The organism is Bacillus sp. RAR_M1_44 (assembly GCF_020165935.1).
GTDB lineage: Bacteria > Bacillota > Bacilli > Bacillales > Bacillaceae > Bacillus > Bacillus altitudinis.
Map to the genome: position 1 here is coordinate 399,090 of NZ_JAIUKX010000001.1, position 57,671 is coordinate 456,760.

At 41.3% G+C, this 57,671-nt stretch carries 61 protein-coding genes (2 of these 61 cut by a window edge); 10 read left to right on the forward strand and 51 right to left on the reverse strand.

Annotation, left to right across the window (positions count from 1 at the left end):
- Positions 1-259, reverse strand: partial view of a GNAT family N-acetyltransferase gene (locus tag LCD34_RS02155; RefSeq protein ID WP_148780040.1) — the 5' end (the start) only. Its footprint begins 287 nt before the window's first position; 259 of the gene's 546 nt are visible here — the first part of the coding sequence; it begins with the start codon at positions 257-259; its stop codon lies off the left edge, out of view.
- 183 nt (positions 260-442) lie between these two features.
- Here LCD34_RS02155 and LCD34_RS02160 point away from each other — a divergent pair, with 183 nt between their 5' ends.
- Positions 443-745, forward strand: coding sequence for a hypothetical protein (locus LCD34_RS02160; RefSeq protein ID WP_046343997.1), 303 nt, complete (start codon positions 443-445; stop codon positions 743-745).
- 106 nt (positions 746-851) lie between these two features.
- Entirely contained in the window at positions 852-1,967 is a 1,116-nt protein-coding gene (gene ispG / locus LCD34_RS02165; protein ID WP_008342357.1) for a flavodoxin-dependent (E)-4-hydroxy-3-methylbut-2-enyl-diphosphate synthase, read from the forward strand.
- A gap of 48 nt (positions 1,968-2,015) precedes the next feature.
- On the opposite strand, the gene LCD34_RS02170 is transcribed toward ispG, so the two are convergent.
- The gene (locus tag LCD34_RS02170; protein WP_008342359.1) at positions 2,016-2,378 is read right to left on the reverse strand and encodes a DUF308 domain-containing protein; all 363 of its coding nucleotides are present in this window, start codon (positions 2,376-2,378) and stop codon (positions 2,016-2,018) included.
- Positions 2,379-2,517: 139 nt separating this feature from the next.
- Here LCD34_RS02170 and LCD34_RS02175 point away from each other — a divergent pair, with 139 nt between their 5' ends.
- Positions 2,518-3,096: a 5' nucleotidase, NT5C type gene (locus LCD34_RS02175; RefSeq protein WP_224558454.1), complete on the forward strand. Its 579-nt coding sequence runs from the start codon at positions 2,518-2,520 to the stop codon at positions 3,094-3,096.
- A 228-nt stretch (positions 3,097-3,324) separates the two neighbouring features.
- Here LCD34_RS02175 and LCD34_RS02180 read toward each other — a convergent pair whose 3' ends face one another.
- From LCD34_RS02180 to LCD34_RS02200, 5 genes are all read right to left on the reverse strand, one after another.
- Positions 3,325-4,242: an ROK family protein gene (locus tag LCD34_RS02180; RefSeq protein ID WP_216894688.1), complete on the reverse strand. Its 918-nt coding sequence runs from the start codon at positions 4,240-4,242 to the stop codon at positions 3,325-3,327.
- Positions 4,243-4,382: 140 nt separating this feature from the next.
- A complete protein-coding gene (locus tag LCD34_RS02185; protein WP_003217433.1) occupies positions 4,383-4,811 on the reverse strand; it encodes a Fur family transcriptional regulator in 429 nt (142 codons plus the stop codon).
- A complete protein-coding gene (locus LCD34_RS02190; RefSeq protein WP_007501274.1) occupies positions 4,789-5,649 on the reverse strand; it encodes a metal ABC transporter permease in 861 nt (286 codons plus the stop codon). Before LCD34_RS02190 ends, LCD34_RS02185 begins: the two co-directional genes overlap by 23 nt.
- Positions 5,649-6,425: a metal ABC transporter ATP-binding protein gene (locus tag LCD34_RS02195; protein ID WP_224558455.1), complete on the reverse strand. Its 777-nt coding sequence runs from the start codon at positions 6,423-6,425 to the stop codon at positions 5,649-5,651. The genes LCD34_RS02190 and LCD34_RS02195 overlap by 1 nt, the downstream gene beginning before the upstream one ends.
- Positions 6,426-6,561: 136 nt before the next feature.
- Positions 6,562-7,443, reverse strand: a complete 882-nt coding sequence (locus LCD34_RS02200; RefSeq protein WP_017367617.1) for a YitT family protein — start codon at positions 7,441-7,443, stop codon at positions 6,562-6,564.
- Positions 7,444-7,583: 140 nt separating this feature from the next.
- Here LCD34_RS02200 and LCD34_RS02205 point away from each other — a divergent pair, with 140 nt between their 5' ends.
- Positions 7,584-7,838: a DUF2624 domain-containing protein gene (locus LCD34_RS02205; protein WP_008342377.1), complete on the forward strand. Its 255-nt coding sequence runs from the start codon at positions 7,584-7,586 to the stop codon at positions 7,836-7,838.
- A 49-nt stretch (positions 7,839-7,887) separates the two neighbouring features.
- Here the strand turns inward: LCD34_RS02205 and LCD34_RS02210 are convergent, their stop codons facing one another.
- On the reverse strand, positions 7,888-8,781 hold the full coding sequence (locus tag LCD34_RS02210; protein WP_017358005.1) for a deoxyribonuclease IV: 894 nt from the start codon (positions 8,779-8,781) through the stop codon (positions 7,888-7,890).
- 9 nt (positions 8,782-8,790) lie between these two features.
- Complete coding sequence (locus LCD34_RS02215) at positions 8,791-10,110, reverse strand: DEAD/DEAH box helicase (RefSeq protein ID WP_007501280.1); 1,320 nt, start codon at positions 10,108-10,110, stop codon at positions 8,791-8,793.
- Positions 10,111-10,265: 155 nt separating this feature from the next.
- Here LCD34_RS02215 and LCD34_RS02220 point away from each other — a divergent pair, with 155 nt between their 5' ends.
- Positions 10,266-10,979: a YqfQ family protein gene (locus LCD34_RS02220; RefSeq protein ID WP_224558456.1), complete on the forward strand. Its 714-nt coding sequence runs from the start codon at positions 10,266-10,268 to the stop codon at positions 10,977-10,979.
- 156 nt (positions 10,980-11,135) lie between these two features.
- On the forward strand, positions 11,136-12,080 hold the full coding sequence (locus tag LCD34_RS02225) for a 4-hydroxy-3-methylbut-2-enyl diphosphate reductase (RefSeq protein WP_007501283.1): 945 nt from the start codon (positions 11,136-11,138) through the stop codon (positions 12,078-12,080).
- A 36-nt stretch (positions 12,081-12,116) separates the two neighbouring features.
- Here LCD34_RS02225 and LCD34_RS02230 read toward each other — a convergent pair whose 3' ends face one another.
- The 25 genes from LCD34_RS02230 to rpsU form a co-directional block, all read right to left on the reverse strand.
- The gene (locus LCD34_RS02230; protein WP_224558457.1) at positions 12,117-13,238 is read right to left on the reverse strand and encodes a Nif3-like dinuclear metal center hexameric protein; all 1,122 of its coding nucleotides are present in this window, start codon (positions 13,236-13,238) and stop codon (positions 12,117-12,119) included.
- Positions 13,231-13,947, reverse strand: a complete 717-nt coding sequence (locus LCD34_RS02235; protein ID WP_224558458.1) for a tRNA (adenine(22)-N(1))-methyltransferase — start codon at positions 13,945-13,947, stop codon at positions 13,231-13,233. Before LCD34_RS02235 ends, LCD34_RS02230 begins: the two co-directional genes overlap by 8 nt.
- A 120-nt stretch (positions 13,948-14,067) precedes the next feature.
- Complete coding sequence (cccA, locus tag LCD34_RS02240) at positions 14,068-14,427, reverse strand: cytochrome c550 (protein ID WP_008342390.1); 360 nt, start codon at positions 14,425-14,427, stop codon at positions 14,068-14,070.
- A 301-nt stretch (positions 14,428-14,728) separates the two neighbouring features.
- Positions 14,729-15,850, reverse strand: coding sequence for an RNA polymerase sigma factor RpoD (gene rpoD / locus LCD34_RS02245; RefSeq protein ID WP_008342392.1), 1,122 nt, complete (start codon positions 15,848-15,850; stop codon positions 14,729-14,731).
- A gap of 203 nt (positions 15,851-16,053) precedes the next feature.
- A complete protein-coding gene (gene dnaG, locus LCD34_RS02250) occupies positions 16,054-17,883 on the reverse strand; it encodes a DNA primase (protein ID WP_008342393.1) in 1,830 nt (609 codons plus the stop codon).
- Positions 17,884-17,916: 33 nt separating this feature from the next.
- Positions 17,917-18,417: a YaiI/YqxD family protein gene (locus tag LCD34_RS02255; RefSeq protein ID WP_008342395.1), complete on the reverse strand. Its 501-nt coding sequence runs from the start codon at positions 18,415-18,417 to the stop codon at positions 17,917-17,919.
- 261 nt (positions 18,418-18,678) lie between these two features.
- Complete coding sequence (locus LCD34_RS02260) at positions 18,679-19,500, reverse strand: pyruvate, water dikinase regulatory protein (protein ID WP_008342399.1); 822 nt, start codon at positions 19,498-19,500, stop codon at positions 18,679-18,681.
- 25 nt (positions 19,501-19,525) lie between these two features.
- On the reverse strand, positions 19,526-20,164 hold the full coding sequence (locus LCD34_RS02265) for a helix-turn-helix transcriptional regulator (RefSeq protein ID WP_024423017.1): 639 nt from the start codon (positions 20,162-20,164) through the stop codon (positions 19,526-19,528).
- Between the two features lie 166 nt (positions 20,165-20,330).
- Positions 20,331-22,376 (reverse strand): glycine--tRNA ligase subunit beta, encoded by a 2,046-nt coding sequence (gene glyS, locus LCD34_RS02270; protein WP_224558459.1) that lies wholly within the window; start codon positions 22,374-22,376, stop codon positions 20,331-20,333.
- Positions 22,369-23,256: a glycine--tRNA ligase subunit alpha gene (glyQ, locus tag LCD34_RS02275; protein ID WP_003217487.1), complete on the reverse strand. Its 888-nt coding sequence runs from the start codon at positions 23,254-23,256 to the stop codon at positions 22,369-22,371. Before glyQ ends, glyS begins: the two co-directional genes overlap by 8 nt.
- Before the next feature lie 329 nt (positions 23,257-23,585).
- Positions 23,586-24,356 carry a DNA repair protein RecO gene (gene recO, locus LCD34_RS02280; protein WP_007501304.1) on the reverse strand — a complete coding sequence of 257 codons (771 nt, stop codon included), beginning with the start codon at positions 24,354-24,356 and terminating at the stop codon, positions 23,586-23,588.
- A 35-nt stretch (positions 24,357-24,391) separates the two neighbouring features.
- Positions 24,392-24,535: a YqzL family protein gene (locus tag LCD34_RS02285; protein ID WP_008342408.1), complete on the reverse strand. Its 144-nt coding sequence runs from the start codon at positions 24,533-24,535 to the stop codon at positions 24,392-24,394.
- Positions 24,536-24,682: 147 nt separating this feature from the next.
- The gene (gene era / locus LCD34_RS02290; RefSeq protein ID WP_007501305.1) at positions 24,683-25,588 is read right to left on the reverse strand and encodes a GTPase Era; all 906 of its coding nucleotides are present in this window, start codon (positions 25,586-25,588) and stop codon (positions 24,683-24,685) included.
- A complete protein-coding gene (locus LCD34_RS02295; protein WP_008342410.1) occupies positions 25,581-25,979 on the reverse strand; it encodes a cytidine deaminase in 399 nt (132 codons plus the stop codon). The genes era and LCD34_RS02295 overlap by 8 nt, the downstream gene beginning before the upstream one ends.
- A gap of 112 nt (positions 25,980-26,091) precedes the next feature.
- Positions 26,092-26,478 (reverse strand): diacylglycerol kinase family protein, encoded by a 387-nt coding sequence (locus LCD34_RS02300; protein WP_008342413.1) that lies wholly within the window; start codon positions 26,476-26,478, stop codon positions 26,092-26,094.
- Positions 26,456-26,935 carry an rRNA maturation RNase YbeY gene (gene ybeY, locus LCD34_RS02305; protein WP_007501310.1) on the reverse strand — a complete coding sequence of 160 codons (480 nt, stop codon included), beginning with the start codon at positions 26,933-26,935 and terminating at the stop codon, positions 26,456-26,458. Before ybeY ends, LCD34_RS02300 begins: the two co-directional genes overlap by 23 nt.
- Entirely contained in the window at positions 26,936-29,050 is a 2,115-nt protein-coding gene (locus LCD34_RS02310) for an HD family phosphohydrolase (RefSeq protein ID WP_370529233.1), read from the reverse strand.
- A 114-nt stretch (positions 29,051-29,164) separates the two neighbouring features.
- Positions 29,165-30,124 (reverse strand): PhoH family protein, encoded by a 960-nt coding sequence (locus tag LCD34_RS02315; RefSeq protein ID WP_008342419.1) that lies wholly within the window; start codon positions 30,122-30,124, stop codon positions 29,165-29,167.
- Positions 30,125-30,127: 3 nt separating this feature from the next.
- Positions 30,128-31,318, reverse strand: coding sequence for a sporulation protein YqfD (gene yqfD / locus LCD34_RS02320; RefSeq protein ID WP_041506935.1), 1,191 nt, complete (start codon positions 31,316-31,318; stop codon positions 30,128-30,130).
- An 18-nt stretch (positions 31,319-31,336) separates the two neighbouring features.
- Entirely contained in the window at positions 31,337-31,618 is a 282-nt protein-coding gene (gene yqfC, locus LCD34_RS02325; protein ID WP_012010618.1) for a sporulation protein YqfC, read from the reverse strand.
- Between the two features lie 206 nt (positions 31,619-31,824).
- The gene (locus LCD34_RS02330; protein WP_144610279.1) at positions 31,825-32,322 is read right to left on the reverse strand and encodes a hypothetical protein; all 498 of its coding nucleotides are present in this window, start codon (positions 32,320-32,322) and stop codon (positions 31,825-31,827) included.
- 31 nt (positions 32,323-32,353) lie between these two features.
- Complete coding sequence (floA, locus tag LCD34_RS02335; protein WP_007501317.1) at positions 32,354-33,346, reverse strand: flotillin-like protein FloA; 993 nt, start codon at positions 33,344-33,346, stop codon at positions 32,354-32,356.
- 27 nt (positions 33,347-33,373) lie between these two features.
- The gene (locus LCD34_RS02340) at positions 33,374-34,687 is read right to left on the reverse strand and encodes an NfeD family protein (protein WP_144610281.1); all 1,314 of its coding nucleotides are present in this window, start codon (positions 34,685-34,687) and stop codon (positions 33,374-33,376) included.
- Positions 34,688-34,828: 141 nt separating this feature from the next.
- The gene (locus LCD34_RS02345) at positions 34,829-35,278 is read right to left on the reverse strand and encodes a GatB/YqeY domain-containing protein (RefSeq protein ID WP_007501319.1); all 450 of its coding nucleotides are present in this window, start codon (positions 35,276-35,278) and stop codon (positions 34,829-34,831) included.
- Between the two features lie 14 nt (positions 35,279-35,292).
- Positions 35,293-35,466 carry a 30S ribosomal protein S21 gene (rpsU, locus tag LCD34_RS02350; protein WP_003152957.1) on the reverse strand — a complete coding sequence of 58 codons (174 nt, stop codon included), beginning with the start codon at positions 35,464-35,466 and terminating at the stop codon, positions 35,293-35,295.
- A 182-nt stretch (positions 35,467-35,648) separates the two neighbouring features.
- Here rpsU and LCD34_RS02355 point away from each other — a divergent pair, with 182 nt between their 5' ends.
- Positions 35,649-36,578 carry a Na/Pi symporter gene (locus tag LCD34_RS02355; RefSeq protein WP_060832438.1) on the forward strand — a complete coding sequence of 310 codons (930 nt, stop codon included), beginning with the start codon at positions 35,649-35,651 and terminating at the stop codon, positions 36,576-36,578.
- Positions 36,579-36,618: 40 nt separating this feature from the next.
- On the opposite strand, the gene mtaB is transcribed toward LCD34_RS02355, so the two are convergent.
- The 12 genes from mtaB to gpr all read right to left on the reverse strand — a co-directional run bounded on the left by mtaB (position 36,619) and on the right by gpr (position 50,619).
- Positions 36,619-37,977, reverse strand: a complete 1,359-nt coding sequence (mtaB, locus tag LCD34_RS02360; RefSeq protein ID WP_048001527.1) for a tRNA (N(6)-L-threonylcarbamoyladenosine(37)-C(2))-methylthiotransferase MtaB — start codon at positions 37,975-37,977, stop codon at positions 36,619-36,621.
- The gene (locus LCD34_RS02365; protein ID WP_046344016.1) at positions 37,977-38,747 is read right to left on the reverse strand and encodes a 16S rRNA (uracil(1498)-N(3))-methyltransferase; all 771 of its coding nucleotides are present in this window, start codon (positions 38,745-38,747) and stop codon (positions 37,977-37,979) included. The genes mtaB and LCD34_RS02365 overlap by 1 nt, the downstream gene beginning before the upstream one ends.
- 23 nt (positions 38,748-38,770) lie before the next feature.
- Positions 38,771-39,706, reverse strand: coding sequence for a 50S ribosomal protein L11 methyltransferase (prmA, locus tag LCD34_RS02370; protein ID WP_017358022.1), 936 nt, complete (start codon positions 39,704-39,706; stop codon positions 38,771-38,773).
- 22 nt (positions 39,707-39,728) lie between these two features.
- Positions 39,729-40,862 carry a molecular chaperone DnaJ gene (gene dnaJ, locus LCD34_RS02375; RefSeq protein WP_008342467.1) on the reverse strand — a complete coding sequence of 378 codons (1,134 nt, stop codon included), beginning with the start codon at positions 40,860-40,862 and terminating at the stop codon, positions 39,729-39,731.
- Between the two features lie 165 nt (positions 40,863-41,027).
- Positions 41,028-42,866, reverse strand: a complete 1,839-nt coding sequence (dnaK, locus tag LCD34_RS02380) for a molecular chaperone DnaK (RefSeq protein ID WP_008342469.1) — start codon at positions 42,864-42,866, stop codon at positions 41,028-41,030.
- Between the two features lie 24 nt (positions 42,867-42,890).
- Positions 42,891-43,448, reverse strand: a complete 558-nt coding sequence (gene grpE, locus LCD34_RS02385) for a nucleotide exchange factor GrpE (RefSeq protein WP_048003101.1) — start codon at positions 43,446-43,448, stop codon at positions 42,891-42,893.
- Between the two features lie 63 nt (positions 43,449-43,511).
- A complete protein-coding gene (gene hrcA, locus LCD34_RS02390; RefSeq protein ID WP_008342473.1) occupies positions 43,512-44,543 on the reverse strand; it encodes a heat-inducible transcriptional repressor HrcA in 1,032 nt (343 codons plus the stop codon).
- 81 nt (positions 44,544-44,624) lie between these two features.
- Positions 44,625-45,764, reverse strand: coding sequence for a radical SAM family heme chaperone HemW (gene hemW / locus LCD34_RS02395; protein ID WP_224558460.1), 1,140 nt, complete (start codon positions 45,762-45,764; stop codon positions 44,625-44,627).
- A gap of 114 nt (positions 45,765-45,878) precedes the next feature.
- Positions 45,879-47,717: a translation elongation factor 4 gene (gene lepA, locus LCD34_RS02400; RefSeq protein WP_008342476.1), complete on the reverse strand. Its 1,839-nt coding sequence runs from the start codon at positions 47,715-47,717 to the stop codon at positions 45,879-45,881.
- A 165-nt stretch (positions 47,718-47,882) separates the two neighbouring features.
- Positions 47,883-48,215 (reverse strand): YqxA family protein, encoded by a 333-nt coding sequence (locus LCD34_RS02405; RefSeq protein WP_017358024.1) that lies wholly within the window; start codon positions 48,213-48,215, stop codon positions 47,883-47,885.
- A gap of 13 nt (positions 48,216-48,228) precedes the next feature.
- Complete coding sequence (locus tag LCD34_RS02410; protein WP_007501337.1) at positions 48,229-49,437, reverse strand: stage II sporulation protein P; 1,209 nt, start codon at positions 49,435-49,437, stop codon at positions 48,229-48,231.
- A 66-nt stretch (positions 49,438-49,503) separates the two neighbouring features.
- Complete coding sequence (gene gpr, locus LCD34_RS02415; protein WP_008342483.1) at positions 49,504-50,619, reverse strand: GPR endopeptidase; 1,116 nt, start codon at positions 50,617-50,619, stop codon at positions 49,504-49,506.
- Between the two features lie 198 nt (positions 50,620-50,817).
- Here gpr and rpsT point away from each other — a divergent pair, with 198 nt between their 5' ends.
- Entirely contained in the window at positions 50,818-51,084 is a 267-nt protein-coding gene (gene rpsT / locus LCD34_RS02420; protein WP_008342485.1) for a 30S ribosomal protein S20, read from the forward strand.
- A gap of 134 nt (positions 51,085-51,218) precedes the next feature.
- Here the strand turns inward: rpsT and holA are convergent, their stop codons facing one another.
- Entirely contained in the window at positions 51,219-52,238 is a 1,020-nt protein-coding gene (gene holA / locus LCD34_RS02425; RefSeq protein WP_224558461.1) for a DNA polymerase III subunit delta, read from the reverse strand.
- A gap of 238 nt (positions 52,239-52,476) precedes the next feature.
- Between holA and LCD34_RS02430 the strand changes: the two genes are divergently transcribed.
- Complete coding sequence (locus LCD34_RS02430; protein ID WP_008342491.1) at positions 52,477-52,611, forward strand: YqzM family protein; 135 nt, start codon at positions 52,477-52,479, stop codon at positions 52,609-52,611.
- A gap of 39 nt (positions 52,612-52,650) precedes the next feature.
- Here LCD34_RS02430 and LCD34_RS02435 read toward each other — a convergent pair whose 3' ends face one another.
- From LCD34_RS02435 to LCD34_RS02445, 3 genes are all read right to left on the reverse strand, one after another.
- Positions 52,651-54,978 (reverse strand): DNA internalization-related competence protein ComEC/Rec2, encoded by a 2,328-nt coding sequence (locus tag LCD34_RS02435; RefSeq protein ID WP_318010725.1) that lies wholly within the window; start codon positions 54,976-54,978, stop codon positions 52,651-52,653.
- Entirely contained in the window at positions 54,971-55,540 is a 570-nt protein-coding gene (locus LCD34_RS02440; protein WP_008342495.1) for a ComE operon protein 2, read from the reverse strand. Before LCD34_RS02440 ends, LCD34_RS02435 begins: the two co-directional genes overlap by 8 nt.
- 65 nt (positions 55,541-55,605) lie before the next feature.
- On the reverse strand, positions 55,606-56,235 hold the full coding sequence (locus LCD34_RS02445) for a helix-hairpin-helix domain-containing protein (protein ID WP_224558463.1): 630 nt from the start codon (positions 56,233-56,235) through the stop codon (positions 55,606-55,608).
- Positions 56,236-56,325: 90 nt separating this feature from the next.
- Between LCD34_RS02445 and comER the strand changes: the two genes are divergently transcribed.
- On the forward strand, positions 56,326-57,174 hold the full coding sequence (comER, locus tag LCD34_RS02450) for a late competence protein ComER (protein WP_039964044.1): 849 nt from the start codon (positions 56,326-56,328) through the stop codon (positions 57,172-57,174).
- A 48-nt stretch (positions 57,175-57,222) separates the two neighbouring features.
- Here comER and LCD34_RS02455 read toward each other — a convergent pair whose 3' ends face one another.
- Positions 57,223-57,671: the 3' portion of a class I SAM-dependent DNA methyltransferase gene (locus LCD34_RS02455; RefSeq protein WP_224558464.1), read on the reverse strand. It continues 295 nt past the right edge of the window; the window shows 449 of its 744 coding nt (coding positions 296-744); its start codon lies off the right edge, out of view; it ends in the stop codon at positions 57,223-57,225.

Sequence of the window (57,671 nt, forward strand, 5' to 3'; positions counted from 1 at the left end):
CAGAATGGAGTGAGATCGTTCCAATTAATGCATCTGTTTCATTTAAGAAAATACCGTGCATATAGGCTTCATCTTTTGCACGCCTTTGCATACTGCGGTTAATCCGTTCCTTTTGACGAGGTACAGTAAAAAAATCATCCTGAACCAAAGGTGTAAATTGCTGAAAATAAGTGCGATTCTCTCGTTCAAGTGTTAATAGAGCTTCTGCATCACTTTCTGTTAGTGTTCTTACATATATATTCTGACTGATTTTCTTCATATACTCTCCCCCTTTTTTATTTTATCATAATAAAGAAAGGGCTTAGGCTTATCAAAGATTTTTCCGATTACAAGTCATAATAGAACTCACTAGAACCACCCTTCCTAGCTTTTTCACTCTTTTTGTTCTATCAACTCAGGGACAAACATACACTGAAGTAAACTCTTAAAAGCGGTGAGTAAAATGCGGCGAATGATTTTTTTACTAGTCAGTTTGTTTGTCCTCTTTATTATCTTTTTTGATTTGAAAAATGGAACGATCCCCGTTCAGGAAGGCCCTGCTGTTCCCGCCAGCGCCTTTCAAACAGCTGAAAAACAGGCATATAAAACTGTCACTGTTAAACAAGGACAAACCGTCGTCTCTATCGTACATACAAGTAAGCCATTAGATGAAGTGATCGAAGACTTTGAAGCACTGAATCAAGGCGTCAAAGCGAACGAAATTCGGGCAGGCAGCACATACAAGTTTCCGGTCTATAAGAGATAAAACGTTAATTCCTTGTCATTCATACGAAGAGACTGTTACAATATGAGATGTAAAACACGTCGTACACTGCAAACGAATTGCATGTACACTAAGGAGCGATTGACAAGTGAGTGAAGTCACACATCGTACAAAAACGCGTCCCGTCAAAGTGGGACCTTTAACTATAGGTGGAAACAATGAAGTCGTCATTCAAAGTATGGCGACAACCAAAACACATGATGTCGAAGCGACAGTAGCTGAAATTAAACGTTTAGAAGAAGCTGGCTGTCAAATCGTGCGTGTCGCATGCCCAGATGAGCGTGCAGCAAATGCGATTGCGGACATTAAAAAACAAATCAACATTCCCCTTGTTGTCGACATTCATTTTGACTACAAGCTTGCACTGAAAGCGATTGAAGCAGGTGCAGACAAAATTCGTATCAACCCAGGAAACATCGGAAGACGAGAAAAAGTCGAAGCTGTTGTGAAAGCGGCAAAAGAAAAAGGCATTCCAATTCGTATTGGGGTAAACGCCGGTTCACTCGAGAAAAAGATTCTTGATAAATACGGCTATCCAACAGCAGATGGTATGGTTGAAAGTGCACTGCATCACATTAAAATTTTAGAAGACTTAGATTTTCATGACATCATTGTCAGTATGAAAGCATCTGATGTAAACCTTGCGATCGAGGCATACGAAAAAGCAGCAAAAGCCTTTGATTACCCTCTTCATCTTGGGATTACAGAATCAGGTACGTTATTTGCAGGTACGGTCAAAAGTGCAGCTGGTCTTGGCGCAATCTTGAATATGGGGATTGGTAACACACTCCGTATTTCATTAAGTGCTGACCCGGTCGAAGAGGTCAAAGTGGCACGTGAATTATTAAAATCATTTGGCCTTGCATCAAATGCAGCAACACTCATCTCTTGTCCAACTTGTGGACGAATTGAAATTGACCTCATTAGCATTGCAAATGAAGTCGAAGAATATATTTCTAAAATTAAAGCACCAATTAAAGTAGCTGTTCTCGGATGTGCTGTAAACGGTCCGGGTGAAGCGCGTGAAGCTGATATCGGCATCGCTGGCGCTAGAGGTGAAGGCCTTTTATTCCGCAAAGGTGAAATCGTTCGGAAAGTGCCAGAAGAAACAATGGTCGAAGAACTGAAAAAAGAAATCGATAAAATCGCTGAAGAACATTATGCAAAAATGGAAGCTGAAAAAGCAAAACAAGCGAACGCATAACAAAGAACGCCTGACATCACTGTCAGGCGTTTTTCTGTTCCTGTCCTGTTAAAAGAACGGGGTGATAAAGATGCCAAGGATGACGGAAACGATTCCGATCCCGATTGACCACGCGCCAAGCGCATGTGCTCCTTTTCTTCTTGCAATATAACCAACGACGATTGCCGCTACCCCTAATAGCACCGGCAAGACAAATAATGAGATAATCGCAATCGCGAGTGCTGTATAGCCTATCCCCTTACTGCCTGAATCGTCACCTACATGGTCACGTTCTCTTCTGTCTTCACGATCTCTTGATGCTTGATATGGCTCTGCTATTTCAGCAGCTGTTTCCTCTAAATAGCCATCATCATTACTAAAGTGTGTGTCGATTTCACGATCATTTCTTCTGAAATCTTCGTCTCTTTCCATGATCAATTCCCCCTTTTGGTTAATAGAAAGGAGCTTTTTTAGTATGAGCAAAAATGTCTGTTTCATGTTTGCTAAAACTTGCTGGAATTGTGAATTGATTATGTTACACTTTAAGAGGATAAATATGAGGAGTGTGGGCATGTTACGTTTAGGAATTGATATCGATGGCACAGTCACGGCGCAGGACACCTTTGTCCCCTACTTAAATGAGTCGTTTCAATGTGACATCACACTAGATGATATGACGGAATATGATTTGACGAAGCTTTTAAAGATTTCAAATGAAGAATTTTGGGGCTGGATGAATGAGTATGAGCCTCTTATTTATAAACAGGCAAAGCCTGCCGAGGGTGCAAAAGAAATCCTCAATCAAATGAAACATCATCATCAATTGATTTATATCACAGCCAGAAGGCAGCATCACTCAGACATCACCTACAAATGGTTTGAGGAGAATCATGTCCATTATGACGATATCGAGCTTGTTGGCGGACATCATAAGGTGGCAGCTGTTCAAAAACATAAGATCGATGTGTTTTTTGAAGATCACCATGGCAATGCCACAATGATTGCAAAAGAAGCTGACATTCCAGTGATTCTGTTTAACTCACCGTATAATCAAATGCCAATTGATGAACGGATCATTCGCGTGAATAACTGGCAAGAAGCATCCCAATGGATCAAACAGTATGAAAAGCGTCTGCAAATTGTTTACTAAAACAGATCAAAAGCCGATACGTTTTTAATGTATTGGCTTCAGATTGTTGACAAAGGGCTAAAATGAAATTTATTTTAGCCCTTTGTCTTCCTTTTCAGCGTGATAGAAAACCTTTGCAGCCCTAGGAAGGACGAGTACTGGCGCGGAGCGAATGTAACATTCGTGAGCACCAGCACGCAGGACTGACAAAGAATGCGAGGGTTTGTCTGCGCGCTGAAGCCGTTCCGTTTAATGTATCGGCTTTTTGGTTGTACGATGATGTCCTTCTTTTATTAAAAAATGATAAAGTGCACCCATCATACCTGCCTGATTGAAATAATAGCACGTTTCCAGTGTCACCTGTATGTTTTTCCATGCATGCAAAGTATGTAAATGTTTCTCAATGTTTGGAATCAAATCGGGCCTTGCACTCACGCCCCCGCCAATGAGGATTTTCTCTGGATTGAGAACTGTTGCCACATTGTAAATACCAATTGCGATTCGTTTGTACCACTGATCGATCATCTTCTCAATGGCCGGATCATGCTTGGCTTTTTCAAAGATTTCTTGACCGTCGATTTGCTGACTTTGTGGAATGCCCTGCTGCTCTTTGTAGCTTCGGATCAATCCAGCTGTCGAAGCACTGCTGTTAAGTGTCGTAAACTGACCGTTTTCTGTTTCTGTCAGCATCATGCCAAATTCACCGCCGCGAAAAGAGGCACCGCGAACAAGCTCGCCACCAGCAAAAATACCACCGCCGACACCAGTCCCAAGCGTCATACATATAAAGCTGTCACACTCTTTCGCATGACCACTAAATTTTTCAGCCAGAGCTGCACAGTTCGCATCATTTTCTACTTCTACACGAAGTGATGTTTTTTCTTCCAAAAGCGTTTTGACATTTTGGCCATTTAAAGCAATAATCGCTCCTGCAAATTCCGTATAACCCGTTTGACTGTCAACAAAACCCGGAAGACTCATCGCAATCCCTTTGATATCCCAAGTCCTTTGATACTCTTTCACCACGTTCTCCATGTCCTCTAAAAACGGCTCAAGCTGCCTGCAGTTTGTTTCGTAGTCGCCGCTCGTGATCAGCTCACCATTTCGATCCATGACCCCATGCTTTGTTTTTGTTCCGCCTACATCGAAAACAACATAATATGCCACCTTTGACCACTCCCCTATTTCAAAAGACTCAATGATGTTTCAATAGATGATCTATTGTTCTCATTTTAATGAAACAGCTATCCTTTGTAAAACGTTTTCAAGATCACAAAACAAAAAGCCAGCCCATCGGCTGGCTTCTTTCATGAATGAACTTCTTTCGGTTCGCAAGAAGGACACGTTCCGTAAATTTCAAATTTATGTCCGCTAATGTGATAATCCTCTAGATCAGCATCAAGCTTGTCCATAGGGCAAGCGTCAATTTCCTTTGTTTTACCACACGTCAAACAAATAAAGTGATGATGATGATGGGAAAACGAACATTTAAAACGGAACAGTTTCTCCCCTGATAATTCCGTTGTCTCTAATATCCCAAGATCTTCATATAAAGACAGGTTTCGATAAATCGTATCAAAACTAAGCCCTGGGTAATCTTCACTTAAAGCTGTTAATACATTTTTAGCGGTCAAGTATTTATCAGAATCAGAAAACAATTGAAGCATATCTTCACGTTTGCTTGTATATTTATAGCCTTTTTCCTTTAATAAATCAAGCGCTTCTTGTACGTTCATGATGATTCCCCCTTCTGAATTTCCCAATACTAATACACCCGATTAAAATCAAAATAGACAGCATCACAATGGTTCCACCCGGCGCTAAATCAAGATAATAACTTAAAATCAAGCCGACCATAACAGACAATTCCCCAAATAAGATGGAAAGGAAAATCGCCTGTTTAAACCCTTTTGCAATCCGAATACTTGCCGCAACTGGCAGTGTCATGAGTGCGGACACTAGGAGTGTACCGACAATACGCATCGATGCTGCGATGACAAGTGCAACGACTAAAATAAAAATAAAATGAATCCACTTCGCTGAAATACCAGAAGCCTTCGCATGTTCTTCATCAAAAGAAAGCAAAAACAATTCTTTATACAAGAGCACAACCACTAATACAACAACAAGTGAGATCCCAACAATAATCCAAAGATCGAGCCTTGAAACCGCACTGACACTTCCGAACAAATAACTGAACAAATCTGTATTAAAACCATTTGCAAGTGAAATGAAAATAACAGAGATCCCAATACCACCCGATAAAATAATGGGGATCGCCAGCTCCTGATAATGTTTATACACAGAGCGCAGACGTTCAATAAACAATGAGCCAGCCACAGAAAAAGCCATTCCTAAGTAAAGCGGGCTAACCCCTGTCAAAAGTCCAAACTTTTTATCAAGGAATAAACTTGCCGCTATCCCAGCAAGTGATACGTGACTAAGCGCATCTGCGATGAGAGAGAGCCTTCTCACGACAATAAATACACCAAGTAAGGGCGCAATAAAGCCGATCAGCATACCTGCGATAAACGCATTTTGTAAAAATTCATAATGAAAAAATGGAAATAGCATTATTCATGTCCCCCATGATGGTGATGATCGTGATGAATCACTTGAATGTCATGCCCGTAAAACTGAGAAAGCGCCTGATCATCTATCGAATCAAACGTTTCCGCATCTCCATGAAAATGAAGTGTCTGATTTAAACAAGCCACATGCGTGACTTTGTCAGAAACGGTTCCTACATCATGTGTAACGAGAATTAAAGACATCCCTTTTTCTTTGTTCAATGTTTCTAACAGCTGATAAAAGCCCTCTACTGTTCTTTGGTCTACACCCACAGTCGGCTCATCTAAAATAAGCAGCTTCGGCTGACTGACGAGTGCACGAGCAATAAATGTACGCTGCTGCTGACCGCCTGAAAGCTCACCAATGTTTTGGTGTTTTAAGTCTTGTATGCCAACTGAGCGTATGGCCTCATCTACTTGAAGCTTATCTTGCTTAGTCATGCGTTTGAATAAACCAATCTTCGCCGTTAAACCACTTGCCACGACCTCGTATACAGAAGCAGGAAACCCTGTATTAAAGCTATTCGCCTTTTGAGAAACAAATCCAATTTGATCCCAGTCTTTAAATTTTTGAGCAGGTGTGCCAAAGAGCTTCAATTCTCCCTGCTGGGGTTTAATCAAGCCAAGCAGGCATTTTAATAAGGTTGTTTTACCAGATCCATTCGGTCCAACAAGTGCTAGAAAGTTTCCTTCCTCTACCGTTAAATGAATGTGATCGATGACATTTCGCTGTCCATATGAATACGAAATGTCCTTCATTTCAATAATTGGCTTTGCCATAAATCTTTCCACCTTTAATCCAATATAAAAAGAATGATTACGATTTATATAACAAAAAGAAAATGGCAAAAGCCATTTTCTTTGTCCATACATACATTTCATTATATAAAAGAAAGATAAAAAAGTAAAATAAAAGCTAATGAATGGCTGTTTTGAATTTACCGCCTTTTGTTTCATGCGTATCCATAATCGTAATAAAGGCTTGACCATCAATTTCAAACACGATAGATTTCAGTTTCGTAATTTCAAGTCTTGTCACGACGGCGTAAATGACATCTTTTTCTTCATCAGTATAACCGCCTTTTCCTCTAAGCTTGGTCGTTCCCCTGCCGAGACGATGAAGAATCGCATCTGAAATTTCATCATAATAATCCGAAACGATAATGACAGCTTTTGTTTCATCTAGTCCTTGAATGACAGCATCAATTGTTTTCATTGCCAAATAATATGTCATGACAGAATACATAGCTTGCTCCGGTCCGAAGACAAAGCCCGCCCAAATAAAAATGAACACATTGACGATCATGACAAACTCACCGACGGAGAAAGGAATTTTTTTCGTCAGAAGAATTCCTAAGATTTCCGTTCCGTCCATTGAGCCTCCATTCCGTATCACAAGCCCAACGCCAAACCCGAGTAACAGCCCCCCAAATACAGTAGCTAAAATCGGCTGCGTCGTAAATGCCTCTACATGATGAAGTGAAGATTCAATCACGGCCAAGCTGACAATCCCAATCACAGTGGAAACCAAAAAGGTTTTCCCAATATGTTTGTATCCTGATATCATAAATGGAATATTTAAAATGACAACAATCGTCGCAAAATTAATGAATGGGTTATCCGTAAAAAGATAATCCAGAATAAGCGAAATACCGATGATGCCTCCATCAATAATATTGTTTGGCACTAAAAATAATTCAATGCTGACTGCCGCACATGCAGCTCCTACTAGAATCAGAAAAATTCTCAAAATAAAATGAGGCACTGATTCCTTTTTATGCTGTTTACTATTTGCCATACGTTCTCCCTTCTACACATGTTTAGTTTTCAATGAACATTTTATTCACTTTACTATTTTATCATTTCACAGAGTAAAATAAAATTTTTTGCACATTTTCCGTTTTCGCCCATACATTGATACAGAGGGGAGGAATGGAATTGATTTTAATTCAAAAAATTGTGTTACAGCGTCTGAATCAGATCACAGCAAATGACTTGTTAAGGTATGCGAAACAGTACGGGGTCAGCTTAACATCAAATCAGGCTGCTGAGGTCGCCAAACTCATGAATGGGAAAAACGTCAATATTTTTAATGATGCAGAGCGCAACCGGCTGCTTAAGCAAGTGGAAGCGATTACGTCTAAACAGACAGCACAGACCGTCAATGATCTGTTTAATCAATTCACAAATTAGGCAAAAAAGGGCCGCATTTAGCGGCACCTCATCACATTGCATGCACTTTTTATTGACCCGTAATCTTATCTAGTAAACCTTCATCAAATTGCTTTTCTTTCAGCATCGCAATTTCGAATTTGTAAGGTGGTTTCTTGTTCTTTTTATCTTCACCTACATAAGGCGTTTCTAGAATCTTAGGCACATCTTGAAGCTGTGGATGATGAACGATATAGCTCAGGGCATCAAAACCAATTTCTCCAAAACCGATATTTTCATGTCGGTCTTTTCTTGCGCCTTGTACATTTTTACTATCATTAATATGAAGAACTTTGATTCGGTCGATCCCGACAATTCGATCAAATTCTTCTAATACTCCATCAAAATCACTCACAATGGGATAACCTGCATCGTGCGTGTGACACGTATCAAAGCAAACAGAAAGTGCTTCGTTATGTGTCACACCGTCAATAATTTGGGCAAGCTCTTCAAAGCTTCTTCCGCACTCTGATCCTTTTCCCGCCATTGTTTCCAGCGCAATTTGAACCTCCTGCCCCTTCACAATGACTTCATTGAGACCTTCAATGATTTTTTGAATTCCAGCATCTGCACCTGCTCCGACATGCGCACCTGGATGAAGAACAATTTGTCTTGCACCTAGCGCTTCTGTACGCTCTATCTCAGAGCGAAGGAAGTCCACTCCAAGCTCAAATGTCGCTGGATTCACTGTGTTCCCAATATTGATAATATACGGTGCATGAACGACGATATCTGTCATACCATGCTCTTTCATATGCGCTTGTCCAGCTTCAATATTGAGATCTTCAATTTTTTTACGGCGCGTATTTTGCGGTGCACCTGTATAAATCATAAAAGTATTTGAACCATAAGAGGCAGCTTCCTCACTCGCTGCAAGAAGCATATGTTTTCCGCTCATGGATACATGTGATCCAATCTTCAACAATGTGTCCCCCTACTTTCCGTTACGCTTTGACTTTCTACGTTCTTGTCTTTTGATCTTATCCATCTCACGTGTCATTTTCTTTTTATATCCAGGTTTGACGGCTTTCGGTTTTCTGACAAGGCGTTTTGCTTTTTCTTCAATTTCATTTGGTGCTTTTTTACGTCTTTGACGCTTCAAACGATCATCTGCATCTCGCCATTCGCCATGAACAATCGTTTTGTTTTCAAACACAACACCCATTTTTTCAATTTGAACGAGTGCATCCTCATCAGCGAGATCATAAATGGTCATTGCAATGCCAGATGAACCAGCGCGAGCCGTTCTTCCCACACGGTGAACATAAAAATCAAGATCGGATGGGAGCTCATAGTTAATCACGTGGCTGACGCCCTTAATATCAATCCCGCGGGCAGCAAGATCAGATGCCACAATATATGTGAACTCCAAATCTTCAATTTGTTTCATCACTTTTTTACGTTCACGAGGCGTTAAACCACCATGAAGTACCCCAATTTTCATTCCTTTTTCTTGTAGGAATGAGGCAATTTCATCAACAGTTGATTTCGTATTGGCAAAGATGATCCCTAAATAAGGCTGTACATTCGTCACCATTTCATGAAGTAATTTTAATTTATCACGCTGTTTAGATGGAACTAAAATATGCTGAATGTTTTCAGCCGTAATTCGTTTCGGTTCAACATGTGCATATTTCGGATTATCCATATATTTTTTGAGGAAAGGTTTTAATTTTTCTGGAATAGTTGCTGAGAACACGAGCATTTGCAGCTGTTCTGGCATTTGTGAACCAATACGATCCACATCTTCTAAAAAGCCCATATCTAGCATAAGGTCTGCTTCATCAATGACAAGAGATGTTGCTTTGTACACATTCAGCGCTTGCTCATGAATAAGATCAGCAATACGTCCAGGAGTGCCGACCACTAAGTGCGGCTGATTCTTTAGCTTTTGAATGGATTTCTGCTTGTCCGTTCCGCCAATGTAAAGCTTTGCCTTGATTTCTTCTTCTGGAGTCGTATTTTTTAAGATCGTTTGTGCTTCTTTAAAAATTTGATTCGCTAATTCTCGTGTTGGTGCAGTAATGACCACTTGTACTTGCTCTTTGCTTGGATCAATTGAATGAATAAGCGGCAATAAATACGCATGGGTTTTCCCTGTCCCTGTTTGAGACTGTCCAATCACGCTTTCACCTTTTAAAACAGCAGGGATGATTCTTTTTTGAATATCAGTCGGCTCATAAAAGCCCAGTTCATGAATAGCATCTATAATAAAAGACTTTAATTCATATGTCGTAAATTTCGTTTCTTTCATGTTTTCACTCCTTAAGGCAATGCCTTTTTGCTCATCTCCTCATTATAGCTGATTTTCAGCAAAAAAACCATGTCCGCTTTTCTCACAGGAAACCAAATGATACTTCCTTGCATAACCTATGAAGAGAAAGAGAATGCAGTAAGGGAGGTACAAGTATGTTAGGGCAAAGGCCTATGGGCGATTTTCAGCCGCATCGCCCCTCACGCCGGCACCTTGGAAATGGCGGACAGCCCGGGATTTTTCAACGGAGACAGCAGGCTCCGATCGAACAGCCTTTTCAAGGGCAAGGCAACCAATTTCAACAAATGATGCCTCGCTCTCCGTCTGTACAAGGCGGCGGTCTACGCGGGATGGGTGGCATTCCTGGAGGCGAAAGCCGTGCACTAGGCGGCGGAGCCGGAATTAAGGGCATGCTGGCAAAATTTCTTCCTGGAGCTGGAGGAGCAGGGATCTCTGGAGCTGGAGGTGGTGCGGGATTACAAGGAATCCAGAGCTTCGCAAACCCTGCGAACCTTTCAAGCATGTTAGGAAATGTTCAAAAAGTACTCGGAATGGCGCAGCAATTCACGCCTATGATTCAGCAATACGGTCCTTTAGTCAGAAATTTGCCTGCCATGATTAAACTCTATAGCCAGCTTGGCAGTGCGGATGATGATGAAACAAATACGAATGATGCAGACGAAGAACCAAAAGAAATCACTGCAGAAACAGACGGTCCGCACGAACCAGTTGATGATGAAATAGAAGAAGGAAAAGAAGAAGAACCAGAGGACATCCTTGTCAAAAAAGGGACTGTACACACATCAGCTGCTCCTGAAGCAAAACCGAAAAAAAGATCGGGCAGTTCCATTCCTAAACTATATGTCTAGTGACCTTTTAAAGGCGAAGTGTTTCCCATGTATAACAATCTTTGATATATGCGCTTACTTTGGCTATAATGAAGGAAGAGAATGATCAAAAGCCGTTTTTCACGGCTTTTTATATTGTTCTTCTCTAGCAGCACTTCCCTACAGGAGGACGAATAAATGAATGTAATTAAAATTTCGCCGCGTGGCTATTGCTATGGCGTTGTAGATGCAATGGTCATTGCTAAAAATGCCGCACTTGATAAAAACTTGCCACGCCCAATTTATATATTAGGTATGATTGTGCACAACAAACATGTCACAGACGCCTTCGAAGAAGATGGAATTTACACACTGGACGGACCAAACCGTCTGGATATTTTAAAGCAGGTTGAAAGTGGCACAGTCATTTTCACTGCTCACGGCGTATCTCCTGAAGTCCGTCAAATTGCAGAAGAAAAAGGCCTTGTCGCCATTGATGCGACCTGTCCAGATGTCACGAAAACACATGAACTCATTTCAGAAAAAACAGCTGATGGATATGACATTATTTATATCGGGAAAAAGGGTCACCCTGAGCCAGAAGGAGCCGTCGGTGTTGCACCTGACAAAGTCCACCTTGTCGAAACAGAAGCTGATATTAAAGCGCTCGATTTAACGTCAGATAAACTACTCATCACCAATCAGACGACAATGTCTCAGTGGGATGTTCATGATCTGATGGAGCTCATTAAAGAAAAATATCCTCACGTCGAGTACCATCAAGAAATCTGCCTTGCGACACAGGTACGTCAGGAAGCTGTGTCACAGCAAGCAGGCCAAGCCGATCTGACCATTGTGGTCGGCGATCCAAAAAGTAACAACTCAAATCGTCTGGCGCAAGTGTCAATGGAGATTGCAGGAACGCAGGCTTACCGAATTGGTGATCTCAGTGAGTTAAAGCTTGAATGGCTCCAAGGGGTAAAAACAGTTGCCGTTACTGCAGGTGCTTCCACACCAACACCTATTACAAAAGAAGTCATTCGTTTCTTAGAAAACTACGAACCTGATGATGAATCAACATGGAAAATTGAACGGACGGTTCCTCTTTCTAAGATATTACCTCGCGTGAAAACAAAGAAATAAAAAAACGTCAGAGCTGCTATGCTCTGACGTTTTTGCTTACACAAATTGAAACGGGTTTGTGTTTGATTCTGATACAAAGAATTGCACATCATATTTTTTATCTGTACATAGCGATTCTAGCTTTGTCTTCACGCCCTCTTTCATGATCTTTTCTGCGTAATGACCTGGGTCCACTACATTCAGTCCGAGCATCATGGCATCGTGAGCGACATGGAAATAAAGGTCGCCAGTCACGTACACATCTGCACCCATTCTTTTCGCTTGATGGATATATTTATTTCCGTCTCCTCCAAGCACAGCTACTTTTTTCACGATCGCTTCCTGATTTCCTACAAAACGCGCTCCATTCACATCTAACTTCGTTTTCACAAATTGAGTGAAGTCTTTAAGTGTCATAGGTTCTTTTAATTCTCCAATACGGCCAAGGCCTTTTTGAATAGGAGGAAGATCTGTCGTGTGTACACTGTAAGCCACTTCTTCATAAGGGTGTGCTTTGATCATTTCACGAATCACTTGTTTTTCAATACTTGCTGGGAAAATGGTTTCGATTCGTACTTCTTTCACAAATTCCAATTTACCCGTCTCACCAATAAATGGCACAGCTTCTTCTGATGGCAAAAAACTGCCTGTCCCTTCATTTGAAAAAGCGCAATGACTGTAGTTGCCAATATGGCCAGCTCCCGCATTTCCTAAAGCCGTCCTGATGGCCTCTTCAAATTCCACTGGAACATACAAGGCTAGCTGCTTAATTGGATCTTCGTATGTTGGAACTAGCACTTTTGTTTCCCCGAGCTCTAAAGCCTCTGCAAGCAAGTCATTGACTCCTCCATCAGCCACATCCAGGTTTGTATGTGCTACATACACCGCAATATCATGTTTGATGCATTTCTCAATGATCCGTCCTGCCGGCTGATCTGTCGCCACATGTTTTAATGGACGGAAAATTGGCGGATGGTGGGCAATAATGAGATCCACCTTCCGCTCAATTGCCTCATCTACCACATTTTCTAATACATCTAAGGTGATCATGACATTGTTCACTTTTTTATTCAGCGTTCCAATCTGGAGCCCGATTTTATCACCTTCCACCGCATATGCCTTTGGTGAAAATTGCTCAAATAATTGGATGATTTCATGCCCGTTCACTGTTTTAGCCAACAGTCAAAACCTCCTTTAGAATTTTTATTTTCGCATTCAGCTCTTTCAGACGTTCTTTGTTCTCTTCCGTCGGCGCTGTTTTTTGAATCTGGCCTTCTATATGCTCCATGTGCTGGAGCTCATTCATCCATTTGCGCCGGAAGACATCATTTTGCTCTTTGGCAAGAAACGGACCAACGAGCATGCCTGTTTCAATCGACATGCCTTCATAAGCTTTATCTTTGTCGCCAGTTTCGGCAATGATGATTTCGTATATCTTGCCATCCTCTTCTAAAATCACTTCATCCATCAGTTCATACCCCTCTTGATAGAGCCATAAACGAATATGGTGAGCATGAATATTAGGCTGAAGAATAAGCCGCTCCTGCCCTGTGAGCTTGTGTTTACCTTCATTTAGAATGCTTGCAATGAGTGCTCCGCCCATTCCTGCAATCGTGACAGCATTCACCTCGCCTTTTTCAATCACTTCAAGGCCATTTCCTTTTCTGACTGAAATCTGCTCATCTAATTCAAGCCTATGTACTTGCTGCTTCGCAGATTGAAGCGGTCCATCAGTAATTTCACCAGCAATGGCTTTCAATGCTTTATGATGTAATATCGCATAACATGGCAAATAGGCATGATCTGAGCCAATATCAGCAAAGACCGCCTCTTTTGGTAAAAAGTCTGCGACTCTTTTTAATCGTTTTGACAAATTCATTTCATTCATCCATATCACTACTTTTCTTTAATGTTCATACTTGTCTATCTTATATAAATTATGGACTTTTTAAAAGTCGTTTTCAAATGAAAAAAGCTCTTCTGATGAAAAAGAGCTTTTTGCGCTTTATTATTTAATTTTGGATACCCATTCTGACATTTCATCGAGCTTTTCATTCGGAATTAGCCCGCCCGGCATCCCATTTCCGCCTTCTTGAATTTTTTTCTTGATGTCTGCTACTTCAAGCTTGTCGCCAACACCTTTTAATGCAGGACCAGCGCCACCTTCGTAGTTTTCCCCATGACAGCTAATACAGTTCTGCTTATACAATTCTTCCGGCGTCGCATTTGCGGTCTCTTCTTGCTTTTGCTCTTTGCCCCCAGAGGCAATTTTGTCTTCATCTTTCAGCCCCTTCATTGATAAGAAAAAAGTGAGTCCAATACCTAAAATGGCAATCAATAAGAATGGTATAAGTGGATTCCGTTTCATTTCTTTCATCCTCCCCTTTGTGAAAAACCCCTTTGAGACTATGCAAACAATTCTAATTCTACTTTAATTTTACAAAAAGTAAACGAATTATGATACAAAACTTTGGTCAAGTTCACAGATTAGACAAAAATGATTCAAAATGAGAAATGAAGCCTTCAGCACATTTAGATGTATTTTTTATACATCTTTTCTCTAAGAACGTTGCAAATTCATTTGTTATTCAGTAAAATATAATCAGGTCAAAAAAGCGTTTTCATTTTGATGAAGAAAGAACGGATCTCTCTCAAGATCCGTCCGGTTTCTATTCTAAGAAGTCTTTTAATCGTTTACTTCTGCTTGGGTGTCTTAATTTACGAAGAGCTTTCGCTTCAATTTGGCGAATACGCTCTCTTGTTACGCCAAACACCTTTCCTACCTCTTCTAATGTGCGTGTTCTTCCGTCATCTAGTCCGAAACGCAGTCTCAGCACATTTTCTTCACGGTCCGTTAGCGTATCTAATACATCTTCAAGCTGCTCTTTTAAGAGCTCATAGGCAGCATGGTCTGATGGAGAAGTCGCCTCTTGGTCTTCGATAAAATCACCAAGATGCGAGTCATCTTCCTCACCAATAGGTGTTTCTAAAGATACTGGCTCTTGCGCAATTTTAAGAATTTCTCTTACTTTCTCTGGTGTTAAATCCATGTCTTCCGCAATTTCTTCTGGCGTTGGTTCTCTACCTAGATCTTGTAGAAGCTGTCTCTGAACACGGATTAATTTATTAATGGTTTCCACCATATGAACCGGGATCCGGATTGTTCTCGCCTGATCGGCAATCGCACGTGTGATCGCCTGTCTAATCCACCATGTCGCATATGTTGAGAATTTGTATCCTTTGCGGTAATCAAACTTCTCAACCGCCTTCATGAGCCCCATGTTTCCTTCTTGAATCAAGTCAAGGAACAGCATACCACGACCAACATAACGTTTCGCAATGCTGACAACAAGACGAAGGTTCGCTTCCGCTAATCTTCTTTTTGATTCCTCATCGCCTTCTTCAATCTTTTGAGCATACGTAATCTCTTCTTTAGCAGATAGCAAATTGACGCGCCCGATCTCTTTTAAGTACATACGAACAGGATCATTAATTTTGACACCTGGTGGTACGCTTAAATCATTCAGGTCAAATTCCTCTTCTGCCTTAGCCAGCTGCTGAACATTTGGGTCTTCAGTCTCTTCATTTTCACTGATGAGTTCTACACCCTGTTCGCCTAAGTATTCATAGTATTCATCCATCTGGTCTGATTCAATTTCAAAGCTAGACATACGCTCTGCAATTTCTTCGTATGTTAAAACGCCCCGTTTTTTACCCGTTTCAGTGAGCTTATCTCTCACCTGTTCAAAGGTTAATTCAGTTTCAGTTTCGTGGGCTTGTTTATCAGCCATTATGGATCCCTCCTTCCAAAGCTTGCAACGAATTCTAAAGTAACTTGCGATTTGCTTCTGCTCTGCCTTTCTCTCTCTATCAAACAGAATGAGCAAATAGGAATAAAATAAATAATGATGAAGGCAAGATGCTTGCGGTCTTATGCTCCTCCCATTAAAGGATTCATTGCCAGCCGTAAGTCTTGTCATAAATAGTAGACGTATTACTTCAGCGAACGGTTCAACTGAATAATTTCTTTTGCAAGTGTTGCCGCTTTGAAGAAATCTTTTTGCCTCTCCGCCTCTGCACGTTCTAGTTCTTTTTCCTTTATCATTGACAAATTCCGATGATTCAACACTTTTTTTACATAATCACTTAATTCAGCTTCACTTAGTTCGTCTCCAACTTGAATCATGAATATATCCGTCAGGAGCTGATTAATCACATCATCTTCTATACGGTTCATCAGATGCTGCGGGGTCGGCTCCTTGCCTTCTTCATACAATGCATAAATGTATGTTGCCAGCGCTCTGTGCGAATCTATATTAAATTCAAACCCTATCCTATCAAGCACTTTTCGGATCACGTCATCATTTTTCAACATATGTGCAAGGAGCATTCGCTCTGCGTTTTCATATGCCGGCCTTAGACGTTTTCGTCTTACCTGTGTTGACAGATGTGCACGCCGCTTTTCAAGCCCATTTTCTTCTTGCGAGCTCTTGGCCTCTTGGCGCTGCTGCTTTTCAAAAAGCTCCAATTGCTCCTTTAATGAGTCAAGTGAAATGGAGAACTCCCCGGCCAGCTGCTTCATGTAAATCTCTTGTTCCAAGGAACCGTTTAATCGGCTAATTTCTCGGAGAACCTGCTTCATGTAAGTCAGGCGGTCTCCTTCGTCAGACAAATTCTTTCCTCTTCGGAAAAAATTCATCTTAAATGTCATTAATGTCACACTTGCATCTATGATGTCATTCCTAAATTTCTCGCCGCCATATTTACGAATGTAATCATCTGGATCAAGTCCATCTGGTATCATGGCAACGCGAACTTTACATCCTCTTTTTCCAAGCAAATCTGATGCTTTCATGGTCGCTTCATACCCGGCCGTGTCAGAGTCATAACATAAAATGATCTCTTCAACGTTCCGCCTAAGAAGCTTTACGTGCTCTTCTGTTAAAGACGTACCCATTGTTGCAACACTTTCGCCAACACCACTTGTGACAGCCGAGATGACGTCAGCAAATCCTTCGAAAAGGACTGCACGTTCGCGTTTTCTAATATGCATACGCGCGTCATGAAAGTGATAAAGCAGCTTACTTTTATGAAAAAGTGGCGTTTCAGGACTATTCATATACTTTGGCTGCTGATCACCAAGTGATCTTCCAGAAAAAGCGACGACCGTCCCATGATGATCATGAATCGGAAACATGACACGATCTCTAAAGCGGTCAAAAAAACCTGTGCCGTTTTCTCGTTGAATCAAAAGACCAGCCTTCTCCATCATCGCAGGATCAAACCCTCGTTTTTCTAAAAACTTGGTCACGAAATCCCACGAGTCGAGAGCATACCCGATCTCAAACTTGGCAATTGTTTCATCCGTAAAGCCCCTGGACCTTAAATAATCGAGTGCGTTTTGACCTTCCTTTGTATTTACCAGCAAATGGTGGTAAAATTTCTTAAGAAGCTCATGCGCCTCAATCATTTTATGATCTGCTGTATCCTCTTGCTGTGAGGAACTGATCTGCGCATTCGCTACATGATCCGGCAAATCAATATGGTACTTATCAGCAACATGTGAAACGGCTTCAATAAATGAGTAGCCTTCCATTTGTCTGAGGAACGAAAATACATTGCCTCCTGCACCACAGCCAAAACAATGGAAGATTTGCTTATCTGCTGAAACAGAGAATGAAGGAGTATTTTCACCATGGAATGGACAAAGACCGAAGTAATTCCGACCTTGTTTTCTAAGCTGTACGTATTCTCCAATCACTTCGACAATGTCTGCGTTTTTTTGGATTTGCTCCAAAAGTTCATCTGGTATACGTTTGCTCATCCTAATAACACTCCGTCGTACATTATTCGCCTTTTAATTCAAAAATCCTTCATGATTCGACAGGATTTTTTGTAGTTGGGCAATAAATCGCTTTTTATCCTCTTCTAAAAGCTTTTTGGGACCTTTTCCGTATACACCTTTTCTTCGCTGTTTACTGGAAACATGCCTGCGTTCCAAATCAAAATCAATTGTTTCGTTTGTGTACATTCGTCCTCTTTCAGACAGAACAATGACTTGTCTTGGAAGCAGTAAGGAGGCCAGACCAATATCCTGGGTGACAACAATATCGTGCTTGACAGCTAAGTTCGCAATGACTAAATCTGCTGCTTCCTTATGTGTATCAACAAACCGCCAATCTTCAAGTGGTGATCGTTTGGTTTGAAAATGCTCATATGAAGCAATGAAAGTCACAGGTACTTGAAATTGAGATGCGACAGAAAGGATTTCGTCTTTTACAGGACAAGCATCTGCATCGACATAAATCGTCCTCTCTTTTTTACGTTCATTCAGGTGACTAATTCTCCATCCCTCCACCTTATTCCTGCTTTAGAGAAGCAAAAAGACCATACTTTTCCCCCATAAAGCAATCAACAGTAAAACTCATTTTGTCGAAAAGTTATGTTCAGAATCACTTGACTTCTGCCAATATTAGTTTATTCGTTCTTGACTTAACTTAAACCTAAAATCAATCATTTTATCACAATTTTTTATTATAATACAAATGCAGCAAATATGCTATTGTTTTTGTTTACCCGTTTCCCACCATAGGAAAAACCCAGGAGGAGCATCCTGAGTTTATTCGGAACCTCTTTTGGTCAGCATTTGATGAATGACATTTGCTGTCTCCTCAACTGCTTTATTCGATACATCAACAACTTGACAGTTAATGCGGTCAACCACTTTTTCAAAATATTCTAGTTCCTCTTTAATCCGCTCGATATTCGCATAAATGGCACGGTCATTTAAACCGAGTGATTTTAAACGTTCTTTACGGATATGATTCAGTTTGTCTGGACTAATTTTCAGGCCGATGCATTTTTTTGGATCAACTGAGAATAACTCCTCTGGCGGATCAACTTCAGGAACAATCGGAACGTTTGCTACCTTCAAGCGTTTATGTGCTAAGTATTGAGAAAGTGGTGTCTTAGACGTACGCGATACACCAATCAGCACAATATCAGCCTTTAGAATACCTCTTGGGTCCCGGCCATCATCATATTTCACAGCGAACTCAATGGCTTCTACCTTTTTAAAATAGTCCTCATCTAATTGACGTACACGACCTGGCTCATGTTTCGCTTCATTTCCATATGCCGTCTCCATTTTATCAATAAGTGGACCGATAATGTCATAGTACACGACGCCATTTGCTTCTGCTTCTTCTATTAAGAATTGGCGCATTTCTGGCACAACAAGAGTAAAGCAGACGATCCCATTATCTGCTTTCGCCAGTGAAATGACTTCTTTAATCGTACCGACATCCTCTACATATGGGATTCTTCTAATATTCGAGTGGTCGGATGAGCCGCCATCAAATTGGCTAAGTGCCGCTTTGACCACGAGCTCTGCCGTTTCTCCTACTGAATCTGATACAACAAAAATTACGCGATTACTCATAACATCCCCTCGCAGTCTTCTGTAATTAGATAATTTCGTTCTCTGATAAGCTAACAAGTATTTTCGTCATGTTTGTTTTCGTAATTCTGCCGACCACTTCAAAGCCTTTATCCGTATCTTTTATAACAGGAAGTGCATCTATTTGCTTTTCAATCAAGTGCTTGGCCACATCCATAATAAAATCTTCTTTGCGGCAAACGGTAATGTTCGGCATTCTTGTCATAATAATATGGACAGGTATAGATGGAAGCTCTTGTTTCCCAATACTTGCTCGAAGGAGGTCTTTTCTTGATAACACGCCTGTTAAAATAGAGTGATCGTCCACAACGAATAATGTGCCCACATCCTCTAAAAACATCGTACAAATCGCATCATAAACCGAAACATTCTCGTGTATCACGACCGGAATGGACTGAAAATCTTTCACTTGAAGTTTTTTCAGCTTATCTGCCAGAAGCTGCGTGCCTGTTTTGCCTGTAAAAAAGTAGCCGACCCTTGGTCTTGCTTCTAAAAAGCCAGACATCGTTAATATGGCTAAATCCGGTCTGAGGGTAGCCCTTGTTAAGTTCAGCCGATCGGCGATATGCTCTCCAGTGATCGGACCATTCTCTTTGACAATCTGTAAAATCTGCTCTTGCCGTTTATTTAACTCGATTGTACTCACCACCTTTAAATAGAGAGAGCGAATCCTTACTTTATGTATATCAATTTCATAACTCATCATATTATAGCGCATCTTCGTCCGAATGAAACAAAAATCCACTCAAAAACCGTGAATTAAATGAGTAAAAAACGATTGCCCTTCGAAAAAGGCAACCGTTCTTAGGTATTTATTTTACAATTAAATTGTTCATATTCGCAAATGATTGAATGACTTTTGCAAGTTTGACCATTTGTGCCAAACGATTTTGTTTCAGTTTTTCATCATCGGCATGAACCATGGTATGGTCGAAATAATGAACAATTGGTGCCTTTAACGTATCTAACGCTTCAAGTGCTGAATGGTACTGTCCACTTGCCATATGCTCGTTGACGGCTTTTTCCGCTTGCTGATACGCTTCAAATAGCTTTTGTTCGTGTTCATTTTCAAACAGTTCAGGCTGAATCTGTGCGTCTTCCCCTTTTTTACTGATTGAAATGACGCGGCCTAGTGCCTCAGCCGTTTCTTTGAAACTCTCCTGTTTCACGCTCTCTTCAAGAACAGCCGCTTTTTTCACAACCGCATATGGTTCAATATTTTCAACATCAAGGACTGCTTCCACCACGTCATGACGGATATGTTCTGCTTGGAGAACATATTTCAAACGGTGTGTTAAAAATTCAATGAGAGCAGCTTCATGTTTTGCATCTACTTGAGCTAGTGCTAAAAGCTCTTTAAATGAAAGATTCCATTGGCGGTCGAGCAGGATTTGAACGATACCGCTCGCTTGTCTTCTTAATCCATAAGGATCTTGAGAGCCCGTTGGAATGACATCAATTGAGAAGAATGAACAAATAGAATCTAGCTTATCCGCCACTGCAACAATCGCCCCAATAAGTGTTGACGGCGCATCGTCACCGGCAAAGCGCGGCATATAGTGCTCGTTGATACTCTTTGCCACTTCTTCATGCTCACCAAGTGCTCTAGCATATTTTTCACCCATGATTCCTTGCAGCTCTGGGAATTCATAGACCATCTGAGTCACAAGGTCAAATTTAGAAATACTGGCTGCTCTTGCAGCGCGTTTAGACGTTTCTTCATCTGCACCCACATGACTAGCAAGGCGGACGGCAATGTCTGTTACTCTTTTCAGCTTGTCGCCAATCGTGCCAAGTTTCTCATGGAATACGACTTTATCAAGCTTTTGAATGTTGTCTTCAATGACGAGTTTTTCGTCTTCTTTATAGAAAAATGCCGCATCTGATAAACGTGCACGAAGGACCTTTTCGTTCCCTCTTGCCACATTTTCAAGTGCCTCACTGTTTCCGTTTCTGACCGTAATAAAGTGCGGCAGTAATTCCCCTTGTTCATTTTTCACTGGGAAATAACGCTGATGCTCTTTCATTGTCGTGACAAGCACTTCTTCCGGCAGCGCAAGAAATTCTTCTTCAAAAGAACCAAATAGAACGGTTGGATATTCAACGAGATCGTTCACTTCTTCTAGAAGCTCAGGATCAACTGGAATGACCCAGCCTTTTTCGGAAGAAAGCGCATGTAATTGCTCAGTAATTAATTGTTTTCTTTTATCGGAATCTACAATGACAAATTGATCTCTTAATGTTTGCTCATAAGAAGCTGGTGTGTCAATGCTGGCTGTCGTCCCTAGGAAACGATGTCCTCTAGTCTCCCGTCCGCTTTTCACTCCTGCAATTTCGACAGGAATGATCTCTTGACCAAATAAACAAACAATCCATTTAATTGGACGGATATAGCGTAAATCTTCGCTTCCCCATCTCATGTTCTTTGGAAAACTCAATGAAGCGGCAATGTCCCCCAATGCTGGAAGAAGGTCTTTGACTTGTTTTCCTTCTTGAAACTTTTGGACATGGACATAATCCACACCTTTGATGTCTTTGAAATACAGATCATCAGTTGAAGCGCCTTGTCCGCGGGCAAAACCTTCGGCAGCTTTTGTCCAATTGCCTTCAGCATCTTGAGCAATCTTTTTAGCCGGTCCTTTTGCTTCTTCTTTGATGTCCTCTTGTTTTTCTGCAACACCTTTAACGAGTGCAGCTAGACGTCTTGGTGAATTAAATAAAGCAACGTCTTCGAATGAAATATTTTGCGCTACGAACCAAGCTTTTACTTTGTCACCTAGCTGCTTTGTGCTTTCTGGCATGAAACGAGCCGGCATCTCTTCTAAGCCGATTTCAAGTAATACATCTTGTTTATTCATGAGAAGCCGCCTCCTCTTTTAGCATAGGGAATCCTAGTTTTTCTCGTTCTTCGTAATATGTTTTAGCTACTTTTCTCGCTAACTGACGTACTCTTCCGATATAGCCTGTTCGCTCAGTCACAGAAATCGCGCCTTTGGCATCAAGCAGGTTAAATGTGTGAGAACATTTGAGTACATAATCATATGCCGGGTGAACAAGCCCTTTGTCCATTTGGCTATGTGCTTCTTTTTCATATGTTGTAAATAAATCGAACAGCATATCCGTATTAGATGTTTCAAACGTATACACAGAATGCTCGTATTCAGCCATTAAGAATAAATCTCTTACAGTAAAGCCATCTGTCCATTCAAGGTCAAATACATTTTCTTTGTCCTGGATGTAAGAAGCAAGACGCTCAATTCCGTATGTGATTTCAACAGAAACTGGCTTACATTCTAAACCGCCGACTTGCTGGAAATACGTAAATTGCGTAATTTCCATTCCATCAAGCCAAACTTCCCAGCCAAGTCCTGCGCAGCCAAGAGATGGGTTTTCCCAGTTGTCTTCAACAAAACGAATATCATGTTTCAGCGGGTCAATGCCAAGCGCCTTCAATGATTCTAGATACAGTTCTTGAATATTGTCAGGTGATGGCTTAATGATCACTTGAAATTGATGATGTTGATACAATCTGTTTGGGTTTTCTCCATATCTGCCGTCAGCCGGGCGTCTTGACGGTTCTACATAGGCTACCTTCCATGGCTCTGGTCCAATGCTTCTGAGGAACGTGTATGGACTCATCGTTCCAGCACCTTTTTCTGTGTCATATGCCTGCATTAATACGCAGCCTTCATTTGACCAATGCTTTTGCAGTGTCAAAATCATGTCTTGAATATTCAATGATCGCACCTCCATCTTTTTTACACCATCCGCTATGTATGGCGGTGGGGCCTAGAACCTTTTTGCAAAACACAAAAACTCCCGTCTCTATGCTCACAAGGTTCCTTGCAAACATAGGGACGAGAGTTTTTCCCGCGGTTCCACCCTATTTGCTGGTGTCGTAGCACCCAGCCGCTTTGTTTTACGTTGCTCAAGAATGCCTTTCGTTACGTGTCCATCCTTAGCTCACACCGTCCTAAGGTCGCTTTTATGGCTGATACGTAAGTACTTCTTTCTGTCAATGCAACATATTTGATCTTAGATGATCTTACAAAAAGTCACGAGAGATGTCAACTTTTGTTTTCACCGTCCATTAGCTTTTTCATGGATTCCATTTGATTCATGAATTTTTTTGATTTTAAATAAAGACCTGAATACTCTTCATAATAATGATCGAGCACTTGACGAATTTCTTGTTTCGTTTGTGGTTTCACGTCAACCTGACCAAGCCTTGATAAATCAAAATAATGAAACAAACGGAGCAGTCTTGCTGCTGCTGGGGATAAGGGCAGTTTATATGGATCTTTAGAAAAGCATTGCCTACAGATGAATCCGTTATCTCTAATTGAGAAATGGAACTGCCCTTCTTTTTGACCGCAGTGTACACATTGGTCCAGTTCAGGCTTCAACCCCATCACTGACAGCATTTTGACCTCTACGATAAATAAAATAATATCAGCATCTGTGCCTTCATTGAGATGGCGTAAAGATTGAAGAAGAAGTTCAAACAAGTAAGGGTTTGGCTTCTTTTCTTCTGTTCCTTTATCAAGTAATTCTGTCATATATGCGGCATATGCGGTCAGAAATAAATCTTCCCGAATGGTTCGCATGCTTTCCATCATTTCACCTTGCTGGAGCGTTCCAAGTCCTGTTGATGATTGGATCAGGAAGGTTCCGTATAAAAACGGCTGGCTTATGGCTGACAGGCGGCTGTTCGATTTCTTAGCGCCTCTTGCCATCACACCAATTTTCCCATGTTCTCTAGTGAGCAGCGTGACAATTTTGTTTGTTTCGCCATAATCTGTTGTTCTAAGGACGATTCCTTCACTTTTAATGAGCATTTGTCTACACTCCGAGCATTGGAGGGGGTCAAGAATTATAAGATTGGAAAATCAAGTCGTGCTATTTCTTCTTCAAGTACATCGGGTCTTTCCAGGTTCTCCTTTTCTAACTCTTTGAAAAGCAGATACGTGTCAACGCTTCCTGTTTGTGAAAATACGTTCCATGTAAAATTCAACATAAAAACCCCACCTTTCTTTATTAGAAGCAGCAACGCTACATCCAACATATTAATTTTATCTTGACCAGGCTACCTCCATTTCATGATAAACAATTTTTACTAATCGAACCGCACCATTGTCAGATCTACTAACAACTGTATCGGTTTTTAATATTCGTCTTCTCTAAATCCGAAATCACGAAGATGTGTGGATTTATTACGCCAGTCCTTCTGCACTTTTACCCAAAGCTCTAAATACACCTTTGAGCCTAAAAGTGCTTCAATGTCTCTGCGCGCTTTTTGTCCCACTTCTTTTAATAAGCTGCCGCGCTTACCAATCACAATCCCTTTTTGTGAATCACGTTCTACGACGATGGTCGCTGCAACATGAATCTTGCCGTTTTCATCTGGCTTGATCGATTCAATTGCAACCGCAATACTGTGAGGGATCTCTTCTCTCGTTAAATGCAGCACTTTTTCACGAATTAATTCAGAAATAATAAATCGCTCTGGGTGATCTGTTACTTGATCTGCCGGATAAAATTGAGGGCCTTCTGGAAGATAACCTTCAATTTGCTGAAGAAGAGTATCAATGTTGTTGCCTTCAAGTGCTGAAATTGGCACAATTTCCTTAAATGGGTAACGTGTGCGGTATTCATCAATTAAAAGGAACAGTTCATCCGGATGAATTTGGTCAATTTTATTGACGACAAGGAACACCGGTGTCGATGTTTGCTTTAGTCGTTCAATGATGAATTCATCACCTTTTCCATAGCCTTCCTGTGCGTTGATCATAAACAAGATCAGGTCGACTTCCTTGAGTGTATTTTGAGCCACCCTCATCATAAAATCGCCAAGTTTGTGCTTCGGTTTATGAATTCCTGGTGTATCGATAAAAATCGTTTGTGACGTGTTCGTTGTCAGAACACCTTGCACTTTGTTTCGAGTCGTTTGGGGCTTATCACTCATAATCGCAATCTTTTGTCCAATTACACGATTAAGAAAGGTCGATTTACCTACATTTGGTCTTCCAATAATTGATACAAATCCTGATTTGAAGCTTTCGTTAGTCATTTAAATCCTCCGGTGAAAATGCGCCTGGCAATAGTTCGTTTACTGTCGTTTCGTATATATGACCTTTTAAGTTCGTTAGAATCACTGGCATATCAGGTGCACATAGCTCTGAAATGACCTGTCTGCATGCGCCGCATGGTGAAACAGGCCGATCTGTATCAGCCACTACTGCAAGCATTTGAAAAGATGTGATGCCCTCTGAGTACGCTTTAAAAAGTGCTGTTCTTTCCGCACAATTACACATACCATATGCTGCATTTTCAATATTGCAGCCGCCATACACTTTTCCGTCATGCGATAATAATGCTGCACCGACTTTGAATTTAGAATAGGGTACATATGCAAAATCTCTTGCTTTGACTGCTTCTGAAATCAACTCTTGTTTGTTCATTCTAGTTCCCACTTTCAGAAGAAATGGTACCACTGTCACATTTATATTTTACATAATTCACGTGACATTTTCACGCCCATTTCTAAAAATGTTAATAAATAGTAATATTGTTCTATTGCATGATCTTCGGTAAGAAGATGATCAACCCAATCATAACCGAAATGGCGGCGTAAACGCAAACAGCGCCTGCTGCGGCGTCCTTCGCTCTCTCAGCAAGAGGATGCTTCTCTTCTGTGAAAAGATCTACTGTATGTTCAATCGCTGTATTCACAAGTTCTAACGCAAACATCCCGCCGCATAAAAGCAGAATGATCATCCATTCAACCGGATGAATGTGAAACCAAAAGCCGCAAATCACCACGATGATGGCTGCGACTGTGTGAAACCGAAAATTCCGTTCATTCAAGAAAGTTCGCCATATTCCTCTAAATGCATAATAAAAACTCCGAAAAAAACGGACAAGCGGCGTTCGCTTCTTACGATGATCTCGAAAGGCCATAATCATCCAAGATTTTTGTCTGTTTGGCGAACATTTCTTTTTCATCTTCTTCTGTCATATGATCATAGCCAAGCAAATGAAGAAAACCATGAATCGTTAAAAATCCTAGCTCTCTCATGAAGGAATGTCCATATTCCTCTGCTTGCTCTTTCGTACGATCAACACTAATGATAATGTCACCAAGTACAGGCGGAATGTCATCAGCTCCAATGATTTCAATTTCCCCTTCGCCTTCTTCCTCAAGGGCAAATGAAATTACATCTGTTGGTGCATCTTTTCCTCGGTATTCTTTATTAATTTGATGAATTTCTTCATTTGAAACGATCGATACTGATACTTCCGCTTGATCTTTTACCTCAAGGGCATCCGCAGCAAATTGAAGAAGCTTTTCCACTTCTTCAAGCTGCTCTTTCGATACTTGTCCTGTTTCATCTATTAAATCGATTAACAATGTCATTTACTTCACCTTCTGCTTCGGGGCATCTGGATATTCAATCCGAGAATGGAAAATCCCCTTTAATGTTGTACAAATTGTTTGGCTAATAATATTTAATTCTTTAAATGTCAGATCACATTCACTAAATTGCCCATCCTGCATCTTATCTGAAATAATGCCTTTGACAAGCTTTTCAATCCGCTCAGGGTTTGGATTATGCATCGAACGAACCGCCGCTTCCACGCTGTCAGCCACAGAAATAATGGCCGCTTCTTTCGATTGCGGTTTTGGACCAGGATAACGAAATTCTTCTTCTGTCACCTGATCATCCCGTTCTTTTGCCTTATAGTAAAAGAACTTCAGCAGGGACTTTCCGTGATGCTGTTCTGCAATGTCCACAAGTTCCTCTGGAAACTTCTTTTCTCTCAGCATTTCAGCACCATCTGTCGTATGGGCAATAATAATATTCTTGCTCAGCTGAGGAGAAAGCTTGTCGTGCGGATTATCAATGTTCATTTGGTTTTCAATAAAGTATTGTGGTCTCTTCGTTTTTCCAATGTCATGATAATAAGCTCCAACCCTTGCTAACAATCCATTTGCACCGACTGCTTCACATGCAGCATCCGCTAAATTCGCCACCATGACACTATGATGATATGTACCTGGCGTCTCTGTTAAGATCTTTTTCAGCAGCGGATGATTCGGGTTCGATAATTCAATAAGCTTCATGGTCGAAAGAATACCAAACATGCTCTCAAAGACTGGCATTAACCCAATAACCAAAATAGCCGATGCAAACCCTGACACAATCGCCATGATGAGGTTCACACCTATTTCAAGCCCTGATGGAGAAGAATTTTGAATCAGCGTAATGGACAGCACAACAAGTACATTCACCAAAGCTACCCAAAGCCCCGCCTGCAAAATTTTTGATCTCGCATTATGTTTTCTCAAAAATAAAATCCCCGCCATCCCGCTTATTAGATAATAAGCACAGATGACATAGTTAAAGACGCCTGTTACTCCTTGATTAAACATCATACTGCCGCAAAGGGCAAATACAAGGCCGGAGAAGATCGCCAGCCGCTCATTGATCAGCAGCTTAATCAGCATAGTGCCAAGTGCCACAGGCACGACGTAGCCGATGGTTGTATATTTGGTTTCCTGGAAGAGACTGAATACTTCCATGATGATTAAAATAATGGTGAAAATAAGCGAGTACAGCAGTAACGATTTATTCTTATGGACGAGCGACTTTTTCCTCGATTCCAGTGAGTGGACAATCGCCGCTAAGAAAAGACCGATTAAGATGATAAGACCGCTTACAGGCTTAAACAAATTGGAGCTGTTTAAAAGACCGGTCAGTTCTAATTTACGATACACTTCACGGTCAATGAGCTCGCCTTCTTCCACTAAAATTTGCCCTTGCTTGATTTGAACCGGCTGGATATTATCAGCTGCTTCTTGTCTTTTCTTCTCTGTTGCCACCGGGTCAAATACATAGTTTGGAATAATCGCAAATTCACCAATTTCTTTCGCTGCATTTAAATATTTTGACGGAATCGAATTGTTTTCAAGCTCTGCTTTCACTTGTTTCTTTTCATCTTGCAGCTTAGAAGCTGTGATTTCTTTACCCATGAGCGAATTGACCACTGTGATGATGGAGTCCTTTGTAAAAGAAAGGTTTTCGTCACTTGCTTGGAGCAGTGCTTTAATCGATTGATCCGAAACAGCTTCCTGCATATCGGTTGTGAGTTTCTCTTTTACACGCTTCACCATCTCTTGATCTGTTGGCGGGTTCTCTTTGTCATCAGCTGCTGCTTTCTTCTCTTCTTTAATGGCTTCAAAGAGGGATGAAATGAGGTCAACACGATTATCAGAATACGCTTTTTTGAGTGTATATTGGTCTTCCACTTGATCCGTTGCTTCTTGTTTCTTTTCTTCTGTTGCTTCTTGGTCATCAACGGTAGACGGAGAATAAATGGTCTGTTCGCTCACTGAAAACAAATCTAGGTCGAGCGATTCAGGCTTTACATGGAAGAAGAGCACCACAAACAGGATGGCCGCTAAACCAGCGTATAGCAGTACGTTTAAATAGCGTGAGCGCTCCATTTTCTGAGGTTCTTTTTTAGACAGCAGCCTTTTGCGCTTACTGCCTTTCTGATTCTTTCTCAAGGAAAGTACCTCCTTTTTTACTTTAAACCACGATCGAAACAAAATGACCCGATTAAGGCGATCGGGTCACTCAGTTCATTTTTGCTTTTCGTATGCTCCAATGATCTTCGCCACAAGCGGGTGTCTGACCACATCTGTCTGATCTAATTCAATGAATGAGATACCCTTGATCTCAGCAAGCATGTCCTTTGCAGCTGCAAGGCCTGACTGCATACCTTTAGGCAAATCAATTTGTGTAATATCTCCTGTAATGACCATTTTAGAACCAAAGCCTAGTCTCGTCAAAAACATTTTCATTTGAGCTGGCGTTGTATTCTGCGCTTCATCTAAAATCACAAATGCATCATCAAGCGTCCGCCCTCTCATATAGGCAAGAGGGGCAATTTCAATCACTCCGCGCTCAATTAAACGTTCCGTATGATCACTACCAAGCACATCGTGCAGAGCATCATATAGCGGTCTTAAATAAGGATCGACTTTTTCTTTTAAATCTCCTGGCAAAAAGCCAAGACTTTCTCCTGCTTCAACAGCTGGCCTTGTCAGGATAATCCGTTTGACATGTCCATTTTTCAGGGCATGTACGGCGTTGACCACTGCTAAATACGTTTTACCTGTACCAGCAGGTCCAATCCCAAAGACCAGATCATCTTTTTTCATTGCCGCAGCATATTCACGCTGGCCGATCGTTTTGACTCTGATCGACTTGCCTTTGGCATTTTTCGTAATTTCATCTTCATACATATTTTCAAAATAATTGAGCTTGTCTTTTTGCGCCATTTTAATGGCATAGACGACATCCCGCTCAGAAATCTCAATTCCTTTACGAATGAGATGTAAGAGAGATGTAATCAAACGGCTCACAGTATCTCTTGATGCTTCCTGACCAGAAACATACACTTTCTCTCCACGTGTGATAATGGAGACATTCAGCTCGTTTTCCATCAGTTTCAGATAAGCATCTTGATTGCCAAATAAAGCAATGGCTTCATTTGGGCTATCCAATTTTTGTTGAATCTCAAGTAAATGTTCTGTCATTCTCTAGTCTCCCTGAACAATAGGTGTTGGTTGAACAATATCTTCTATTACTTGGTAAAGGATGATTAACTTAACTTTACCATTCCCTGTTGTCTCGTGCAAAACTTTTTCACTTTTCACCTCACCTGTTTGACCTAGCTTTTCTTCTAATTCTTTTTTACCCATTTTAATCCCTGCTTGAACCGCTTCTTTATTTGTGTATTCTCGATTTATTTTTTCACTTTCTCGTGTGATTTCCTTTTCATAGGAGAACGGCAATTGCATATTCAAAAAATGAAGCGGGTGAACTTCTTTTTCTGTTTTCGGCTGCTGAAAATCATCTTTTTTAAAGGAAAATCCCCAAAATGGGATGGAGCCTCCAAATAAGGAGAGCTTGTGCTTTGTCTTCATTTTACCCGTAAAGACATCAAAAGATGTTCGGAGAGGGACAGAAACTTCAGATCGGTACCATGTTTCACCATAGATTTTCGCTTTGGCTCCGACCGTTTTTTTCTGATCTTCACTCCCAATTAAACCTGAGACGAGCATCTGCCCTTTTTTCACATGTTCATCGACCTGGGCAAGCGGTTCCCCCTTTTCTACATACATTCTCGTGATGACCGCCTTTTTCTTGGCAACGATGTGCTGAGGACTCGTATATTTCTCCTTTTCAGGTTCATTTTTTTCGACCACTTTCATTTGAAACGTCGTTCCGTTCAGTTCAACTCCGACCCATGTAATGCTCTGGATATTGGTCGTCAATGACTTTTGTATTTTTTCAGGTGTCCCCATGAGAAACTGAAAACGCCCTTTTTGTACCCCTATTTCGTCCAGATGCTTTCTCATTTGGTGTTCTGTTTCTGGATTCGCACCTTTAATCTCAATTTTCCACACCATATTTGAAAGAGCCAATATCGTCACTAGGAAAAAAGCCATCCCGAGGGTGAAGCCAATATTTCTTCTCGACCATAGAAGAAGAAACGGGAACCCTTTCTTTTGATGAAACGAACATTTCACCTCATGATGTCTGCGCACTTTTCTAAAGGCATGTACATCTGAGAGGCGAATAAATAAGCGCACGCTGTCTTGACGGCGGCTCACTTGAAAAATTGTGATCCCCTGTCTCGTGCACTCATTGATCAGCCGCTCAATACCGCTTCCTCTTATCTCCACTTCCACTCTGCCAATAAAATAGGCAAACCATTTGTTCTTCACGTTTCTCCCCTCCGTCAGTTAAGAATCAATATAACGGACCTCATCGATTTTCCCCTCTAATAAGATCTCTTCTGGCAAAATCGTTTTAATCACAAAGTCTTTTCCTGAAATAATGCACTGTCCTTGCTTGAGCATCAGCCTTACCTCTTGATCACTGAAAAGTAAAAGCCCTTTATGGTTCTCTATGTAAATATGGAGTCTGCCAACCATCGTAATACGGGGAAGATCCATCATCACGTCCGGAGGGATTTCAAGTGTTCTTGTCAGCCATGCTTTAAGTCGATTTTTTCTTTTTCCCATTCAATAAGAACCCCTTCCCACCTCATGTGTATGAGATCAAACTGAAAGATGGTGAGACTGATGAGAAAGCCTCTATATCATCCTATTCCTTAGCGGTTCATATCATGCTAATGAATCCCGTAAAACAGCCGTTTCATCATTTTGACTAAGAAAAATCTCCATTACGCAACAAAAAAGCCCCCTTAAGAATAAGGGGACTTTCTTCTTTATCTTTTATATGGTCGTTTCATCGTTCGATGCGGCTTTTTCGCACGAGGCTCTCCAAATACTTCACCAAGGATCATCCCTTGAACGACCGTATCTTGGTTGAGCTTCTCAATGATTTTCGGCTTCATTTCAGCAGATGCTGCCTTTGGCCTAGTAAGCTGTCTTTCAAGCGATTGAAACTCTTTATTCAGCTCGCTTTTTCTTTCTTCCATTTCGGCAAGTGTAGCGGTATAACGATCCTGTAAGGACTGTGAACCTTGTTTCTTCATCCCGCCATGGTCATGTACATCGCCAAAATCGTCAAGTTGGTCCGTTACGACCGGATCTGGACTTGTTTGTTTTGTTTGCTTTTGCGGCACTGGTTTACGCTGAGGAGCCGGTTTGTTTTGCTGGCTCTTTTGTTCGTTCTCCTCTTGTTTACCGATTTTCCCAAAAACCGCAGAAATGATACCGATGATAATCGCGATTAATAGCGGATTTTCAAATAGAATGTCCAATGGGCTCCCTCCTTAAAGCGTGAGAGGATGCTTATTTGTTTTCATTATCAGATGGACCTTTTGTCATTTTGCCAAATGAATCTCTCATATCCGTATCAGCATCGATATTTTTAATGTTCATGTAGTCCATAACTCCAATATTACCTTCACGTAGTGCTTCGGCCATTGCAAGTGGTACTTCAGCCTCTGCTTCTACTACTTTCGCGCGCATTTCTTCAACTCTCGCACGCATTTCTTGTTCTTGTGCAACAGCCATCGCGCGGCGTTCTTCTGCTTTCGCCTGTGCAATGTTTTTGTCGGCTTCTGCTTGGTCTGTCTGCAGGATTGCCCCGATGTTCTTACCGATATCAACATCTGCGATATCAATCGAGAGAATTTCAAATGCTGTACCTGAATCTAATCCTTTACCAAGAACCGTTTGAGAAATCATATCAGGATTTTCAAGAACCTTTTTATGATTATCTGATGAACCGATTGTAGAGACAATCCCTTCACCTACACGAGCAATGATCGTTTCTTCCCCTGCACCACCGACAAGTCTGTCAATGTTTGCACGAACTGTAATACGTGCTTTTGCTTTTACTTCAATCCCGTCCATCGCAACACCTGAGATAAATGGTGTTTCAATGACTTTAGGGTTTACACTCATTTGGACAGCTTCAAGTACGTCACGTCCTGCTAGATCGATTGCCGCACAGCGAGCAAAATTCAATTCGATATTCGCACGCTGAGCTGCGATCAGTGCGTTGACAACGCGGTCTACGTTACCACCTGCAAGATAGTGGCTTTCTAATTGGTTAATCGTCGCATCAAGACCTGCTTTATGCGCTTTGATGAGCGGGTTGACCACTCGGTTTGGAATCACTCGGCGAAGTCTCATTCCTACAAGTGTAAAAATGCTCACTCTTACGCCAGCCGCTAAGGCAGAAATCCACAGCATCACCGGTACAAAGGTGAAGAAGATCGATAGAACGATCAAACCTGCTGCGATAATCACAAATAATAGTAAAGTAGATGGATCCATTTTATTCCTCCTATAAAATCAGTATATCTATACTTTCCTCACGACAATGCGTGAGCCTTCCGCTTTCACAATTTTTACTTGTTCATCCTTATCGATAAAAGCACCTTCTGACACAACATCAATGCGCTCGTCTCCGAATACAATCGTACCAGATGGACGAAGTGCTGTTGCTGTCACTGCGATTTGTCCTACAAGATCATCTCTTGTTTCATTTGAGACATAACCACTTTCTTTATTGGTTGAATCGGTTAAAATGAACTTTTTAAAAAATTTCATACGTTTCCCCAACACCTTTGTCAATAAAATAACTGCTATGATTGAAACAGCAGTGGCAATCAAGATGGAAATCGCCATTTCTGTAAAGCTTCCAGCTGCTAAAAATAAGCTGACAACGACACAGATTAGTCCAATGACACCCACGATTCCCCCTGGCAAAAATAATTCCAGAATGATCAACACAATCCCTGCCAAAAACAGGAACAATGTCTCATATCCTGCAAAACCTGCCACGAGATGACCATAAAAGAATAGAAGAAGCGCTGTGACTCCCATGGTGCCTGGGACCCCAAAGCCGGGAGAATATAATTCAACAATTAACCCTAAGCTCGCGATGGATAAAAGGATAGGAATGACGATCGGATGCGTGAGAAAACGCGCAACCTTTTCAGCAAAGCTCACTTCATCGTATTGAACAGAAGCATCTGCTAAGTTCAACTTCTGAAGCAAGTCATCCATATTTTTCGCTTCTCCTTCTGCATAACCGAACTGAAGTGCCCGATCTGTGTTAAAGGTCAGCAATTCTCCTTTTGGTGCACCAGCTTCTTTTGCGTCTATATCTACATCTGCCATCGCAAGAGCATATTTTGGATCACGCCCCTGCTTTTCAGCAGCGTCACTCATTTCAGCAAGCCATAGAGATTCAGATTTTTGATCGGCAGCGTTGCCTTCACCATCAATAATCGCAGCAGCCCCCATCTTTCCGTTTGGGGTCATATAAATTTGATCGGCATTTAAGGCAATGAATGCCCCGGCTGAAAGCGCTCTATGATTCACAAACGCAGTCACTGGGATATCGGATGCACGAATGGTATCGGCTATTTCAAGCGCCGCATCGACTGCACCACCTGGTGTATTGATGTCGAGAATGATGTGCTTCGCCTGTTCCGACTTTGCCTGCTCAAATGATCGTTCAATGAATTTAGAAAGTCCTTTTTCTACTGTATCTTCAATTGGGATAACATGAACTTTCTGATCTGCTGATTTCGCGGTCAATTGAACCCCTAATAACAAGCATATTATAAAACAACTGAAGAGAGCAATAGAAATTTTCATTTTTTTCATCTATTTGGTGATCCCCCCTCTCTTTCTTTCATTTTACCGTTCCTTTACATACGTTACAAATGTATCATAGGTTTCATTTTTATATGACAGGTTTATGGAGACATAAAAAAAGTACCCTTCTAACATGAGAAGGATACTTTTTTATTGAGACAGTTGCTCGCTGACAAGCCTGTTAATCACAGCACCATCAGCTTTACCTTTTACTTTTGGCATAATAGCGCTCATCACTTTACCCATATCAGCTTTCGATGAAGCACCGGTTTCGGCGATTGTTTCTTTCACAACCGCCTGCAGTTCTTCTTCAGAAAGCTGTTCAGGTAAATAAACGTCTAAAATGTCAATCTCTTTTTGAACTTTATCTACTAAATCTAAGCGATTAGCTTTCGAAAATTCATGGAGGGAGTCTTTACGTTGCTTAATCTCGCGGGAAAGGACGGTTAGTTCCTCATCTCCGGTCAAACTGTCTTTCTTAAGCTTTATTGCTTCATTTTGCAGTGAAGCCTTTACCATACGAATGACAATAAGCTTGTCTTTCTCTCGGTTTTTCATAAAAAGCTTCATATCAGAATTTAATTGCTCAAGAAGACTCATAAAATCCACCCTCTTTAGAATTTACGTTTTCTAGCAGCTTCAGACTTTTTCTTACGCTTTACGCTAGGCTTTTCATAAAATTCACGCTTTCTTGCTTCTTGCAATGTTCCAGTTTTGGATACACTGCGTTTAAAGCGACGAAGAGCATCTTCAAGCGATTCGTTTTTTCTAACGACCGTTTTTGACATTCTCTTTCCCTCCCTCCGAATACACCAATCGACTGCATTAAAAAAAGATATACATGCAAAACATGTACCTAGACATTATAATATAAGCCTAGGTTGAGGTCAACTAAGTGATTTGGAAATATATTTTCGTCATGAGCAGGTAGACAAGTCCATATATTCATTGGTAAGAGGAGGACTTTTCTATGATGGCGATCATTTATTTTTGTGCACTTATTTTCATTTTTTTATGGGCAATGGGTTTGCTTAGGAAAGGATTAATGACGCTCACGTCGTCTCGTATTGAGAAATCACTTCTTCTCTTTACAGATCATCCAGTCAAAGCATTCTTGGTCAGTATTGTGTTTACAGGGGTTCTTCAAAGCAGTTCGGCGTTTATGGTCATCGTTATCGGCTTTGTGAGTACAGGCATTCTCACGTTTAAAAAATCCATACCCATGATTCTTGGAACGAATATCGGCTCAACATTTACGACAGAATTTATTGCCATTAAGATGGACGTGTTTATGTGGGTTCTGATTGCAGCCGGTCTTTTATGTATCATTTTGGGCAGGAAGTCTTTTCGATATGCAGGAAAAAGTTTATTTGGGCTTGGCATGATCTTTTTTTGCATTCAAGGTTTTTCAAAAATTGCAGGGATGATGACCAGTCAGCCAGAGACGCTGCGTTTCCTTGAAATGATGCAGCATTCCGATTGGACAGCTCTTCTCTCTGGTACAGTTCTCACCGCGATTGTTCATTCAAGCTCTGTATGTATCGGTATTTTGATGGGATTTATGAATGAAGGGACTGTCGCTCTAAAAGAAGGCATCAGCTTTGTTTTAGGATCCAATATCGGAACATGTATTACTGCCGTGATGGCTGCTATCTCTGGCGGTTATGCAGCCCGCCAAACCGCGTATGCACACGTCGTGTTTAATGTTCTAGGTGTTCTTTTATGTCTTCCTTTTCTCGCCTTTATCACAGAGTTTGTTGCGCTTTTAGCAAGCTCTCCTGCCCAGCAGATTGCGCACTTTAGTCTGCTGTTTAATGTTGCAAGTTCTCTCCTCTTTTTCCCGTTCATCCGCCCTTTTCACGCCTTGATTTTGTTCCTTCTTCCGAATCGGTCAACATAAAAGAAACCGGCTTGCCTAATGGCTGCCGGTTTTTCATTCATTATGAGGTCATTCTCACTTGATCCGTCTGCACGTCATCACTTATACGGACGAATTGTCCTTCGTTATAAGGATAACCTGCTTTCGTAATCTTCACTTTCACCAAACGGCCGATCATGTCTTCTGTTCCTTCAAATACGACCTTCATGTAGTTATCAGTATATCCTACATACAGATTGTGCGTTCCGTCTTGTTCTTTGAAGGATTCTTCTGGAATAATCTCTAAGACATCGCCTTCATATGCCGATGCATATTCTTTCGCAAGCTGATCAGAAAGAGCAATGAGGCGGTGAACGCGTTCGTTTTTCACATTCTCATCTACTTGATCTTCCATCCTTGCAGCAGGCGTACCTGTCCGTTTGCTGTAAGGGAACACATGGAGCTCAGAGAATTGATGGTCTTTGACAAAATTGTATGTTTCCATAAATTCTTCTTCTGTTTCTCCTGGGAATCCAACGATCACATCTGAAGTGACAGCAAGACCTGGCAATGCTTTTTTGAGCTTCATTAAACGCTCTGCAAAGAATTCCATTGTGTATTTACGGCGCATTCTTTTCAGTACAGTATTAGAGCCAGATTGAAGCGGAATGTGCAAGTGTCTCACAATTTTATCTGACTGATCGAGCACTTCAATCACTTCGTCTGTAATTTGACTTGCTTCAATGGATGAAATGCGGATTCGTTTTAATCCCGCCACACGTTCATCTAATTCTTTCAGAAGCTTAGCAAAGTTATAATCCTTTAAATCTTCACCGTATCCACCTGTATGAATACCTGTTAATACAATTTCTTTGTAGCCAGCATCGACAAGCTGCTGCGCTTGATTGATGACTTCTTCTGGATCGCGAGAACGCAGTAATCCGCGAGCCCAAGGGATAATGCAGAATGTACAGAAATTGTTACAGCCTTCTTGGATTTTTAATGAAGCACGTGTTCTGTCAGTAAACGCAGGAACATCTAGTTCTTCAAAGACCCGTGCTTTCATGATATTGCCAACTCCATTGATCGGCTGTCTTTCTCTTCTGTATTCTTCAATATAACCAAGCAGTTTATGTCTGTCTTGTGTGCCAACCACAATATCAACGCCAGGAATCGCCATGATTTCTGCCGGAGACGTTTGTGCGTAACAGCCTGTTACACAAATGACACCATCCGGATTATGACGAATGGCTCTTCTAATGACTTGGCGGCTTTTTTTATCGCCTGTATTGGTGACGGTACATGTATTAATGACATATACGTCTGCTTTTGATTCATAATCTTTTCTTTCATAGCCAGCTTCTTTAAACAGCTGCCAGATGGCTTCTGTTTCGTAGTGATTGACCTTACAGCCAAGTGTATGGAACGCTACTGTTCCCATCATGATTCACCTCTTAATAACTCTGTTTGATAAGATATAGCAGAAAGCGCGTAAAGAGGAGCTGTTTCTGTTCTTAAAATGCGTGGTCCAAGCCCGCAAATGACTGCACCATGCGCTTCAAGTTCTTCAATTTCCTTTTCTGCTAAACCGCCTTCTGGACCAAAAACCACTAATAAGGTTTGTCCGCCCTTCATCTGTTGGAGCACCGTTTGAAACCGGCTTTGCTCGCCTTCTTTCGATGATTCTTCGTATGCAACGACACATTTATCGAATTCACCGGCCAGTTGAATCAGCTCTTTAAATGTTGATACTGGATGAACGCGCGGAATGATATTCCGGTAAGACTGCTCGGCAGCTTCTTTCGCAATTTTTTCCCAGCGATCTCGTTTTTTTAATGACTTTTTTTGGTCAAGTTTTGTAATCGAACGAGTCGCTTGAAACGGAATAAAAGCACTTGCGCCAAGCTCGGTGCCTTTTTGGATAATCCATTCAAGCTTATCCCCTTTTGGCAGACCGCTTGCAATCGTCACCTTGATCGGAAGTTCTCGATTCTGATTCGTCCAGCCTTCCAAGTGACAAATCACTTCTTCCTTTGTTATTGTATCAATTTTACTGAGCGCTTCAAAGCCGTCTGTCGTTAAGCAAAGGATGTCTTCTCCTGCTTTCATCCGCATGACGTTTGCAAGGTGATGAACATCTTCACCCTTTATGACGATGTGTCCCTTTTCCGTCACTTCTTCTTTTGTGAGGTCGATAAAATATCGTTGCATACGTGTCCTGACACCTACTCGCTTTATTTTTTCGCTATTATGCTGACCCAATCTTCCATTGACAGCACTTCAACAATCTCAAAACCGGCTTCTTCTAAAGCCGTTTTGACTTGTAATTTCTTTTGTCCGATAATGCCTGATGTAATAAAGTAACCGTCTTTCTTCAATAGATCATACGCTTGATCTGTAAAGCGCATGATGACCTCTGCAAGGATGTTGGCCACAATCACATCGCGTTCACCTGAAATCCCATCAAGTAAATTATTTTGTTTTACCGTTACTTGCTCGCTCACACCATTTAATTCGATGTTCTGCTTTGCACTTTCCACTGCAACGGTGTCGAGATCAAATGCATGAATGTCTTTTGCACCGAGCATTGCAGCGGCAACACTTAAAATGCCAGATCCTGTTCCAACGTCAATCACCGTGTCGTTTTCCTTCACATAGCGCTCAAGCGCCTGAATGCAAAGAACCGTTGTTGGATGTGTACCGGTTCCAAATGCCATTCCAGGGTCCATTTCGATGATCAATTCATCAGAATGAACGGGTGTGTACTCTTCCCATGTTGGGACGATGGTAAATTTCTCAGAGATTTTCACAGGATGATAGTATTTCTTCCATGCAGTCGCCCATTCTTCTTCGTTTACTTCACAAATTGACAGTGTATTTCGTCCAAGGTCAATATCATATAAAAGAAGATTGTTGATGGCTTCTTTGATCTCATCTACCGTTTCCATCAAAAAGCTATTCATCGGAAGGTAGGCTTTGACGATAACCCCTTCCTCAGGATAATCATTCGGATCGAGCTGGTAGATCTCACCGTATACATTTTCACGTTCCTTGACTAAATCAAGCGGGTCCTCAATCACGACACCACTTGCACCTGCTTCATGCAAAATATTGGTGATCGGTTCCACCGCTTCATTTGTTGTATGGACGCTAATTTCTGACCACTTCAATACTACCAACTCCTTATCCGTCTTACTCGCCTTTAAATGCGCGTTTCACCTTATCGAAAAAGCTCATTTCTTGTTCGTCCGGTTTATTTCCGCTCACTTCAGCAAATTTTCTAATGATATCTTTTTGATTTTCAGTTAAATTCGTCGGTGTTACGACGCGTACAACGATATGCTGATCGCCTTGACCATAACCGCGTACATTTTTTACACCTTTTCCTTTGAGTCTAAACTTCGTACCCGTTTGTGTGCCCGCAGGAACTTTTAATTTGACTTTCCCATGTAATGTCGGCACTTCAATTTCATCACCTAGTGCAGCCTGCGCAAAGGTAAGCGGCATTTCGCAGTAGATGTCATCTCCATCTCGTTCGAAGAATTCATGCGCCCTCACATGGAAAACAACAAATAGATCGCCTGGAGGTCCTCCATTTACACCTGGTTCACCTTGACCAGATACTCTAAGCTGCTGACCATCGTCCACACCTGCTGGGATCGTCACATTGATTTTCTTACGCTTACGCACTTTACCAGATCCACCACATGTTGAACACTTATGCTCAATTTGTTTACCAGTTCCGCTACAGTAGTTACATACTCTGCGGTTGACTACTTTACCAAATGGCGTGGATTGCTCGACATTTAGTTGACCTGATCCGCCGCAATGTGAGCATGTCTTCGCCTGTGTTCCAGGTTTTGCACCTGATCCATGACACGTTTCACATGATTCCTCGCGGGGAATCTCGATCGTTGCTTCTTTCCCAAATGCCGCTTCTTCAAATGAAAGGGTCATTGTATATTGAAGGTCCGCTCCTTGACGTGGTGCATTTGGATCTCTTCTTCTGGCTCCGCCGCCAAAAATACTAGAGAAGATGTCATCAAAGCCGCCGAAGCCGCCAAAGTCTCCTCCACCGCCAAATCCGCCGCCACCAAATCCTTGGTTTGGATCAGTGTGACCGAACTGGTCATAATGTGAACGTTTTTGATCGTCAGAAAGGGTTTCATAGGCTTCTTTTACTTCTTTGAATTTATCATCTGAGCCAGCTTCTTTATTAATATCAGGGTGATACTTTTTTGAAAGCTTGCGGTATGCCTTTTTGATTTCGTCCTTTGAGGCGCTCTTACTCACGCCAAGCACTTCATAGTAATCACGCTTACTCATCTCTTCACACTCCCGATTTTCTCACATAAATACGATTGTATCATTTTAAATTGATCTTTTTCAATTCCTTTTCATCGTTGAAAAGAAAAAAGTCAAAGCCAAGAGATCCTGACTTTGACTTTCTGACGAGTACGTTTCAGCAGTCTTTTTCAAAAGTAAAGGTGATTATTTTTTCTCTTGATCGTCGTTTACTTCTTCGTATTCTGCATCCACTACATTGTCATCTGCTTTTTGAGCACCTTCAGCGCCTTCTTGCTGAGCTTGTGCTTGTTTTGCAGCTTCTTCATAGAGCTTTGTCGTTAATTCTTGAACGATTGTTTGTAGCTCATCTTTTTTCGCTTTGATGTCTTCAAGCTCGCCTTTTTCGATCGCAGCTTTTAGCGCATCTTTTGCATCATTCGCTTTTTTCACTTGCTCTTCATCGATTTTGCCTTCAAGATCTTTTAATGTTTTTTCTGTTGTAAACACTAATTGATCTGCTTCATTGCGCACTTCGATTTCTTCTTTTTTCTTTGCATCTGCTTCAGCATTTTCTTCTGCTTCTTTGACCATTTTTTCGATCTCATCATCAGAAAGACCTGAAGAAGATTTGATTGTGATGTTTTGCTCTTTGCCTGTACCCATATCTTTCGCACGTACGTTGACAATACCGTTTTTATCGATATCAAAAGATACTTCGATTTGTGGTACGCCGCGTGGTGCTGGCGGGATATCAGTCAATTGGAAACGACCTAATGTTTTGTTGTCTGCTGCCATTGGACGCTCACCTTGTAAGACGTGAATGTCTACAGCAGTTTGGTTGTCAGCAGCCGTTGAGAATACTTGAGATTTGCTTGTTGGAATGGTTGTATTACGTTCAATCAGCTTTGTGAATACGCCGCCCATTGTTTCAATTCCTAAAGAAAGTGGTGTGACGTCAAGAAGAACAACGTCTTTGACATCTCCTGTGATAACTCCACCTTGAATTGCCGCACCAAGTGCAACCACTTCATCAGGGTTTACGCCTTTATGAGGCTCTTTACCTGTTTCTTTTTTGATTGCTTCTTGTACTGCAGGAATACGAGTTGATCCACCAACAAGGATGACTTTATCAATCTCGCTAGCAGATAGACCAGCATCTTTCAGTGATTGACGTACAGGTGTCATTGTACGCTCTACAAGGTCTGCAGAAAGCTCTTCGAATTTAGCACGCGTTAGCGTTAATTCTAGGTGAAGAGGACCTGCATCTCCAGCTGTGATAAATGGCAGTGAGATTTGTGTAGAAGATACACCAGAAAGATCTTTTTTCGCTTTTTCAGCAGCATCTTTTAAACGCTGAAGCGCCATTTTATCTTTAGAAAGATCAATGCCGTTTTCTTTTTTGAACTCAGCCACTAGATGATCGATGATGACTTGGTCAAAATCGTCTCCACCTAGACGGTTGTCCCCAGCAGTTGAGCGTACTTCAAAGACGCCGTCTCCAAGCTCAAGGACTGATACGTCAAATGTACCGCCACCAAGGTCATATACAAGAATCGTTTGATCTTCATCTGTTTTATCTAAACCATAAGCAAGTGCAGCTGCTGTTGGTTCGTTGATGATACGTTCTACTTCAAGACCAGCAATTTTACCAGCATCTTTTGTTGCTTGGCGCTCTGCATCGTTGAAGTAAGCAGGAACTGTAATAACCGCTTTTGTTACTTCTTCGCCAAGATAAGCTTCAGCGTAAGATTTAAGGTGTTGAAGGATGATTGCAGAGATTTCCTGCGGCGTGTAGTTCTTGCCTTCAACTTCTACTTTATAATCTGTACCCATATGTCTTTTAACAGACATGATGGTGTTCGGGTTTGTAATTGATTGACGTTTCGCTACTTCACCTACTTGGCGCTCTCCATTTTTAAAAGCGACAACAGATGGTGTTGTACGTGCTCCTTCAGCGTTTGCAATAACTTTTGGCTCGCCGCCTTCGAGTACTGCAACACATGAGTTTGTTGTTCCTAAGTCAATACCAATGATTTTACTCATATTCGATGACCTCCCATTATGTAGTTATTGATTTACTTTTACCATTGATGGACGAATAACTCGGTCTTTGAGTTTATAGCCCTTTTGCAATTCTTCTACAACGATGTTTGAATCGTAGTTTTCATCTTCAACTTGCATGACGGCTTGATGAAGGTTTGGATCGAACTCTTTGCCGACAGCTTCAATTGGTTCAACGCCTTCATTTTTCAACGCTTCTACCAGCTGGCGGTAAACCATTTGCATACCTTCTAACAAACTTTTCGTCTGCTCATTGTCTGGATCGATTCCAAGCGCTCTTTCAAAGTTGTCGAGAGCTGGGAGAAGGTCGCTGACAACATGTTGAGAACGATATTTTTGCACGGTCTCCACTTCAGTTCGAGCACGGCGTTTATAGTTTTCAAAATCTGCTTGAACACGCAGAATTTTGTTTTCTTTTTCATCTAGAAGCTGCTGCAATTCATCAATCTTCTCTTGGAAGGCAGGCTGTTCATCGTGCTTTACTTCCTCAGTTTCTGCTTGAACTGCTTCTTCTTGTGCTTCAACCTCTGCTGCTTGCTCAGGTGTCTGTTTTTCTTCTGACATTGTGTTCACCTCCCTCAAAAGATTCAATTATACGAAGGGGCAGTGCCCCCACCTTTTATCACCCTACTCATCATACAAATTGGAAAGTGCGTTTGACAAGTCTTTTGATACATGATGCAAAAGACTAACAACTCTGCCGTAATCCATACGGGTTGGACCAATGACAGCGATGGAGCCGAGTGATTTTTGATCAATCGCATAAGTTGCTGTGATTAAACTGCAGTTCTCCATTGCTTCCAAATTGTTTTCTGAACCGATTTTAATGGTGATTCCTTGCTGATTTGGATGAAACAGCTGCATGACATCATTCTTTTGTTCAATCAGCATCATGAGTGAACGAATACGGTCAATGTCATGAAACTCTGGCTGGTTCAACATATTAATCTTCCCGCCAAAGAAAAGTTTTGATTCATTTTGTGTTGAAGTGAATGTGTTACCAAGCGCATCTAAAATATGATCATAGTCTTTTAAATGCGTGCGAAGGAGCATCACTACTTCTTTATACATCCTGTCCTTCAGCTGATCCATCGGGACTCCGGCTAAGCGGCTGTTTAAAATATTCATCAGCTTCTCAATATCGGAGACATCAAGATGCTCAGAGAAGGTAATGGTTTTGTTTTCAACATGCCCGCTGTCTGTAATCATAATCGCTACTGCTTTATTAGGCTGGACGGGGACAAGCTGAATTTGCTTCAATCGATTTTCACTTAGCTTTGGACCAAGGACAATCGATGTGTAGTTTGTGAGATCTGATAAAATTTCCGCCGATTTTTGAACTGTTTTTTCCAGCTCAAAAATTTTCTCCTGAAATACTGACTGGATGAGCACAAGCTCTTTAGATGACAGTTTTCGCGGAGAGAGCAAATGATCTACATAATAACGATATCCTTTTTCGGAAGGAATTCTTCCTGATGAAGAATGGGTCTTTTCAATAAAACCGAGTTCCTCCAAATCAGCCATTTCGTTTCTAATCGTCGCAGAGCTGAATGTAATGTCTTCTTTTTTGGAAAGAGTCCTTGATCCAACTGGCTGCGCCGAACGAATAAAGTCATTAATAATGACTTGTAGAATCAAAAGCTGACGATTTGTTAACATCATCATCACCCCTGTTAGCACTCTCTTTCAACGAGTGCTAATTGTATAAACAAAATTACCAAACTCAAATTAAAATGTCAATTATAACTCACCGAGAAACGCTTGAAATACTTCATTTCCTAACAATTTTCCTTTTCTTGTTAAACGAATGCCAATCTCATCCTGTTCAATGAGACCTTTTTCTGCTAATTCTTCAAGAACGGCGGGAAAGAGTGCTTCTGGTGATGCTCCAAATTTCGCTTGAAAGTGAGCACTTTTCACGCCTTCAATTTTACGCAAACCTAAGAACATTTCTTCTTCAATCTGTTCTGCTTTTGTCACCTGATGCGTTTCCTTATATGGAAACCCTGTTTGTTCAATGAGCTCTAAGTAATGCTTCACTGGTCCAGCGTTCACATTACGGACGCCATCTACATATCCGTGCGCTCCTGCGCCAAAACCAAAGTAATCTTCGTTGCTCCAATAGGTGAGGTTATGCTGGCTTTCAAAACCTGGTTTGGCGTAATTGCTAATCTCATATTGTTTGAGTCCGTGCCGCTCCATTTCATCCATGACGAGCTCATACATTTCAGCCTCACGTTCTTGCGGTGGTAAATGCAGTTTCCCTTTTTGCATTAAATTGTAAAAAACCGTCTTCGGCTCGACAATCAGCGAATAAACCGAATAATGTTCTGCACCTAATGAAAAAGCGGTCTCTAGTGAATGCATGACATGATGCTTCTCTTGATGAGGCAAACCAAACATCAGATCAAGACTAATGTTGTCAAACCCAACTGCTCTTGCTCGCTCGAAAGATGTGAGAACATCTTTCTTTTGATGAACCCGTCCGATTTTTTTGAGCAGGTCATCTTCAAATGTTTGAACACCAAAGCTCAGCCGATTAACGCCTGCTGATTTTAAGACATTCAATTTCTCAAGCGATAGTTCGTCTGGGTTTGCTTCTACTGCAAACTCGATTAAGTTTTTGGTAGGTTTTAATACGCGGTGAATACTGTCCATAAGCTGATCTAACTGGCTGGTTGTCAGTGATGTCGGGGTTCCCCCGCCAATAAAGATCGTCTTTAGTTCTTGCTCCCCTTTTCGATCGATCGTGTGCTGCATTTCTTTTTCAAGAGCGGCTAAGTATTCATCGACCGGCTGGGTTTTAATGAAAAATTTATTAAAATCACAATAGTGACAAATGTGCTCACAAAATGGAATGTGAATGTATGCTGCTTTCATTTGTTGACACCTTCTTTACAGGTAAAGAGCCGCAGTTTATCGCTGCGGCCTCTTCGTTTGTTTTCGACTATAAACGTCAAGGCGAGCATTGTAAAGCAGGTTGCCTTGAGGATGTTATTTTTTCGGTGTGCTGTCGTCCATTTTCAGCACGGCCATAAATGCTTCTTGTGGGACTTCTACAGAACCCACTTGCTTCATGCGCTTTTTCCCTTCTTTTTGCTTCTCAAGAAGCTTTCTTTTCCGGGAAATATCTCCACCATAACACTTCGCTAGTACGTTCTTGCGCATTGCTTTAATGGTAGACCGAGCAACAATTTTTTGACCGATCGCTGCCTGAACTGGTACTTCAAAGTGCTGGCGCGGAATCAGTTCTTTCAGCTTTTCTACAATGATCTTTCCGCGTTCATATGCATAATCGCGGTGAACAATAAAGGAAAGTGCATCGATTTTTTCGCCATTGAGCATGATATCCATTTTCACTAGAGTGGATGGGCGATAGCCGATTAGCTCGTAATCAAAGGATGCATACCCTTTTGTATTGGACTTTAATTGATCAAAGAATTCGTATACGATCTCTGCCAGAGGAATTTCGTACACAATGCTCACGCGGTTTGCATCAAGATATTGCATATCAATGAAATTGCCGCGCTTTCCTTGGCAAAGCTCCATCACAGAACCAACATAATCATTTGGCACCATCATTGTTGCCTTCACGTATGGCTCTTCAATTCGCTCAATCTTTTGCGGATCAGGCAAATTGGATGGATTATCTACAACGATTTTTTCTCCGTCTGTCATATACACATCGTAAATAACACTTGGCGCTGTCGTAATGAGGTCGATTTTAAATTCACGTTCAATCCGTTCTTGGATGATTTCCATATGAAGCATGCCAAGGAAGCCACAGCGGAAACCGAAGCCAAGTGCTTGGGATGTCTCTGCCTCATATTGAAGTGAAGAATCATTTAATTCAAGCTTTTCTAACGCTTCACGCAAGTCGTTATATTTCGCTGTGTCAATTGGATAAAGGCCGCAGTACACCATTGGGTTCAGCTTTCTATATCCAGGCAGAGCTTCTTTCGCAGGGTTTACCGCACTTGTGATCGTATCCCCTACTCGTGTATCACCAACGTTTTTAATGGCAGCTGTTAAATAGCCAACATCTCCAACAGTGAGTTCGTCTGTTGGCATTGCTTTCGGTGTAAATACGCCAACTTCAAGCACTTCAAATTCTTTGCCTGTCGCCATCATCTTAATTTTTTGACCCGGTTTTACGGTTCCTTCGACAATTCGTATGTAAGCAATGACGCCACGATACGCATCGTAGAGAGAATCAAAAATGAGGGCTTGAAGTGGTGCTTCTGGATCTCCAGCTGGTGCCGGCACCTTTTCGACGATTTGTTCTAAAATATCCTCGATCCCGATGCCCGCCTTAGCAGAGGTGAGAACAGCTTCAGATGCATCCAACCCGATGACATCTTCAATTTCTTGTCTTACACGTTCAGGCTCTGCACTCGGCAGATCAATTTTGTTAATGATCGGCAGGATTTCTAAGTTGTTATCAAGAGCTAAATAAACGTTCGCAAGTGTCTGTGCTTCAATGCCTTGTGCTGCATCCACCACAAGAATTGCACCTTCACAGGCAGCTAGGCTTCGAGATACCTCATAGGTGAAGTCGACATGCCCTGGTGTATCAATCAGGTGCATAATATATTCTTCTCCATCCTTCGCCTGATATTTCAGCTGGACAGAGTTTAATTTGATCGTAATGCCGCGTTCACGCTCTAAGTCCATGGAATCAAGTAATTGTTCTTTCATTTCTCGTTGCGTAATCGCCGCTGTTTTTTCCAAAATACGGTCAGCCAATGTGGATTTCCCATGGTCAATATGGGCGATAATGGAGAAATTTCGAATTCTTGATTGCCGTTCTAATCGTTTTTCTTTATCTGTCACAATCTATCACTCCTACTATAAAACGCGGGTTGCGCTAGGTTAGATTATATCAATAGGGCTGTAAAGATTCAATCGAAATCAAGAAAAGCCGCTCATCGGTTAGCGGCTTTTGCGAAAAGGTGTGATATCTTATGAAATAACATCCAACATGATGCTTACAACAGTTTATTTACCATTCACCCAATCATAAAGTGTACGGGCTGCATGCGTCATACCATCTGATAATGCTTTTCCGGCCTTAGAGAAGGCATTAAAGCTCTCCATTTCTTCTAGCTGCTTTTGTTTTTCTGCTAAGTCTTTTTGTGTGACAGCTGTTCCGAGGATAGAAGCTTCTTTTTCTTGATCATCATTCGTTTGCACAGTGAAGGCCCCTTTTAATTGCGGATCATGATACCCTTTCATTTGCAGCATGCCATTATTGGCTTGCTGCATTCCTAAAAAGACACCGAATAGCAATACGAGCGATAAAATAATGGTTTTTCCGATAAATGAGCCCATGTCCTCCACCACCTTAAGACCGTTTTTTCTCATCCTTTGCTTTGCCGTCTACCTTTTCTGCGTCCCAGAAAATTTCACTGAACACATCAGCTGCTGCATTGGATGCGTTTTTCAGTTCTTCCATATTATTATCCACACCGCCAAATTCTAATAGGAGGGCTTTGTCAGATAAATCTTGATTATAGATTCCATTATCACCAATTTCTCCTTTGGCAAACACACCGACACTAAGTCCTTTATATTTTTTCTCCATCAAATGGTGGAACTCTGTCGCCAGCTTTAAGTTTTTCTCATAGCTTTGATTTTTCTTCCCTACAACAAAAGCGATTCTCGCATATTTCTTGCCTTTGATTTCTACTGTCGTATCTTTCTTTCTTCTTGAATCCCGGTGAATATCGATTAAGTAATCTAGATCATCATTTTTAGCGAGAGCTTCTTTTACAACCAATCTGGATTCATTATATGATTGAGGATACTTCAACCCTTTTTTCAGCAGTCTTTTTTCAATTTCTGTTTTATCCACTGTGTTGCCGATTCCTTGCTGATCGAGCGCTTTACCAAACATCTCCCCGACAAGGGTGACGTTCACTTTTGAGTGGCGCGCATTGTTTGGGTTTGTTTCTCCTTTTAAAAATGGTAAATATGATTCCGTATTATGTGTGTGATAAATGTATACAGCTTTTCGTTTTCCTGTCGACTGGTCCGGCTCTTTTGCAGGCGTTTTCGGTTCATCTTCATCAAGCTTGTCCAGCTCAGCTAGATTTGCTTCTTTTTCATCTTTGATGACTTCACTTGGAGGCGGCGATTCCATTGGCATATTCGTATAGTCTGTACCTTCACCTGCTAGGATGATTTTTGTATCAAAGTGTTCAAAGCCTGGCAGCTCTCTTCCTAGAAAACTGCGGGGGTCTTCTAAATTGATACTTGTGGCAAGTTTGAGTGACAGCCCGGAGAAATGAAATCCTTTTTGATCTTCAGGGACTGCTGAGGCAAAATATTGATTTTCCATCCCCATTAGAGTTGCAAAGAATGCCCCTGACAGCTCATCTGCCACACCATATAATGACGCTTGAGGCCTAAGCTCAGGTTTTAAAGACGTCAAAGCCCCTGACATGACAAACACAACCACCAGAGAGACAATAAACAAAAAAATACTCTTCACTACTTTTGTTCCATTAATCGCAACGACCAACTGTCGAGGACGGCGAGGTCTTTTTTTCATGATTTACTCCCTCCAGCACGCTTTCTAGTAATTACACTATGAGCGAGCTAGAGAAAGTAGAACTGATTAATGATTATAGGAACCCATGTTGTCTTGAGAGATTTTTTGATGAAGTGCTGTATTTAACCCATTGGCGAGGACGTTCGCCATGTCATCAATGAATGTATCCACTTCCTTCGGTGTGACCATTAGATTTTGTCCAAGCGGTGCAAGCACCTCATGGATCAACTGTCTTTTTTCTTCTTCAGGAAGCGTTCCGACGATTCCTAAAAAGGATTGACGCGTTTCATCATCTGGCAAATCTTCTTCATTCAGCACTTTTTTCTTGCCAAATGTCAGACCCGCTGGTACTAAAGATCGGGAAGGTCTATCATCTTTCAGTTCTCTACCAAAATGCTTTAACACGTAATCAATCGTGTCACTTGCGATCGTCACTGCATCGACCACTGTTGGTACACCAATGGCAATGACTGGAATCCCCAAGGTCTCTTTGCTTAATTCTTTTCGTTTATTTCCGACACCCGATCCTGGATGTATACCTGTATCAGAAATTTGAATTGTCGTATTCACCCGTTCTACTGCACGTGCAGCCAGTGCATCGATGGCGATCACAAAATCTGGTTTAGATCGTTCAATGACACCTTGTATAATGTCACTTGTTTCTATACCAGTCAGCCCCATGACCCCAGGCGATAATGAAGACACTGGGCGATAGCCTTCCTGCACATTCTCAGGCTGTAATTCAAATAAATGGCGTGTCACCAGCAAATTTTCAACTGTGAGCGGCCCTAAAGCATCCGGCGTGACATTCCAGTTTCCGAGTCCTACGACAAGACAGCTCGCATCCGCCTGAATGCCGTGATCTTTTAAAAATTGAGCAAAATGATGGGCAAAAACTTCAACCACTTTTTCTTGCATCTCAGAGTCTTTCTCCCGAATTCCTTGCGCCTCAAGCGTCAAGTATGTCCCTGCCTTTTTTCCGGTCAACTCTTCTCCTTCTGTCGTAATCTCCACAGTGCGGATGCGGATGCCGTGCTCTTCCTTCTCCTTCTCAACAATTCCTTGAATACCGTCCTTTTTGACCACATTCGGATCGTTCTCTTGTTCTAGTATCTCTTTTGTTTCAACGGCCAAATCGGTCCGAATTTGATAAGCGCTTAAATCGAGTTTCTGTTTCTTCATGAAAAGGCTCCTTCCATCAAGTAATTAACAGTAGTCTTTCCATCTCTTTCAAGAAACATTCGAGCGCTTCATCAACGAAAAATACTTTACATTTATATTGCATTCTAAAGGTGTGTTTGATAGAATACAATTTGTTCTATTGTGAAGATTTAACCTTAAGACAATTGTGTTTAGGTTGTATCTTAGGAGGTGAAACACATGCCAAATATTAAATCAGCGATCAAACGTACAAAAACGAATAACGAACGCCGTGCACACAACGCAACAATCAAGTCTGCGATGCGTACTGCGATTAAACAAGTTGAAGTTTCTGTAGCTAACAACGATGCTGAGCAAGCAAAAGCTGCTCTTTCTTCTGCTGCAAAACGCATTGACAAAGCCGTTAAAACTGGTCTTGTACACAAAAACGCAGCTGCGCGTTACAAATCAAGACTTGCGAAACAAGTAAACGGACTTTCTGCATAATGTTTGCAACGCCTCAGTGATGAGGCACCTGTTTAACTGTACGTCCGTCCTGAACGGCTCAGCCATAAGGACAGACTGGCAATTATACATCTAAACAAAAACGACCCTCTTTTGAGAAGGTCGTTTTTTTATGTTCAAGCCCCTAATAACCGAAGCAGGAACAATTCTAATAATAGCTGCTTGTCCTTTTTACCCGTTTTCATTTCATAATCAATCGTGGAGAGCTCTTTGACGATGTACTTTAGCTCTTCTTCTGAAAACAGTCTTGCCTGATCCATCGCGAGTTTGACCCGAAATGGGTGGACTTTCAGGTTTGACGCAATTTGTTTTTGCCCGTATCCCTGCTGAGCAAAGTACTTTGTCTGCAATATCAACCGAAATTGATTTGAAATGAGTGCCAATATTTTAATGGGCTCCTCATTTTGCTTTAGGAGATCATAAAACATTTGCATCGCTTCAGACCGGCGCCTGTTCACAATTTGGTTAATCAGTTCGAAAATATTCTGCTCCAAACTTCGTGCAACGAGCTGATTGACATCCGCCAGCTCAATTTCCTCTCGCTGCCCAATATATGTACTTAGCTTTCGAACCTCTTGAAAAAGTGAGGACAGGCTCCCGCCACATAACATGACAAGCTGTTCTGCCGCTTCAGCCAAGATTGTTTTTCCTTCTGTTTTCACTAATGTAATGGTGAAATCTGTTGTTTCTTTCGGATTTAACTCTTTCGCCTCAACTACAGCCGCTTTCTTTTTTAACAATTTGGTGATTTTCTTACGTTCGTCCAGTTTTTCATATGGTGCTAATAACACGAGAATCGTGTAGGGTGCTGGCTTTTCTAAATAAGCTTCTAACACAGAAAGCTGATGCTCGATCTTTTCTTTTTTCTTTTCTGCAGTGAGGAAATAAGGGTTTTTGATCACAACGAGACGCCGCTCTCCCATAAACGGAAATGTTTCTGCGTCCGTCACAGCCTGCTCAAGCGGCACCTCTTCCATATCGAAGACAGAGTAATTAAAATCCTTTGTTTCTTCGTCGACGACAGCTTGTCTCAATTTTGCAGCTGTCTCTTGAAGTAAATACGTTTCTTTTCCATATAAGCAATAAACGGGATGGATATCCCCTTTTTTTAAATTGTTCCATACTTCAAAGACCATTCGCTTAAATCCCTCTCTTTCACTTCCTCCTCTATCCTAAAGTGTGTAGAGACATTAGTAAAGAGGAAGCTGAAAGTGCCGCCTCCTCATTTATAGTAAACGTCTCACGTAAGCTCCCGGGTCAGCTTACTGTCAGACGATATTCACAAAATGATCATGAAAATGGAAAACGGTTACTTTACCTTCTAGTAATTCCAAATGAGTTCAAGTATACTAAAAATAGCCAGGAGGGATGAAAATGAATGAATTTGAAAAGAATGTTCAAAGCAAGCGGAATGATGTGACCGACTCAGCTGTTGGTTTTATCGTCACATTCGGATTTTTCGCCTCAATGTTTATTTTGGCAACAGTGATACACCTCGTTGGATCTTAACTACATGAATGCAAGATGACTGCCGTTTTGGCAGTTTTTTTATTGATTTTGTAAGATATCATATGGAGGATGAGCGTAAAATGTTCCATCCTCTTCAAGAAATTCATAGGTCACACTTCCATCGATATCTGTACGATACACCTTTGTTTGATGCTCATTTAATTTTTTCAAAACTTCTTGATGAGGATGGTGATACCGATTTCGTTCACCTGCTGAAATCAGTGCATATGACGGGTTCAAATGCTGAAGCCATTCTTCACTTGTTGATCCTTTACTCCCGTGATGCCCAACCTTCAAGACATCCGCTCGTAGCTTGGGGTAAGCTTGAATGATGTCTCGTTCCCCTTCTTGTTCAAGATCCCCAGTCAGCATAAAACGCTTGCCGCCAAGCGTAAAGGTGAGGACCAGTGAATCATTATTTTTACTCGTCACCTGGTCACGTGCGGGATGCAGAACGTCAAATTTTTGTCCTCCAATTCTCAGCTGATCCCCTCTTTCTAACTCATCTATAGGAATCCTTTGATCAGCCGCTTCCTTTAAAAGCTGCGCATCCTCTGGATTTCGAGCAAAGCCTTTTGGGATTGCAAGACGTTTGACTTTATTTCGCTTTATTAACCGCATCGCTTCTCCCATATGATCTTGATCTGCATGGGTAAGGATGAGGACATCAAGTTTTGCTATGCCTTTAGAATGCAGAAATGGAATAAGGGTTTGATCCCCAATTGTAGATACTTTACGTCTTTTTTTCCATGGCTCTTCTTCAAAAGAAAGCCTGCCTCCTGTATCAACTAATATATGCCCGGTTCGATAAGGTAGCTGAATAAACAAACTATCCCCTTGTCCTACATCTAACATCGTGACCTCTCCTTTTTGAAGAAAATTCGGCGTGAAATAGTGTACAGCCAGCACACAAACGAGAATCAAAATCGGCACAAGATAAGATTTGATAGAAGTTTTACATTCCATCACAATGAATAGAAAAACAATGGAGGAAACCTCTAGGAGCACATGCCACCATGTCGATTTCATAAAAATGAGAGTAAGACTATCGTAAGCAGCCATGTGTGCAGACAATTGATGACTAAACTGGATCACCCAATCAAGCAGCTGAAACAGTGTTTGTCCAAGCGGAAGATAAATGATAGATAAAAGAAAAAAGAATAAGGACAGAGGCATGACAACCATTGTATAAAAAGGAACAAACATCATATTTAAAGGAACACTCAGCAAGGAAAATTGTTGAAAATAATATAAAAGAACAGGAAGCGAAGCAAGCTGTGCAATCAAGGAAATGAGAAATAACTGCATCACCGAACTTTTTGCTTTTGATAAAATACTAGTGGATAGCAAAATAAATAAGGTCACCACAAATGACAGCTGAAAACCGACATCAAATATATAAAGTGGTTGAATAGCTAATAAAAGCAAGAACGCTGCACTTAACACGACCGCAGAAGGCTGTTTCATTTCTTTTGGCAGGCTTGTGATGACTAAATAAATTCCAGCCATGAGACAGGCTCTTAACACAGACGGTGCAGCACCTGTTAAACAAGCATAAACCGGCAAAAAGGATAATAAAAAAATACGCGCTGTCTCTCTTGTCACGCCAGCACGGAGTAGACACCAAAATAAACAAGCGAGCAATGTTTGAACATGAAGTCCTGAAATGGCTAATAAATGAATGATGCCAAGCATTTGATAATCTCTTAATGTATCAGGGTCTATTAAATCACGATCGCCAAAAATAAGTGCCTGCACAATCCCAACAGAATTCTTCGGAACGTGATCTTCTAGAAATTTCAACCCCTTCTGCCTAATAGATGAAAGGTCATGTGAAGGGCTGTCATGTTTCGTGCAGCTTTTCATAGACTGCGTTAAGAAAATAGCATCAATGCCTTTTGTTTTTAGAAATTGATCATATTGAAAGCCATTCGGTATGGTTGCTTGTTTAGGCAACCGCATCTCACCTGTCATATGACAGCTCATACCTGGCCCAACATCTTTTAGCGCTTCTTTTTCACGCTCCGTTTGAATCGTATAAAATGCCGCTAGTCGACGATTCTCTGATGAAACAGTCGCTGAAAAGCGATTGCCATCTATTTTCGGGATCGTTTCAATCACAACCGAATGAGAAAATGCTTTTTCTTGCATGGGATGATCCGTTTCAAAAAACTGATGCACCATAAAAATGAGCATATAGATCGTTCCACACAAACTGACCATTAAAAAGAGCTGGGTTGTTTTTTTCAGCAGACTGAAAAGAAGAAATACTAGAAGAAAAAGGAGAAAATACAAATGAAGATGATATGCGGCCAGAGCAATTCCAGCAGCTGCTGAAATCGCCCCGAACGGCAAATACTTAAACATAGGAAGTAAATAATTGATTCGCCTTTTCATGCATTTGACGAATTTCTGTTTCGCTACGTCCTGATTCACTTAGTTTGCCTATTAAATCCGCAACAAAGGCTAATTTTTCTTGGTTTTTTAAGTCAATAATCATCTCATCTAGTTCTACCTGTTCTGTTTGAACTCCGGCCTGTTCAAATAAATCAACAGCATATGGATGATTTTTATAATCCTTCGCATAATACACTGTTCGAATACCTGCTTGAATAATCGCTTTACAGCACTGCAAGCAAGGAAAATGCGTCACATATATTTCAGCATCAGCCGTTGGTGCACCAAATTTGGCACATTGTAAAATAGCGTTCATCTCCGCATGGATTGTACGAACGCAGTGATGATCTATGACATAACATCCTACATCTGCACAATGTACGTCGCCGGCAATGGATCCATTATATCCACCTGCGATAATGCGCTTGTCTCTTACGATCGTTGCCCCAACAGCTAGCCGCTCACAGGTGCTTCGCAAAGCAAGCAAATGGCTTTGAGCCATAAAATATTGATTCCATGAAATTCTCTCCACGAGCTGATCCCTCCAAAATGATGTATGGTATTAAGTGTACATGCCTTTCTTCTATACCGTCAATTCTACTTAACCGTCAGTTGATTTTTCAGCCGTTCAATGGTCTTCTCTCCAAAACCCGAAATATTCCGCAAATCTTCAATTTGCTGAAATTCTCCATGTTCTTCTCTATACGCAATGATGGCTTCCGCTTTGGCTGGGCCTATTCCGTTAATGGTCTGCAATTCCGCTGCATCAGCTTGATTGACATTCACCCCTTGACTCTGTTCATTTCCCGGCGGCGTATTAGCCGCTGCTGTTTGTCCCTGCTTGTCACCTTCCCCCTTCTTTCGTACATAAATCATAATACTATCCTCTAATTTTGCTGCTTGATTGATGTCAACTATATCTGCCTTGCTCGTAAAACCACCTGCTCTTTTAATGGCTTCTTCAACTCTGTCCTCAGCCATAAATGCATAAACGCCCGGCTTCCGTACAGCTCCTTTGACCTCTACTACGATGGATGTTGGCTCTTTTTCTGCACTCTCTTGTTTTTCTTCTAATGTGACTTGCGTTTCATGTTGTTCTTTCAATACACCTAGCTCGGCGCTGCCTTTCTCTTTTCCTGCTAAAAAGAAGAAACAGATGATGACGAGGATAATGATTCCCGCTATCAGATAAAGACTGTATTTTTTCAACGAAATGAGCTGCTTCACTTGTTCACGCTTCTTTCAATCATATTTTCACGCTGCTTCACATACTGTTTAGAAGATAACAGATCCTATGCGTCTAAGGAGGGAGAACGTTTGAATATAGGGTTAATCGGTACAGGAAACATGGGTACCATACTTACTGAGGCATTTATTGAATCAAAAGCAGTCAATCCCTCATCCATCACCATTACAAATCGGACCATCGAAAAAGCGTTCAATATAAAAAAGAATCACCCAGAGGTCGAAGTGACGAAACAGCTTTCAGGAGCTGTAACAGATAAAGATTTCATCTTTGTTTGTGTCAAACCACTTGATATTTATCCGCTTTTAAAAGAACTGAGCCCACTTTTAAAAGAACAGCAAACCATTGTCATCATTACAAGTCCGGTTCATCCTGAACAGCTTCAAGACATTGTTCCTTGTCAAACAGCCAGACTGATCCCAAGCATCACCAACCGCGCGTTATCAGGCGCCTCTCTTTTAACATTTGGTTCATCATGCAATGTCACGACAAAAGCAGCGCTCAGACAACTCGCTTGCCGCATTTCAACACCAATAGAAATTCATCATTCAATCACACGGGCAGCCTCAGATATTGTCAGCTGCGGTCCTGCCTTTATTAGCTTTCTTGTTCAGAAAATGATTGAAGCAGCTGTTGAAGAAACGGATATTTCAAAAGAAGAAGCCACCACCTTATCAGAAGATATGCTTGTAGGACTTGGCCGTTTGATTGAAAAAAGGGTGTATACCCTGCCTACACTGCAAGAGAAGGTGTGTGTAAAAGGCGGCGTCACCGGCGAGGGTATTAAAGCACTTGAAGCAGGTGTTCAAGATATGTTCCATCAGCTTTTCCAGAACACTCATGACAAGTTCGATGAGGATGTAGAAGCGGTTGCGCATCAATACCCGCCGAGTGTGTTTACTGATGATCTCAGAAATTAAACATGTTCGCAACAAGCGAAAAAAGGGTTTTAAAAAACCATCGTTCCATTAAACGATGGTTTTTGGTTTCTTCGCTGAAATAAAATATCTTTCTGCACATTCTTGAGGTGCTTCATTTGTAAAATCAGCGGTCACTTCAATCTGTTCAAAGCCAGCGGACTCAAGGAACGCTGCATATGTCTCAAAAGGAAATGTACGCTGTTCGTGCGTTTCATCATAACGCTCATACACGTCTCCGTCTTTTACAAAAAAGCTTAAATCATGAATGACCGAATATGGATGATCTCCTTGATCACTCTGCCAAATATAGCTGATCTCTTCATCTTGATCGGCATAAGTAGAGCCAGGAAATACCTCTTCCATTTTATAAGGGGTATGAACATCAAACAATAAAACCCCACCTGTCTCTAAAAGCTGAAACATGTTTTTAAAGGTTTTTTTGACGTCATTTTCGTTTTTTAGATAATTCAAAGAATCACAGCAAATAACCGCTGCTT

Bases quoted from the DNA above. Each gene is read 5' to 3' on its own strand.
- holA (WP_224558461.1), bottom strand. From the start codon at position 52,238: ATGGTCTTTGAAGTATGGAACAATTTAAAAAAAGGGGATATCCATCCC.
- LCD34_RS02435 (WP_318010725.1), bottom strand. From the start codon at position 54,978: ATGTTTAAGTATTTGCCGTTCGGGGCGATTTCAGCAGCTGCTGGAATT.
- yqfC (WP_012010618.1), bottom strand. From the start codon at position 31,618: ATGGGAAAAAGAAAAAATCGACTTAAAGCATGGCTGACAAGAACACTT.
- LCD34_RS02260 (WP_008342399.1), bottom strand. From the start codon at position 19,500: ATGAGTAATCGCGTAATTTTTGTTGTATCAGATTCAGTAGGAGAAACG.
- hrcA (WP_008342473.1), bottom strand. From the start codon at position 44,543: ATGTTAACAAATCGTCAGCTTTTGATTCTACAAGTCATTATTAATGAC.
- rpoD (WP_008342392.1), bottom strand. From the start codon at position 15,850: ATGGCTGATAAACAAGCCCACGAAACTGAAACTGAATTAACCTTTGAA.
- era (WP_007501305.1), bottom strand. From the start codon at position 25,588: ATGACTAACGAAAGCTTCAAATCAGGATTTGTATCAATTATTGGAAGA.
- gpr (WP_008342483.1), bottom strand. From the start codon at position 50,619: ATGAAGAAACAGAAACTCGATTTAAGCGCTTATCAAATTCGGACCGAT.
- dnaK (WP_008342469.1), bottom strand. From the start codon at position 42,866: ATGAGTAAAATCATTGGTATTGACTTAGGAACAACAAACTCATGTGTT.
- rpsU (WP_003152957.1), bottom strand. From the start codon at position 35,466: ATGTCAAAAACGGTCGTTAGAAAAAACGAATCGCTTGAAGATGCTCTT.
- LCD34_RS02295 (WP_008342410.1), bottom strand. From the start codon at position 25,979: ATGAACAAACAAGAGTTGATTTCAGAAGCAGTCAAAGCAAGAGATTTT.
- LCD34_RS02195 (WP_224558455.1), bottom strand. From the start codon at position 6,425: ATGGCAAAGCCAATTATTGAAATGAAGGACATTTCGTATTCATATGGA.
- LCD34_RS02355 (WP_060832438.1), top strand. From the start codon at position 35,649: ATGATGGCGATCATTTATTTTTGTGCACTTATTTTCATTTTTTTATGG.
- LCD34_RS02235 (WP_224558458.1), bottom strand. From the start codon at position 13,947: ATGAATGAAATGAATTTGTCAAAACGATTAAAAAGAGTCGCAGACTTT.
- LCD34_RS02300 (WP_008342413.1), bottom strand. From the start codon at position 26,478: ATGGCCTTTCGAGATCATCGTAAGAAGCGAACGCCGCTTGTCCGTTTT.
- LCD34_RS02315 (WP_008342419.1), bottom strand. From the start codon at position 30,124: ATGACAGAACATTTACTTGAGATTCAACAAAAATTGGATAGCCCAAAT.
- LCD34_RS02190 (WP_007501274.1), bottom strand. From the start codon at position 5,649: ATGCTATTTCCATTTTTTCATTATGAATTTTTACAAAATGCGTTTATC.
- dnaG (WP_008342393.1), bottom strand. From the start codon at position 17,883: ATGAGCAAACGTATACCAGATGAACTTTTGGAGCAAATCCAAAAAAAC.
- grpE (WP_048003101.1), bottom strand. From the start codon at position 43,448: ATGTCAGAAGAAAAACAGACACCTGAGCAAGCAGCAGAGGTTGAAGCA.
- ybeY (WP_007501310.1), bottom strand. From the start codon at position 26,935: ATGACATTGTTAATCGATTTAATAGATGAAACAGGACAAGTATCGAAA.
- LCD34_RS02220 (WP_224558456.1), top strand. From the start codon at position 10,266: ATGTTAGGGCAAAGGCCTATGGGCGATTTTCAGCCGCATCGCCCCTCA.
- LCD34_RS02215 (WP_007501280.1), bottom strand. From the start codon at position 10,110: ATGAAAGAAACGAAATTTACGACATATGAATTAAAGTCTTTTATTATA.
- LCD34_RS02200 (WP_017367617.1), bottom strand. From the start codon at position 7,443: ATGGCAAATAGTAAACAGCATAAAAAGGAATCAGTGCCTCATTTTATT.
- LCD34_RS02175 (WP_224558454.1), top strand. From the start codon at position 2,518: ATGTTACGTTTAGGAATTGATATCGATGGCACAGTCACGGCGCAGGAC.
- LCD34_RS02405 (WP_017358024.1), bottom strand. From the start codon at position 48,215: ATGGGCTCATTTATCGGAAAAACCATTATTTTATCGCTCGTATTGCTA.
- glyS (WP_224558459.1), bottom strand. From the start codon at position 22,376: ATGAATAAACAAGATGTATTACTTGAAATCGGCTTAGAAGAGATGCCG.
- LCD34_RS02185 (WP_003217433.1), bottom strand. From the start codon at position 4,811: ATGAACGTACAAGAAGCGCTTGATTTATTAAAGGAAAAAGGCTATAAA.
- mtaB (WP_048001527.1), bottom strand. From the start codon at position 37,977: ATGGGAACAGTAGCGTTCCATACACTTGGCTGTAAGGTCAATCACTAC.
- dnaJ (WP_008342467.1), bottom strand. From the start codon at position 40,862: ATGAGTAAGCGTGATTACTATGAAGTGCTTGGCGTGAGTAAGAGCGCC.
- LCD34_RS02430 (WP_008342491.1), top strand. From the start codon at position 52,477: ATGAATGAATTTGAAAAGAATGTTCAAAGCAAGCGGAATGATGTGACC.
- LCD34_RS02365 (WP_046344016.1), bottom strand. From the start codon at position 38,747: ATGCAACGATATTTTATCGACCTCACAAAAGAAGAAGTGACGGAAAAG.
- LCD34_RS02285 (WP_008342408.1), bottom strand. From the start codon at position 24,535: ATGTTGAATTTTACATGGAACGTATTTTCACAAACAGGAAGCGTTGAC.
- rpsT (WP_008342485.1), top strand. From the start codon at position 50,818: ATGCCAAATATTAAATCAGCGATCAAACGTACAAAAACGAATAACGAA.
- LCD34_RS02160 (WP_046343997.1), top strand. From the start codon at position 443: ATGCGGCGAATGATTTTTTTACTAGTCAGTTTGTTTGTCCTCTTTATT.
- LCD34_RS02340 (WP_144610281.1), bottom strand. From the start codon at position 34,687: ATGAAAAAAATGAAAATTTCTATTGCTCTCTTCAGTTGTTTTATAATA.
- LCD34_RS02345 (WP_007501319.1), bottom strand. From the start codon at position 35,278: ATGAGTCTTCTTGAGCAATTAAATTCTGATATGAAGCTTTTTATGAAA.
- recO (WP_007501304.1), bottom strand. From the start codon at position 24,356: ATGCTCATTAAAAGTGAAGGAATCGTCCTTAGAACAACAGATTATGGC.
- hemW (WP_224558460.1), bottom strand. From the start codon at position 45,764: ATGAAAGCAGCATACATTCACATTCCATTTTGTGAGCACATTTGTCAC.
- LCD34_RS02170 (WP_008342359.1), bottom strand. From the start codon at position 2,378: ATGGAAAGAGACGAAGATTTCAGAAGAAATGATCGTGAAATCGACACA.
- LCD34_RS02410 (WP_007501337.1), bottom strand. From the start codon at position 49,437: ATGAAAAAAAGACCTCGCCGTCCTCGACAGTTGGTCGTTGCGATTAAT.
- floA (WP_007501317.1), bottom strand. From the start codon at position 33,346: ATGGATCCATCTACTTTACTATTATTTGTGATTATCGCAGCAGGTTTG.
- LCD34_RS02225 (WP_007501283.1), top strand. From the start codon at position 11,136: ATGAATGTAATTAAAATTTCGCCGCGTGGCTATTGCTATGGCGTTGTA.
- cccA (WP_008342390.1), bottom strand. From the start codon at position 14,427: ATGAAACGGAATCCACTTATACCATTCTTATTGATTGCCATTTTAGGT.